This window comes from Rhizobium metallidurans, from assembly GCF_014196505.1.
Classification (GTDB): Bacteria; Pseudomonadota; Alphaproteobacteria; order Rhizobiales; family Rhizobiaceae; genus Rhizobium; species Rhizobium metallidurans.
Map to the genome: position 1 here is coordinate 171,110 of NZ_JACIDW010000004.1, position 57,671 is coordinate 228,780.

A 57,671-nucleotide genomic window follows, 5' to 3' on the forward strand; every position below is an offset into this window, starting at 1 on the left:
TCTTCGTCGATTAGTGGCGGAAATGGCGCATGCCGGTGAAGACCATCGCCACATTATGCTCGTTGGCAGCGTCGATGACTTCCTGGTCGCGCATCGAGCCGCCCGGCTGCACCACGGCCGTGGCACCGGCGGCGATCGCCGACAACAGGCCGTCCGCGAACGGGAAGAACGCTTCGGACGCAACGGCGGAGCCCTTGGTCATCGGCTCGGCCCAGCCCATGGCTTTCGCTGCATCCTCGGCCTTGAGCGCCGCGATCCGGGCGGAGTCGATGCGGCTCATCTGTCCGGCGCCGATACCGGCCGTCTGGCCGTCCTTGGCGTAGACGATGGCGTTCGACTTTACGTGCTTGGCAACCGTGTAGGCGAACTTCAGATCCAGCAGTTCCTGCGCCGTCGGCTGACGGTTGGTGACGACCTTGAGCTCGATATCGTCGATCATGCCGTTGTCACGGCTCTGCACCAGAAGGCCGCCGGCAACCGTCTTCGCCGTGATGCCGCGCGAGCGCGGGTCGGGTAGGCCGCCGGTGACGAGCAGCCGCAGGTTCTTCTTGGCGGCGATGACCGCCTTGGCCTCTTCCGTCACCTCGGGCGCGATGATGACTTCGGTAAACAGCTTGACGATCTCTTCCGCGGTCTCCGCATCGAGCAGCTGGTTGAGCGCGATGATGCCGCCGAAAGCGGACGTGCTGTCGCAGGCAAGCGCCCGGAGATAGGCGTCCTTCAGCGTCGGGCCTGTGGCGACACCGCACGGATTGGCATGCTTGATGATGGCGCAGGCCGGGCCGGTTTTCTCGGGCGCAAACTCGCCGATCAGCTCGAAGGCGCCGTCCGTATCGTTGATGTTGTTATAAGAGAGCTGCTTGCCCTGCAGAAGCGTTGCCGTCGCCACACCAGGACGGTTTTCGCCGGTCACGTAGAACCCGGCCGTCTGGTGCGGATTTTCGCCATAGCGCATTTCTTCCCTCAATACGCCACCGATCACCCGGTGACGCGGCGTGTCGATCGACAACGCTTCGGCGAACCAGTTTGAGATCATCGCGTCGTAGGCGGCCGTACGCGCATAGGCCTTGGCGGCGAGGCGCTGACGGAAGGCATAGCTGGTCTGGCCGGCGTCCGACGACAGCTGCTCGAGAAGCTCCGGGTAGTCGGCCGGGTCGGTGAGGATCGCCACATAGGCGTGGTTCTTTGCCGAAGCGCGGATCATCGCCGGACCGCCGATATCGATGTTCTCGACGGTGGTCGGATAATCGCCGCCCGCCGCGCGCACGTCCTCGAACGGATAGAGGTTGATGACGGCGAGATCGATGCCATCGATGCCGTGCGCCTTCATCGCTTCCTGATGTTCGGCGTCGTCGCGGATCGCCAGCAGGCCGCCGTGGACCTTGGGGTGCAGCGTCTTCACGCGGCCGTCCATGATCTCTGGAAAGCCCGTGACGTCGGAAACGTCGGTGACGTCGAGGCCGGCCGCCGCGATTGCCTTGTGGGTACCGCCGGTCGACAGCAGCCGGACGCCTTTTTCGGCAAGCGCACGCGCAAGGTCTACGATCCCGGTCTTGTCGGACACGGAGAGCAAGGCGGTCTTGACGGCAACCTTGTCGGGGGCGGGGATTTTCTTGGAAACAACGGCCATGTGGCTTCTCCGTTCGATCTTCGGGAGACATCCGGCGAGGTGCGCGGAATATGGCGCCGCGTTAGCACAGCTTTGAGCCGGCGAAAACAGCCGCTAGCTTCTGCGGGACAAAAACCACCTTATTTCCGGCTTTTCCGGATAGGCGAAGCTGATTTCCATCTGATCGGAGGCGCAGATACCGGAGGCGTCTGCGAAAAACACGTCCTCGGCGATCTCGACCGTATTGCCCGGCGAGGAAAACAGCCAGCTTTCGCCATCGGGCGCCGTCATCAGGATGGACTCCCGATCCATCTGCTTCAGATTGATCGACGGATGGGTGTGAAACCGCGCGACGGCGCGCAACTCACCCTCGCCCTTGCGCTCTTCGGCAACGGCGAGGCGATCGAGGCCGGTCATGATCGAACCCGTGGCGTTCAGGGTCAGCTCGCGTTCGTGCAGCACACCGAACTCTTTCAAATAGCCGTCATGGCTGGCCTTGACGACATCCCGGCCGTCATCCGCCACCACGCGATCGACCTGCACGGTCTTGATAGGCTCGGTAATCAGGTGCGCCAGGAAATCAGAAGAGGCGAAACGGCTCGACGACGTATCGTTGAGCGTCACGGTCGTATGCGCCGCCGTGGTGCGCGCGACCTGTACATAGCGATTGCCGGCGAATTTCGGCGATCCCGAATTCACGATGAAGCGGTGCCGGCCTGATGACATCTCGAAGGACAGGCATCCGGCATGGACCGTGCGCGAGAGATTGCCGGTCGGCGGAAGGCCGGTATCGGCAATCACGACGGTGCGCCCGGCCGCGAGCCGCTGGTAGCGCGAATGCGGCATCGCCTTGAACGGCTCGCCGGCCGTCTCGTCGTAGCGCAGCAACGAAACGATCTCGTTCGCCGAGGTCGAGGTCGCGCCGTTGAACAAAGCGAGATCGCCATCCTGATGGCGGAAAAAGCGCAGCGCCGGATACATGCGATCGATGCCCGATATCAGCTTCTGCGGCATTTCGTGGCCGAGATTGATGTAGGTCTGCCGCAACGGCAGAAGATCGAGCAGAAGCTCCAGCGCAACGCGCGGATTGCGCGACACGTGCCCGCCGTCCGGCAGAATCTGGCTATCGAACTCGACGTCGAGCGCGTCGGAGGCTTTGCGGATCACACTGGCCCGCACCGGCATCGAGATCGACGCCATGGCAAGCGCGAGACGAACCCGAAAACGCACCTCGCCGGGCGGGGCATAGCGCGCCATCCGCCTGAGAAAGCGCACCTGAAACGCCAGCGAGCGAACGAAACGGCGATAAAAGCCGCGATCCGCGCTCTGCAGCACCACGGGCGAGTGCGACAGCCAGGCAATGACACGCATCGCCGTGACATCGATCTCCCAGGCAATGCCTTCCATCCGCCCGCCGTGAATGGACAGCCAGCTATTGACGATCGCGCGGGCGACGTTGGAATGCAGATCGTTCTTCTTGGAGCGCATGTGCCGCAGCCAGCCGAAGCCGTGAAGCCTGATGGCGAAGGCACGCGAAGGAAGGCTCAGCGTGAATGGCGACTTTCCACCCGTCTCCAGCATGCGACCGGCGAGCGGAAAACGACCATTGATGATTTCCTCGGCCACATGCGAATCGACGGGTCTCAGATCCGTCGGCGCCACGATAAGCCGCTCGGGCGCATAGACCGTGTGGCGAAACAACTTGAGGCGCACGAGTGCAGCACGGCAAAGTGCCCGCCGCCAAGCCTCCCGCAGGTAAAGACCTGAAAACCGTCCGGACCGCATTTCGATTGTCTATTGACCCATATCGTTAGGACTGGATGGACAAGTCCGGAAACGGCACTGACCGTCGATGATTCGGTAATGATGCTTGACTATGCCAGCTGCTCTTCGATCAGGCAACACGGCGCAACACGGCCGCATAAAAACCGTCGAGACCCGGCGCGAAACCGGCCGGCAGCTTCAGCATGTCTGGGGTCGTGCGAAACGCGCCAAGCGGACTGATTGCTTCCTCAAGCCCCGGCCAGCGGCTCGGCTCGATCGCCACACGCTCGAATCCTGTCGTATCCGAAAGTACCCGCGCCACGACTTCCTCACCCTCGATCGGATCGAGCGAGCAGTTGGAGAACACGATCGTGCCTTCAGGCTTCAGCAGCCGCAGCGCGTGGCGCAACAGACGTTCCTGCAACGCGGCCAGCTTCGCGATGTCTTCCGGCCCCTTGGTCCAGAGCACGTCGGGATGCCGGCGCGTGGTCCCGGTAGAGGAGCAGGGCGCGTCGAGCAGAATGGCGTCGAAGAGCTCGTCAGGGGTGAACTTGGTGAGGTCCTGAGCCATCGTTTCCGCCGACAGGCGGAGCCGATCGAGGTTCGAACGCAGGCGCTTGATCCGGTTCTCGGACTGCTCCACGGCGGTTACCTTGCCGCCGGCAAGGATGAGCTGCGCGGTCTTGCCGCCAGGCGCCGCGCAGAGATCGGCGACACGTTTGCCGGACAGATCGCCGAAGAGCTGCGCGGGAATGCTCGCGGCCGCGTCCTGCACCCACCACGATCCATCGTCGAAACCTTCGAGAGACGGGATGGAGCCGTCGAATGCGGCCAGCCGGACCCCGCCGGTCGGCAGCACGACGCCATTGAGCTTTTCCGCCCAAGCCTGTGCATCCGACTTCACCGTCAGGTCGATGGCGGCAGGCTGTAGCTGGGAATCCGAGATCGCCCGCGCCGCCTCGCGTCCATAGGCCTTCTCCAACCGCTCCAGGAACCAGCCGGGCATGGACGGGATGTCGTCGATCTCCCGGAGTATTTCTTCCTTTTCGCGACCCAGACGACGCAACACCGCGTTGACCAGCTTGGCGAAGCGGCAATTTCTCGGATCGAGATTGGCCTGTTCGACGGCGATGTCGACCGCGGCATGATCGGGAACATCGAGATAGAGGATCTGCGCCGCGGCGATCGAAAGCACGTGTTGCAGCGAGCGGGCGCCCTCTGGCAAGGGCGATTCCAGCAGGGATGCCACGGCGGCCTCGATGCGGGGCAGGTGACGAAGCGTGGTGTTCAGGATCGCGCGCACGAGACCCCGGTCATCGTCGGCCAACGCCTTATAAGCCGGATTGCCATGTTCATGGTCGAGCGCGCCGTCAAGCGAGAGCTTGCGGTCGATAACGGCGGCCAGGATCTTCGAGGCCGCGGCACGCGCCTGCAGACCCGGCTTCGCGGAAGCGGACGATGCCGACGGCGCCGGTGGCTTTTGTTTGCGAAATGGCTTTTTCTTACCGTCTGAACTCAAGACCAGGGACCCTTTGGCGGTTGCGAGCCACCGCGGCCAAGGCCGGCATCCGGAACTGAGCGCGATTTGCGCACGGGATTAGCAGCACGAACCGACGGCGTCGAGTTATTCATGCCGCCCCGTGCCATTTCCTGCAACGCGGCGATGCGGTTTTCCGTATTCGGGTGGGTGGAAAACAGGTTGTCCATGCCCGCACCCGTCAACGGATTGATGATGAACATGTGCGCGGTGGCCGGATTGCGCTCCGCGTCGTAGTTCGGAATGTTCGAGGCGCCACGGGCAATCTTGCCAAGTGCGGAGGCGAGCCAAAGCGGGTTGCCGCAGATCTCGGCGCCGCGCCGGTCGGCGGAGTATTCGCGGGTGCGGCTGATCGCCATCTGCACCAGCATGGCGGCCATCGGCGCGACGATCATCGCCAGCAGGACCCCGACGAAGCCGAGCGGATTGTTGTTGTTCTCGCGATTGCCGCCGAAGAAGAAGGCGAAATTGCCCAGCATAGAGATGGCGCCGGCAAGCGTCGCCGTAATCGTCATCGTCAGCGTGTCGCGGTTCTGGACGTGCGCGAGCTCATGCGCCATCACGCCGGCGACCTCTTCCGGCGATAGCGCGCTCAACAGGCCGGTCGATGCCGCCACCGCGGCATTCTCGGGATTGCGGCCTGTCGCGAACGCGTTCGGCTGCGGGCTGTCGTAGAGATAGACCTTCGGCATCGGCAGGCCGGCATTGCGCGCGAGATCGCGGATGATGTTGAAGAACTCCGGCGCGTTCCGCTCATCGATCTCCTGCGCGCGGTAGGCCGAAAGCACCATGCGGTCGGAATTCCAGTAGGAGAAGAAGTTCATCCCGGCCGCGACCAGGAATGCGATCATCATGCCACTGCGTCCGCCGATCATGAACCCGACGACCATGAACAGCGCCGTCATGAAGGCAAGCAACATGGCAGTCCGCACAAGGTTCATCATCGTCTCCATCTCGGGCGAGCGCAGTTTGCGCTCGAAGGGTTTCAATCGCCATGCCGGCGTTCTATAATTTGGTCGTTCATCAGCGATTTTCAATATTTTCAGACGAGTACGCGTCATGCAAGAAGCGGACAACGACAACACCGAGACGCCTGCGGCGGAAGGCACGGCGCCTGTGCGAAAGATGCTATCCCCCGCCGCCAGGCGAGCGCTCGCCGAGGCCGAGGAACGTCGCCGCAACGAACAGCCGACCGATATGCCGACGGAGATCGGCGGGCGAGGGGGTGCCGATCCGGCCCGGTTCGGTGACTGGGAAATCAACGGCCGCGCAATCGATTTCTGAGTAAATATTCCTATTGACTTCCCGTGAATATCGGAATTTATTCCTTTTATGTTCACGCGCGCCATCACGACGATAGCTTTCATCGCTGCATCTTCGATGCCGGGCTTTGCACGCGACGAGATAGCCGGCCCTGTCTCGGCGGAAATTCTGCAAGTGATCGATGGAGACACATTGCTGGTCGCGGCCCGTCCGTGGCCGCAGCAGACCGTAGAAGTCTATGTCCGCATTCGCGGTATCGATACACCCGAGATGCGCTCGAAATGTGCCGCGGTCAGACGCGCCGGTCTGGACGCGCGAAAGGTGTTGGAGAAACTGACCGGCAATTCGCCGCAAGTACAGCTGACGCGGATTTCCGGGGACAAATATTTCGGCCGCATCCTGGCGGACGTGACGTTGGCCGATGGGCGGAATCCGGCTCAGTATATGCTGGGCGAGGGGATTGCCGTTGCCTATGACGGCGGTCGGAAGCAGAAGGCACCCTGTCCCGACGAGGAGTGAGACCGCTCCGGTTTCCCGAAGCGGCCTCTCATTGGCAGGCAATCACTGTTAAGCAGCCGCCTTGTTCTGCCTGTTGGCGATCAAGTCATCAACGACAGCCGGATCGGCCAGCGTCGACGTATCGCCCAGCGAACCGAAGTCGTCCTCGGCGATCTTACGCAGGATACGGCGCATGATCTTTCCGGATCGGGTCTTCGGCAGCCCGGGTGAAAACTGGATCTTGTCGGGTGCCGCGATCGGGCCGATCTCGTTGCGAACATGCTTGATCAGCTGCTGGCGCAGCTCGTCCGAACCCTCGTTGCCGGCCATCAGCGTGACATAGCAATAGATGCCCTGACCCTTGATCGCATGCGGATAGCCGACGACCGCCGCCTCGGACACGAGACTGTGCGACACAAGCGCCGATTCGACCTCTGCCGTGCCGAGGCGATGGCCGGACACGTTCAGAACGTCATCTACGCGACCGGTAATCCAGTAATAGCCGTCCTCGTCCCGCCGGCAGCCGTCGCCGGTGAAGTATTTGCCCTTGTAGGTCGAGAAGTAGGTCTGGATGAAGCGCTCATGGTCGCCATAGACGGTGCGCATCTGCCCTGGCCAGCTGTCGGTGATGCAGAGATTGCCGTCGGCCGCGCCCTCCAGCACGTTGCCTTCATTGTCCACCAGCTGCGGCTTCACGCCGAAGAACGGCTTCGTCGCCGATCCGGGCTTCAGGTCGGTCGCGCCCGGCAGCGGCGTGATCATGTGGCCGCCGGTTTCCGTCTGCCACCAGGTGTCGATGACGGGGCAGCGCTTGTCGCCGACGACGTTGTAGTACCATTCCCAGGCTTCGGGATTGATGGGCTCTCCCACCGTACCGAGCAGACGCAGGCTGGATCGCGACGAGCGCGTCACGAATTGATCGCCGGCGCCCATCAGCGAACGGATGGCCGTGGGTGCGGTATAGAAGATATTCACTTTGTGCTTGTCGATAACCTCCCAGAAGCGCCCCTGATCCGGAAAGTTCGGAACGCCTTCGAACATCAGCGTCGTCGCGCAGTTCGCAAGTGGCCCATAGACGATATACGAGTGGCCGGTGACCCAACCGACATCGGCGGTGCACCAGTAGATATCGCCGGGGTGATAGTCGAACACATATTCGTGCGTCATCGCCGCGTAGACGAGATAGCCGCCGGTGGTATGAAGCACACCCTTCGGCTTGCCGGTCGAGCCTGACGTGTAGAGAATGAAGAGCGGATCTTCCGCCTTCATCTTGGCGGGTGGGCACTCCGGCTTCACCGTCGCCATTTCCTGATGATACCAGAGGTCGCGGCCCGGCGCCCAGCCCGTCTTGCCGCCGGTGCGGCGAACCACCAGCACCTTCTCGACGATCACATGCTGGCGTGCTGCGATATGGATGGCCGTGTCGGTATTTTCCTTCAGCGGCACCGGCTTGCCGCCGCGCACGCCCTCGTCGCAGGTGATCACGAAGGTTGATTCGCAATCGACGATCCGTCCCGCCAGCGCTTCCGGCGAAAAGCCGCCGAAAACGATCGAGTGCACCGCGCCAATGCGCGCGCAGGCGAGCATCGCATAGGCGGCCTCCGGGATCATCGGCATGTAGATGGTTACGCGATCACCCTTCTTGACGCCGTGCTTCTTCAACACGTTCGCCATGCGGCAAACATGCTCGTAGAGCTCGTTATAGGTGATCTTCTTATCGATGTAGGGGTTGTCCCCCTCGAAGATGATGGCGACCTGGTTGCCGTTGGTCTTCAGGTGCCTGTCGATACAGTTGTAGGAGACGTTGGTCTGGCCGTCCTCGAACCACTTGATCTTCACATTACCGGTGAAAGAGGTGTTCTTCACCTTCGTATAAGGCTTGAACCAGTCGATCCGCTTGCCGTGCTTGCCCCAGAACTTATCCGGATTTTCGACGCTCTCCTCGTACCATTTCTCGTACTTGGCCTTGTCGATAAGCGCATGGCTCTGAACCGGCTTTTGCACCGGGTAGATCTTCTCCGACATCGATTTCCTCCTCACTCGGGCGCCGGCGGCAGAAGCACGCCACAGGCGGTTTTGTGCATTCATAACAGGTCAGATCGACCCGGCAATTAGACAAAGGTCATTTCATTCGTGATCAATTGCAATTATGCGTCACTCCGGTTATATAGCGGCATAATTTCCCGGACATAGTGGTGACAACCCACGGACCGCGACACCGGCGCGGACGACAGAAGGACTATATCCATGGCTCAACAACTGCTTATGCCGAAGGCGACCGCCATTTGGCTCGTCGACAACACAGCTCTGTCTTTCGACCAGATCGCTCAGTTCTGCAAATTGCACCCTCTGGAAGTGAAGGCGATCGCCGACGGCGAAGCTGCGCAAGGCATCAAGGGCCTGGATCCGATCTCCACCGGTCAGCTGTCGCGCGACGAAATCGAACGCGCCGAGAAGAACCCGGCCCACAAGCTCAAGCTCTCCGAGCCGAAGGTACGCGTTCCCGAATCGAAGCGCCGCGGCCCACGCTACACGCCGGTCTCCAAGCGCCAGGATCGCCCGAACGCCATCCTGTGGCTGGTTCGCAATCATCCCGAACTGAAGGACGCGCAGATTTCGCGTCTCGTCGGAACGACCAAGTCGACCATCGAGCAGATCCGCGACCGCACTCACTGGAATGCCGCCAACCTGACGCCGATGGACCCGGTCACGCTCGGCCTCTGCAGCCAGATCGACCTCGACATGGAAGTCGAGAAGGCCGCCAAGGGCCGTCCGCTGCCGACCGCTGCGGAACTCGGCGAAACGCTGCAGTCCGCGCACGAAACCGAGCGCCTAGCTCCGAGCTACGAGCGTGAGGAAGAGAAGGAAATCGACGCCGATGCCGTCTTCGCGAAACTGAAGTCGCTGAAGTCCTCGACGCCGGATGAAGACGAAGACGATCGCTACTAAGCGATCAGATAGATTGATAAAACCCCGCTTCGGCGGGGTTTTTTGTTGCCGGTTGGCAATTGCGCCGTGACGCCGATCGCAAATGTTTCCCGTGAAACATTCACGCCGACCACCACAGCAAGAGACGTGATTAGCGGGCGCCAAAAATGGCGGACCCGACCCGGACGCTAGTGGCGCCAAAGGCGACAGCGGTCTCGTAATCGCCGGACATTCCCATCGAGAGCTTGTCGACGCCGCAGGCCTTCGCCAGTTTCGCTAGCAAGGCGAAATGCGGGCCCGGGTTTTCATCCGCCGGCGGAATGCACATCAACCCGTCGACCGAAAGACCGAGCTCGTCGCGGCAGAGCGCCACGAACGCCGCCGTATCGTCGGGCGCGATGCCCGTCTTCTGCGGCTCGAGGCCCGTGTTGACCTGCACATAGAGACGAGGGGCCTTGCCCTGGCGCTTCATTTCATCGGCAAGCGCGCGCGCGATCTTCTCGCGGTCGACCGTCTCGATGACATCGAAGAGCGCGACCGCTTCGCCGGCCTTGTTGGACTGCAGCGGTCCGATCAGGTGAAGCTCGATACCTGCTGTCTCGCTCTTCAGCTCCGGCCACTTGCCCTGGCTTTCCTGCACGCGGTTCTCTCCGAACACAAGCTGGCCGGCCTGAATGGCCGGGCGGATCTGATCCGCGTCGAATGTCTTGGACACCGCCACGAGCTGCACCGAGCCTTCCGCTCTGCCCGTCTCGCGGGCCGCCGCGGCGATCCGGCCGCGCACCTCTTCCAGTCGCTCTTGAAGTTCCATGTTGCGCCTCGGTCCATCATCGAAAACAATGAAAATGCACTAAACACCCGATCTTGGCTTGCCAAGGTCCGAAGCCTCGAAATTATCGCCGAGCGGCGCCGATTGGCGGCAAACAGCGTCTGCAAAACTTGACGCTACGGTGGTTTCATGGTGAAGGTCACCACCAACTTCCCTTGATTTTCCGGAAATACGAATACCATGGCCACCGAACGTTATAATCCGCGCGATGCCGAGCCTCGCTGGCAGAAAAAATGGAACGAAGCGAAGGTCTTCGAGACCGACAACGCTGATCCGCGCGAGAAATACTACGTGCTGGAGATGTTTCCGTATCCGTCCGGCCGCATCCATATGGGCCACGTCCGCAACTATGCGATGGGCGACGTCGTCGCGCGCTACAAGCGCGCCCGCGGCTACAACGTGCTGCATCCCATGGGTTGGGACGCCTTCGGCATGCCGGCTGAAAACGCCGCCATGGAGCGCAACGTTCATCCCGCGGCCTGGACCTACCAGAACATTGCATCGATGAAGGCGCAGCTGAAGGCCATGGGCCTGTCGCTCGACTGGAGCCGCGAGTTCGCGACCTGCGATGTCGAATACTACCAGCATCAGCAGCATATGTTCGTGGACTTCCTGGAAAAGGGTCTCGTCTACCGCAAGCAGTCCAAGGTCAACTGGGACCCTATCGATAACACCGTTCTCGCCAATGAACAGGTCATCGACGGTCGCGGCTGGCGCTCCGGCGCGCTTGTCGAGCAGCGCGAGCTGACCCAGTGGTTCTTCAAGATCACCGACTTCAGCCAGGATCTGCTGGACGCGCTTGATGGTCTCGATCAGTGGCCCGAGAAGGTCCGACTGATGCAGAAGAACTGGATCGGTCGTTCCGAGGGCATGACGATCCGGTGGGAAATCGTCGGAGAAACCGCGCCTGCGGGCGAGACCGAGGTAACGGTCTACACCACCCGCCCGGACACGCTGTTTGGCGCATCCTTCCTTGCCATCTCCGCCGATCACCCTCTGGCCAAGGATGCCGCGGCGAAGAACGCCGACATTGAAGCCTTCTGCGAGGACGTGCGCCGCGCCGGTACGTCTCTGGCAGCGCTCGAGACCGCCGAGAAAAAGGGTATCGACACCGGCATCCGTGTCCGCCACCCGCTGGACCCCTCCTGGGAACTGCCTGTTTACATCGCCAATTTCGTGCTGATGGACTACGGCACGGGCGCCATTTTCGGCTGCCCGGCAGGCGATCAGCGCGACCTCGATTTCGCCCGCAAATACGGCCTTCCTGTTATCCCCGTTGTCATGCCCCGTGACGGTGACGCGGCGACCTTCGCTGTCGGCGATACCGCCTATGACGGCGATGGCATCATGATCAACTCGCGCTTCCTGGATGGCAAGTCGACGGACGAGGCCTTTAACATCGTCGCCGACCGTCTGTCGTCGGCATCGTTGGGCAACGCGCCGCAGGGCGAGCGCAAGGTCAACTTCCGCCTGCGCGACTGGGGTATCTCCCGCCAGCGCTACTGGGGCTGCCCGATCCCGGTCATCCACTGCCAGGATTGCGGCGTTGTGCCGGTGCCGAAGAAGGATCTCCCGGTCAAGCTGCCAGAGGACGTCACCTTCGATCAGCCCGGAAACCCGCTCGACCGGCACCCCACCTGGCGCCACGTCGCCTGCCCGCATTGTGGCAAGGATGCCCGTCGCGAAACCGACACGATGGACACCTTCGTCGATTCCAGCTGGTACTTCACGCGCTTCACGGCGCCTTGGGAGAGCCAGCCGACGGATTTCGCGGCCGCCAACCGCTGGCTGCCTGTCGATCAGTATATCGGCGGCATCGAGCATGCGATCCTGCATCTGCTCTACTCGCGCTTTTTCACCCGCGCCATGCGCGAAACCGGTCATGTCGATGTGAAGGAGCCGTTCAAGGGCCTGTTCACGCAGGGCATGGTGGTGCACGAGACCTATAGCCGTGGCTCCGGCATGAGCCGCGAGTGGGTTGCGCCGGCCGACATCAAGATCGAGGAACTGGACGGGAAGCGCCGCGCGTTTCTTCTGTCCAACAACGAAGAGATTGCCATCGGCTCGATCGAGAAGATGTCGAAGTCGAAGAAGAACGTCGTCGATCCCGACGACATCATTGCCTCATACGGCGCCGATACCGCTCGCTTCTTCGTCCTGTCGGACTCTCCTCCCGAGCGCGATGTCATCTGGTCGGAAGCGGGCGTGGAGGGCGCCCACCGCTTCACGCAGCGCCTGTGGCGCCTGATCTCGGAAGCTGCTGAAGCGCTGAACGACGTTACTGCGACTCCGGCTAAGGATGGCGATGCATTCGCCATTTCCCAGCTGGCGCACAAGACGCTGAAGGCCGTCCAGAACGACTATGACAAGCTATGGTTCAACAAGGCCGTCGCGCGCATCTATGAGCTCGTGAACGCGATTGCCGGCCCTCTGACCACCGTTGCCGCGGGAAAAGCCGATGCCGCCTATCGCGCCGCCGTGCGCGATGCCACCGAGATCCTGGTGCAACTCGTAGCACCAATGACGCCGCACCTGGCGGAAGAGTGCTGGTCCGTTCTCGGCCGCGACACGCTTCTGTCGCAGACCGCCTGGCCGAAATACGACGACGCCCTTGTCGTCGAGAACGAGGTCGTCCTGCCGGTGCAGATCAACGGCAAGAAGCGCGCCGAATTGACAATCTCACGCGACGCAGATCAAAATGCCGTCAGCGACGCAGCACTTGCGTTGGAGGATGTCAAGCGCGTCCTCAACGGCCAGGCGCCGAAGAAAATCATCGTGGTTCCGCAAAGGATTGTGAACATTGTCGTTTAATATCGCTTCCAAGCTGGCGCGCCGCGTGGGGATTGCCGCGGTGCTGGCAACCACGGTTCTTCTCACCTCGTGCCAGGTCCGGCCGCTCTATTCCGAGACATCAGGCGTTGCCGGCAAGCTGTCATCCATCGCCTTCTCCGAGGCGACGTCGCGTGTCGAGCAGGAAGTGCGCAACCGTTTGATCTTCCTCTCCTCGCGCGGCGCCGGCGAGCCGGACAAGGCGGACTACAAGGTAGAAATGAATGCGCGCTCGAGCGTCATCGACACGTTGCTGGTCGCCTCCTCGGATGAATCACGCGCAGGTCGTGCGACCGTCAGCGTCGACTATACGCTGAAGTCGAACAAGGACGGCCATGTGATCCGCGCCGGCCATCAGTCGGCAACCGCCCTTGTCGACTTCCCGGCTCAGGAGTTTGCCAAGCAGCGCGCCATTCGCGACGCGGAAGACCGCGCAGCGCGCCAGGTGGCTGAATTCGTGGCCGCCGAGCTCGCCGCGGCGCTTGGCCGCTAAGGAGCGGTTGCGTGGCGGAGATAAAATCGCATGAGTTCGAGGGATTTCTGGAGAAATCCGCCCGCCACTATCAATTGTTCGTCATTTATGGCCCTGATCGCGGGCTGGTATCGGAACGCGCCGGCCTCATCGCCGCCAGAACCGGCGTCGATCTTTCAGATCCGTTCTCCCTTATCAAGCTTGATATCGGCGACCTGCAAAAGGACCAGGGACGACTGCTCGACGAAGCAGGCGCGATCGGGCTCTTTGGCGGCCAGAAGCTGATCTGGATTCGCGGCGCGGCGAACGAGAAGTACCTCGTCGACGGCCTGCAAGTGCTGGCCCAGAAGCCGCCCGAGGCAACGTTCATCATCATAGAGGCAGGCGACCTCAAGAAAGGCTCGCTTCTGCGCAAGGCAAGCGAGGCGGCCCGCAGTATTGCGACCATCCCATGCTATGCCGACGACGCCCGCGCGCTCAACAGCCTGATAGACGCCGAACTCGCGGGCGCCAACCTCCGGATCACGCCCGCCGCCCGACAGGCGCTGCTGGAGCTCATAGGGGGCGATCGCATCGCCTCCCGAAACGAGGTCAGGAAGCTCGCGCTATACTGCCTCAATATGGAGGTCATCGAGGAGCATCACGTCACTGACATCATCGGTGACGCAAGCGCCATCTCCGTTGACGACGCCGTCGATGCGATCCTGACAGGAAACTCGGGAACCTTCCTGCATGCCATGCAGAAGATCACGGCATCGAAGACGTCGGTCTTTCTCGTCATACAGGCATGCCTGAGGCAGTTTCAATTGATGGATGCGATGCGCGCCGAGATGGACGAAAAGCGGACACAGGCGTCTCAGGTCATGCAGACGCTCGGGCGCCACCTTCATTTCAAGCGCAAGCCGATCATTGAGCAGGCCTTGAGAACGTGGTCGGCCGACGCGCTAGCCCGTGAAACAAACCGTCTGCAGGCAGCCATTCTGCAGACCAGGCGTCGCGCCTCGCTGGAGGACACGATTGCCATGCAGACGCTTCTATCGACCACGCTTCAATCCGGCCGTAAATAAACAGAATCACCGACGCTCCAGAAGCCGGCAGATTTCTTCCAATTGATCCAATGACTTATAGGAAATTCGAATCTGTCCGCCATTGGCCTTGTGATTGATCACGACGTCCAATCCAAGCGTATCGGAGAGCGTGCGCTCAAGCGCGATCGTGTCGGAATCCTTCTGATCGCGCGGATTGACGGCAGGCTTCGGCTCCGACTGCGCCTTGATATCGTTCTGTGCGAGCCGCTCGGCATCGCGCACCGACATACCCTTGGAAACGATCGTTCGCGCCAGCACGGTAGGATCAGACGTGGACACCAGCGCGCGCGCGTGGCCCGCGGAAAGGCTACCGGCAGCAAGCAGATCTCGGACAGGTTCCGGCAACTTCAAAAGCCGTAGCGAATTGGCGACATGACTGCGGCTTTTGCCGATGATCTCGCCAAGATCGTTTTGCGTGTAGCCGTAATCCGCGATCAATTGCTCGTAGCCAAGCGCTTCTTCCAGCGCATTCAGATCGGACCGCTGAACGTTTTCGACGATCGCGATTTCGAGCGCCGTCTTGTCATCGACATCCCGCACGATTACCGGAATCTCGACCAGACCTGCCAGCTGTGCCGCGCGCCAACGTCTTTCGCCGGCTATGATTTCATATTGGCTGACCGAAAGCGTGCGCACGACGACTGGCTGGACAATACCATGCTGCCGGATCGAGCTCGCGAGATCATGGAGCTCACCATCATCGAAGAAACGGCGAGGGTTTCGGGGGTTCCGCGTAATGAACTCGATTGGAACCAGGCGGTCGGCGCTGACCGCGCGTTGGCTCGCGTCGACGGGCGCCGGCTGATCCATTTCGCCAATCAGCGCTGCGAGGCCGCGCCCCAGTCTTCTCTTCGAGACATCATCGTTCATCGTCGGTACTCACCACTATATTCGAGAGCTTGCTCAGGCAGCCAGACGCTGGCGTTCGCGCTGAATGACTTCGGAAGCCAACTGCAGATAGGCCTGACTTCCAGCACATTTGAGGTCGTAGAGAATGGCAGGCTTCCCATAAGAGGGCGCCTCGGACACCCGCACATTGCGCGGAATTAACGTATGATAAACCTTTTCACCGAGATGGGTGCGCACATCGTTCACAACCTGCTGCGCCAGATTGTTTCTCGAATCGAACATCGTCAGCACGATGCCCTGGATATCAAGCTGCGGATTCACGCTTCGGCGAACCTGGTCGACGGTTTCAAGCAACTGGCTCAACCCCTCAAGCGCGAAGAACTCGCACTGCAGGGGAACCAGTACCGAATGCGCGGCGGCCATAGCATTCATGGTCAGGAGATTGAAGGAAGGGGGGCAGTCGACAAGTATATAGGAAAATTGGAATGCGTCGCGCTCTGCAAGCGCTTTTTTGAGCTTGAAGACACGGTCACTCTGCTGAGCGATCTCCATCTCAATCCCCAGCAGATCCATCGTCGAGGGGACGATATAGAGGTTCGGTACGGCAGTCTCTTGCACCACCTCAAGAATTCCGTGATCACCAATCAGAAGATCGTAGGAGGACCGGCTACGGCTCTTGCGATCGATACCCAGGCCGGTACTTGCGTTGCCCTGAGGATCGAGATCCACGATAAGAACCCGCTCACCGATCGCCGCCAAAGCTGTTGCCAGATTGATAGCCGTCGTCGTTTTGCCAACGCCACCTTTCTGATTTGCGATCGTGATAATTCGATTCCGTCCAGCAACCATTGTCGCAACGCCCGATTTGTTAGACCAAATGCCTTAAATGGGAGATCTCAAGAACGACTGAGTCAACCTCGACGGCACTTCTGTGTTCTACCAGATCAAACGTCCAGCGACTATGCGCTTTCGCGACCTCTGATCGGTAATCCCGGCCTTTGTGGAAGTAGGCGCGGATTTTTTCGTTACGGATCGCAAATGGCTGAACGAATTCCAATAGCTTGTCGAGGTCTGCAAGGGCTCGGGCCGAGACGAAGTCGCAAGCCGGCAGATTGGCAACCGCATCTTCGATCCGCACCGGATGTACGGAACCTCGGGCTCCTGTTTCCCTGAGCGCGGTGCGCAAGAATGCGGCCTTCTTGTTGTTGCTCTCGACGAGATGCACCCATCCACCGTTGAGTTCAGCCAGAAATATCGCCGTCACGACGCCGGGAAAGCCGCCGCCGCTACCGAGATCGACCCAGTTCGCCGCCAGCGGCTGAAGCTGAAAGATTTGTGCGCTATCAGCGACGTGCCTATCCCACGCGTCCTTGAGTGTGGAGGGCGCCGAAAGATTGATGGCCTTGCTCCATTTCTGAAACAGATCAACAAAATGCTCAAGTCGTTCCTGTGTTTCACGTGAAACACGTCGGCCGTTCAATTCCATACGAGGACTCTCAAATAGTGTGGATTGCAATCTATGCCGCGACGTCGCCGCGGCGCAAGTGCACCAGCAGGAGCGAGATCGCCGCCGGCGTCATTCCGTCAATACGGGAAGCCTGCGCGACATCATAGGGACGGGTTTTCGCCAATTTCTGCTTGAGCTCGTTCGACAGGCCAGCCAAACGATCGAAGTCGAAGTCCTCAGGGATGACACGCTCCTCGTCGCGCTTGATGTGAGCAACATCAGCCTGCTGCCGATCCATGTAAACCGCGTAGTTTGCCTCGATCTGCAGGGCAGCACCGGTCTTGGCATCAATCGCATTCAATTCCGGCCATACCGGCCGAAGCGTCTCCAGATCGAAGTCTGGGAACGCCAGCAGTTCGTAAGCCGTGCGCCGCTGGCCATCGAGATTGAGCTTGAGCCCGGAGCGGCGCGCCTCGGTGGGTGTCACCGACAAGGAGGTCAACAACGTCCGCCCCGCTTCGATAGCCGATGCATACCGATCAAACCGTTCGGAACGAGAGTTGGACGCTATGCCCAAGGACATCGCGAGAGGGGTAAGGCGCACATCCGCATTGTCCGCCCGGAGCGACAGGCGGTATTCCGCTCTCGACGTAAACATCCGGTAAGGCTCCGCCACACCGCGCGACGTGAGATCATCGATCATCACACCAATATAGGAATCCGTGCGGCTGAACCGCACCGCGTCCTGCTGTCCCGCCAAGCGTGCCGCATTGAGGCCGGCGACCAGCCCCTGCGCGGCGGCCTCTTCATATCCCGTCGTGCCATTGATCTGCCCAGCCAGGAACAACCCCGGCTGCTTCTTCACTTCGAGCGAGGGCTTGAGTTCACGCGGATCGACATGGTCGTACTCGATTGCATAGCCCGGCTGAAGAATGGCAACCCGCTCAAGGCCAGGTATCGTTCGAATGAATGCGTCTTGAACGTCAGCGGGAAGCGAGGTCGATATACCGTTCGGATAGACCGTATCATCATCGAGACCTTCAGGCTCGAGAAACACCTGATGGCCATCGCGCTCGCCGAACTTGACCAGCTTATCCTCGATCGACGGACAATAGCGGGGACCCACACCCTCTATCTGGCCTGAATACATTGCCGATCGTTTGAGATTGTCGACGATGATCCGATGTGTCGCTTCCGTCGTGCGCGTAACGCCGCAGTCGATCTGTGGGTTCGAGATGTGATCGGTCATGAAGGAGAACGGCACAGCATCCTCATCGGCACCCTGGCGACCCACGCCCGCCCAGTCGATCGTCTTTCCGTCCAGGCGGGCAGGGGTGCCCGTCTTCAGGCGACCGAGTTGCAATCCCATACCCAGCAACGTCTTCGACAGACCCACCGACGGCTCTTCGCCAACGCGGCCGGCAGGGATTTTCTGATCGCCAATGTGAATGAGCCCACGCAGAAACGTGCCGGTGGTCAACACCACAGCGCCCGCGTCCAGAATCCGGCTATCTTTCATAATAACGCCAGACACCCGCCCATCCTTGATCGACAGATCGAAGGCATCACCCTCGATGACTGTCAGATTGGGGATCCCCGAGATCTCGGTCAGCATCGCCTGGCGATAGAGCTTTCGATCGGCCTGGGTACGCGGGCCGCGGACCGCTGGTCCCTTTTTGCGGTTGAGCATACGGAACTGAATGCCACCGGCGTCGGCAACGCGGCCCATCAGCCCGTCCAGAGCGTCGATCTCGCGAACCAGATGGCCTTTGCCAAGCCCTCCGATCGCAGGATTGCAAGACATCACGCCGATCGTCTCGCGCTTATGCGTAACAAGCGCCGTTCTTGCGCCAGCGCGCGCGGACGCGGAAGCGGCTTCGCATCCCGCGTGCCCGCCACCAATGACGATGACATCGAACCGTGAGGTATTCATAACAATGCTCCTGAGATCGGTCGGTGATGCGGCAAGCTGACCCGGGAGTCAAGACGTTTCACGTGAAACCCCGTTTTTCGGCGGAGTCGCACTGTTTCACGTGAATCATTTGCCGATACAGAATTCACCGAAGATCACATCGAGAAGATTCTCGACATCGACCCGGCCGGTGATGCGACCAAGCGCCGTTCCGGCCATTCGCAGATCTTCTGCTCTCAGATCGAGATCAACATGGTCATTCACGATCGCCCGCTCGATGGCCAAAATACATTCCGCTAACGAATCGTTGTGCCGGGCACGAGTGGGGATGGCCAGCGAATGAGCAGGGACCATTTCCCGGAGCCGATTTCCGATCGCCTGCCGAAGCTGGTCCAATCCCGCGCTGGTCTCGACCGAAATCCTGACATCGTACTCACGCGAAGAAATGGCCGGCAAATCCGATTTCGTACCAACACGGAGCGCGGAAGAGGGCGCGGAGCGCTCATCCGTCGGGGCGGACATGTCTTCAACATAGACCACGAGATCGGCGGCTTCCATCGCAGAGCGCGCCCGACGAATGCCCTCGCGCTCAACAACCTCTTCGGTCTCCCGCAGGCCCGCGGTGTCGTAGAGCTTCACGAGAAAGCCATCGATATCGAGATCGGTGGACAATACATCGCGCGTCGTTCCAGCAATATCGGTCACGATCGCGATATCTCGTCGAACGAGCGCGTTCATCAAGCTCGATTTTCCCGCATTCGGCAAGCCGGCGATGACAACCTTGAAGCCGTCCCTGATTATCTCCCCGGCCTTTGCCATGCCAAGATGCTGACGTATTTCGCTGACGAGCGCCGTCATATCCGACCAAACCTGATCGGACACCGAACCCGGAACATCATCCTCGTCAGGGAAATCCAGTTCCGCTTCAATGAGCGCTCGACCCCGCGTCAAACGCTGCGACCAGGATTCATAGAGCGTCGAGAGCCCGCCAGAGCTGTATTCGAGGGCAAGGCGGCGCTGCATCTCCGTCTCCGCGGAGATCAAATCCGCAAGACCTTCGATTTCAAGCAGGTCGAGCTTTCCATTTTCGAAAGCGCGCCGCGAGAATTCACCGGCCATTGCCTGGCGCAGGCCGTCCAACGAACTGAGCTCCTGGTATACCGCGCTTACGACCGCGCGGCCGCCATGCAGATGAAACTCGACGACGTCTTCGCCGGTGAAAGAGTGAGGGCCGGGGAAGAACAAGACCAGACCGTTGTCCAAGACCGCACCGTTACGGGTTCGAATCGTTCTCAATGAGGTCGAACGCGGCGGAACGGCGCTTGAAACCATGACTCTCATCACATCCGCGACCTTCGGTCCGCTGACACGGATGACCGCCAGGCCGGCAGGAACGGCGCCACTGGATAGCGCATAGATCGTCTCTGTGAATTCCCCCACGGACACACTCCAATTGATACGATACCGAATCGATCACGCGCCACTTTGGAAACAGCGTTGGCTATTCAGTCAGGCACATGCAAACAGAAAAGCCGGCCAATTTAGAGGCCGGCTTTAATTGATAGAATCCGGCTAAGGATAAATCAGGTATTCATCGATTCGAAGAAATCGGAATTGCTCTTCGTCTGCTTCAGCTTGTCGATGAGGAACTCGATTGCATCCGTCGTGCCCATCGGGGCGAGGATACGGCGGAGAACGAAGATCTTCTGCAGGTCCTGGCGTGGAACAAGCAGGTCTTCCTTACGCGTCCCAGACTTGAGGATATCCATCGACGGGAAGATGCGCTTGTCGGCGACCTTGCGGTCGAGCACGATTTCGGAGTTGCCGGTGCCCTTGAATTCTTCGAAGATGACTTCGTCCATACGGCTACCGGTATCGATCAGCGCGGTTGCGATGATCGTCAGCGAGCCGCCTTCTTCGATGTTACGTGCCGCACCGAAGAAGCGCTTCGGGCGCTGCAGCGCGTTTGCGTCGACACCGCCGGTGAGAACCTTGCCGGAAGAGGGTACGACCGTGTTGTAGGCGCGACCGAGGCGGGTGATCGAATCGAGAAGGATCACGACGTCGCGACCGTGCTCGACCAGGCGCTTCGCCTTCTCGATGACCATTTCGGCAACCTGCACGTGGCGGGTAGCGGGTTCGTCGAAGGTCGACGAAACGACTTCGCCCTTCACCGAGCGCTGCATGTCCGTCACTTCCTCGGGACGTTCGTCGATCAGGAGGACGATGAGGTAGCATTCCGGATGGTTGGCGGTGATCGAGTGCGCGATGTTCTGCAGGAGAACCGTCTTACCCGTGCGCGGCGGCGCGACGATGAGGCCGCGCTGGCCCTTGCCGAGCGGCGCGACGAGATCGATGACGCGCGAGGAGAGATCCTTGTTGGTCGGGATCTCGAGTTCCATCTTGAAGCGCTCGTTCGGATAGAGCGGGGTCAGGTTATCGAAGTGAACCTTGTGACGGATTTTTTCCGGATCGTCGAAGTTGATCGTATTGACCTTCAGCAGCGCGAAATAGCGCTCGCCTTCCTTCGGTCCGCGGATGGGCCCTTCAACCGTATCACCTGTTTTCAGCGAGAAACGGCGGATCTGCGAGGGGGAGATGTAGATATCATCGGGACCAGGGAGATAATTGGCGTTGGCCGAACGCAGAAAGCCGAAGCCGTCCTGCAGAACTTCGACGACGCCTTCGCCGATGATCTCGACGTCCTGGCTGGCAAGAACCTTGAGTATTGCGAACATCAGCTCCTGCTTGCGCATCGTGCTGGCATTCTCGACCTCGAGCGATTCGGCGAATGCCAGAAGATCGGTCGGGGATTTACTCTTAAGTTCCTGAAGCTTCATTTCAGACATGAAGTGTCCATTACTCTATAATTTTGAGGGGAAAGGCGATGTCGAGACAGTAACCGGCCCTGCGAGGAACCCGCAGACGATCGAACTTTACATACATGCCACAAGGATGAGGTGAGCGGAAAATAGCGAGTCAGGTCCGCCGCCGCAAGGGGGCTGCTTAAAATGAAGCAAATTTAACCTGTGAGCCGGCTGCATCAAAATGGCTTGACGACGACGAGGATGACGATCGCGATCATCAAAACGGTCGGCGCCTCGTTCATGAAGCGCCAGTAGCGGGCCGAACGCCGGTTCTCGTCACGCTCGAACGCCTTGGCGGCGCGACTGAAGAACACGTGCACGGCGGTCAAGAGAACGACAAGCCCGATCTTCGCGTGCAGCCATCCGCCCTGGAAGCCATAAGCCGACCACGAAAGGTACAGCCCGAAGATCCAGGTCAGCATCATCGCCGGATTCATGATCACCTTCAAAAGGCGGCGTTCCATGACCTTGAACGTCTCCGACTGCACCGAACCCGGCTCGGCATCGGTGTGGTAGATGAACAAACGCGGCATGTAGAACAGGCCGGCCATCCATGAGATCACCGCGATGATGTGAAGCGCCTTGATCCAGAGGGAGAGCGTATCGGGATTCCAGACGAAGAGGCCGACCGCCAGCGCCACGAAGAACGCGATGGCGATGAAGGCGCGCCGGCGCGCATAGGAACCGGGTCTCTCGTCGATCTGGCTTTCCATCGTCACACCCTTCCGCCGCGCACACGCTCGACAAGCAGCCGGACATTCTCCGGATCGGCCTGCGGGGTAATTCCATGTCCGAGGTTGAAGATCAGCGGCCCATTTCCCAGTCGCTGCAGAATATCGTCGATACCGTCCTCAAGCGCGGTGCCGCCGGCAACCATCCGCATCGGATCGAGGTTTCCCTGGACCGGTCCATCCTTCTGCAGTTCGGCCGCGAAGTCGAGCGGCACGGACCAATCGAGACCGATCGCATCGGCCTTGGTTTTCTGGCGGTAGGTTCTGAGCAGATAGCCCGCTCCCTTCGCGAAAGCGATGATCTTGGCGTTCGGGCGGCGTGTCTTGATGGAGGCGATCATTCGCGCCACCGGCTTCACGGCAAACGCCTCGAACTCACGCTCGCCGAGCACGCCCGCCCAGGAATCGAAGATCTGCACGGCGTCGGCGCCGGCATCGATCTGCGCGACGAGATAGTCAGCCGAAACATCCGCCAGCAACATCAGCAGCTTTTCGAATGCCTTCGGATGCCGATAGGCAAACAAACGAGCAGGGGCCTGATCGGGGGTACCATGGCCAGCGATCATATAGGTCGCAACGGTCCAGGGAGCGCCACAGAAGCCGAGGAGTGTGGTTTCCGCTGGCAGATCACTCCGGAGACGTCGAACGGTCTCCAGCACCGGTTCCAGATGCTGAAGCACGCGGCTGCCATCCAGACCAGCGATCCCGTCCACGTCGATCGGATCCATCTCCGGTCCATGTCCTTCGGTGAAGCGAACGTTGCGCTTCATCGCATCGGGAATGACGAGAATGTCGGAGAAGAGAATGGCAGCATCGAAGCCATAGCGCCGGATCGGCTGCAGCGTCACCTCGACGGCATGATCCGGCGTATAACAGAGATCGAGAAAGCTTCCGGCCTTGGCTCTGACCTCACGATACTCCGGCAGGTATCTGCCTGCCTGCCGCATCAGCCAGATCGGGGGAGGGCTCAAAGTTTCCCCGTCCAGAACCCGCATGATCTTCCGGCGCATGTCACTCAAGCGCTTCTTCCCTATAAAAAATCAAAGATATTTATAAGGTTTCTATTTCTTAGAGTCGGTGACTATCAAGGATTAAAATCCATCCACGCCCGATACCAATTGTCACTGCCCCGGGAATGATCCGGGAAAGAAATCGCGCAATTCGGCGTCAAAACCAGGACAGGTATAAAATCGAGCATGATTTCAAAGAGATATGACACCTTTGGAAATTCGCCAGGCTGTGGACAAGCTGTGACTATCCGAGGCATAGCCGCAAACTTTCCACAAAACCAACAGGCACTCTTTTCAAGCCCGCAAAGAATCCGAAATGTGGAAAACCAGGCATGTTTTCCCTTGCCTAACCCCCGGCGCGTCTCGTAGCTCTCCGTCATCCAGTGTTTTCAACAGGCAGCGGAAAATAGCGTGGAGAACCGTACCAACTTCTTCCATCTGCATCTCATTTCTGACTCGACGGGTGAAACCCTGATTTCAGCCGGACGCGCGGCATCGGCGCAATTCAAGTCGTCGCAGCCGATCGAGCATGTCTATCCGCTGATCCGCAATCGAAAGCAGTTGCTGACGGTGCTGCAGGCGATCGACGGCGAGCCCGGCATCGTGCTCTATACGATTGTCGATCGCGAGCTCGCCACGTTGATAGACGAGCGTTGCCGCGAAATGGGCGTGGCCTCCGTCAATGTTCTGGAACCCGTGCTCAACGCGTTTCAGATCTATCTCGGCGCGCCGTCGCGCCGTCGGGTCGGCGCGCAGCATGTCATGAACGCCGGATACTTCGCGCGCATCGAAGCGCTGAACTTCACGATGGACCACGACGACGGCCAGATGCCGGATGATTATAATGACGCCGACGTTGTCATCATCGGCATCAGCCGCACATCGAAGACACCGACCAGCATCTATCTCGCCAATCGCGGCATCAAGACCGCCAACATCCCGATTGTCTATGGCGTGCCCCTGCCGGAAAGTCTGTTCGAAGCGAGCAAGCCGCTCATTGTCTGCCTGATCGCCACCACCGATCGCATCTCGCAGGTTCGCGAAAATCGCGACCTCGGCGCGACCCCGGGCTTCGATCGCGGCGACTACACCGATCGCGCCGCCATATCGGAAGAGCTGAAATATGCTCGCTCGCTTTGCGCCCGCCACAACTGGCCGCTGATCGACGTCACCCGCCGTTCCATCGAAGAGACGGCGGCCGCAATCGTTGCCCTGCGTCCCAAGCTGCGCTAAGCGCTGCCAAGCCAACCGCGCCGAGAGCACAGATGATACCGAAACTCATACTCGCTTCCTCCAGCCCCTTCCGTCGCATGCTGATGGAAAATGCCGGCTTGTCCTTCGAGGCTCATCCGGCGAAGGTCGATGAGCGGGCAATCGAAGCACCGCTCGAACGGGATGGCGCAACGCCCGATGCGATCGCGCTGGTCCTGGCCAAGGAGAAAGCCAAAGAGGTAAGCGATCGCTCGCCGGGCGCGATCGTGATCGGTTCCGATCAGACGATGTCTCTGGGGCAGCGCACATTTCATAAGCCGAAGAGCATGGAAGACGCAGCCGGTCATCTCGCCGCGCTGTCCGCGCAGACCCACAGGCTGAACAGCGCGGTCGCGCTTGCCTATAACGGCGACATCATCTGGGAGCATGTCTCGCGTGCCGAATTGACGATGCGTCCGCTCACGGACGATTTCATCGCACGGCATCTGAAGCGGGTCGGCGATCGCGCCCTGAGCAGCGTCGGCGCCTATCAGCTTGAAGGGGAGGGCCTGCAGCTGTTCTCGAAAATCGATGGCGACTACTTCACCATATTGGGGCTGCCGATGCTGCCGCTTCTGGAAAAACTGAGGGAATTGGGTGCGATCGATGGATGATTCACGTGAAACAATCGGCCGGCGTGCCTTCGTCACCGGCTTTCCCGTCAAGCATTCGCGCTCGCCGATCATACACGGCTATTGGCTGAAGTCGCTGTCTCTCGATGGAAGCTATCGCGCCCATGAAGTCGCCCCGGATGATTTTCCGGCTTTCATCCAATCCTTGAAATCAGGCGCATCGGACTTCGTCGGCGGCAACGTCACGATCCCGCACAAGGAGATGGCGTTCAAATTGGCCGATGAGCCGGACGACCTTTCACAGGAACTCGGCGCGTCCAACACGCTCTGGCTCGAGGATGGCAAGCTGAAGGCCACGAACACCGATGGCCGCGGCTTCACCGCAAATCTGGATGAGCGCCATCCCGGCTGGGACAAGGTGCGCTCGGCGGTTATCCTCGGTGCGGGCGGCGCCAGCCGTGCCGTCATCCAGGCCGTTCGCGATCGCGGCATCAGGGAGATCCATCTCGTCAATCGCACGGTCGCCCGCGCCGTCGAACTCGCGGATCGTTTTGGAGAAGCGGTGCATCCGCATCCGATGGCGGCTCTTTCCGAAGTGATGAAAGGCGCTGGCCTCTTTATCAACACGACGTCGCTCGGCATGGAGGGAGAGATCGCGCCCGATATCGACTTCTCGCCGTTGCAGCCGGACGCCGTTGTCACGGATATCGTCTATGTACCGCTGAAGACGCCCATTCTTGCGCAGGCTGAGATGCAGGGTTTCGCGACCGTCGATGGTTTGGGTATGCTGCTGCACCAGGCGGTACCCGGCTTCGAGAAATGGTTCGGAAAGCGGCCGGTCGTCGACGGGACACTTCGTGCCATGATCATCGCGGATATGGAAAAGCATTGATGCTGAAAATCGGACTGACAGGCTCGATTGGGATGGGCAAGTCGACCACGGCGAAGCTCTTCGCCGATGCCGGTCTGCCGGTCAACGATGCCGACGCCGTCGTCCATGACCTGTATTCGGGCGCCGCCGCGCCGCTCATCGATGTCGCTTTTCCCGGATCGGTGAAGAATGGCACGGTCGATCGTCAGGAACTGGGCCGGCAGCTTGCGTCGCGTCCCGAAGGTTTCAAGCAACTGGAGCGGATCGTCCATCCTCTTGTCCGCGAACGCGAAGCGATGTTTCTCGACGCGCAGCGCGGGCAGGGCACGCAGATGGTCCTTCTCGACATACCGCTGCTTTTCGAGAGCGGCGCCGCGGATCGGGTCGATGTCGTCGTCGTCGTCAGCTGTGATCCACAGATTCAGCGGCAGCGGGTACTTGCGCGTCCGAACATGACGGAAGAGAAATTCAATATGATTCTCTCGCGCCAGACACCCGATGCGGAAAAGCGCCGGCGCGCGCATTATGTGATCGATACCGGTCATGGCATCGACCAGGCCAGGGAGCGGGTCGGCGCCATTATCGCGGACCTGAGACAGCGGATAGCGAACGGAGATTTCCCGAATGCGTGAAATCATTTTCGATACGGAAACCACCGGGCTCGACAACCGCACCGATCGCATCATCGAAATCGGTGGCATCGAACTCTTCAATCACTTTCCGACGGGAAAGACGCTGCACATCTATATCAGTCCGGGAGACCAGAAGGTCCATCCGGACGCGCTCGCCGTTCACGGGATCACCGACGAGTTCCTGAAGGACAAGCAGCCCTTCGCGGCGGTGGCGCAGGAGATTCTCGATTTCTTTGGCGAAGGCAAGTGGATCGCCCACAACGCCACCTTCGACATGGGCTTCATCAATGCCGAGCTGGCGCGGCTTTCCCTGCCGCCGATCTCTCCCGAGAATGTGATCGATACGCTGTCGATGGCCCGGCGCAAGCATCCGATGGGGCCGAACTCGCTCGATGCGCTCTGCCGCCGCTATGGGATAGACAACTCGCATCGCGCCAAGCACGGCGCCTTGCTCGACTCCGAACTGCTCGCCGAAGTTTATATCGAGATGATCGGTGGCCGCCAGACGGCGCTTGGTCTTGGTGTATCGCAAAACAACGGCGCGTCGGAACGCAACGACAGCGATGACGATATTGTTCTCGTTGCGCTCGAGCGGCCGCGTCCGCTTGCACCGCGCCTCAGCGAAACCGAAGCCGAACAGCATGACGCGCTGATTGCCAAGCTCGGCCAGAAGGGCATCTGGGCGAAGTACGATCGCCCAAACTAAAATGCCCGGGCGCTGGCCCGGGCAATTAAATCTTCATTTGGTCAGGGATTAGTTCGCCTGAACCTTGGCGCGGGCCTGCTCTTCGGCAACGCGCTGGGCAAACATCTGCGAGAAATCGATCGGGTCGATCATCAGCGGCGGGAAGCCGCCGTTGCGGGTTACGTCGGCGATGATCTGGCGCGCGAACGGGAAGAGCATGCGCGGGCACTCGATGAAGAGAACCGGCAGCATGTGTTCCTGCGGGAAGCCGGCGATCCGGAAGACGCCGCCATAGACGAGCTCCGTGTGGAATACCGTCTTGTCGCCTTCCTTGGCTTCGGCGTTCAAGGAGAGAACGACGTCGAAGTCCGTGTCGGAAAGCGGGTTGGCGTTGACGTTGACATTGATGTTGATGGCCGGTGCCTTGTCGCGGGCCTGCAGCGAACGCGGCGCACCAGGATTCTCGAAGGAAAGGTCCTTGGTGTACTGTGCTAGGATGGTGAGGCTCGGGCTCGTTGCACCGTTATTGCTGTTTTCGCTGTCCATTGGCTTTTCCTCGAGGGCATTGGATTTCGCCGCATCTATCATTTCGACGATGTCGTTACAACCCTAGCCCAGCCGGCGGTAATCAGGAAAGGCTCCGGCAAGAGCCTCATTCGCCAAGGCTTTTGCCGGACCACGGCGACTTGCCGTTCGGGTCGCGCTGATAATCCTCCGCATCGAGATCGACGACATTGGCGTTGTTGTCGCGATAGGGGGATTTCGGCGATGTCCGGGACGGGCCGCCGGACGCGCCGACTACCACGAAACGGCGGCTCACGTAGTTCCAGGCAAGATCCCGCACCGCTGGGACGAAGATGAGCAGCGCGACGATATCGCTGATGAAGCCCGGGATGATCAGGAGCAGCGCGGCGATGACGAACATCGCAGGCCGCAGCAGCTCGCGCCCGGGCATCGCGCCGGTGCGTCCCTCCATGGACATGCGTTTCAGGATGCCGATACCCTGCCGCCGCAACAGCATCATGCCGCCCACGAAACTCAGCATGACAAGTCCGAGCGTTGCCCAAAGACCGATCGCCTTGCCGACAATCACGAAGCCCGCGATCTCGGCCAACGGCATCAGCAAAAGAAAACCAGGCAGCATTGTGAGGCGCATTATGTCTATCCGGTTCTCACCGGCTCCATTGAAATCGGTCCAACGTACCGGACCCATTTGAATCATCTGTATATGCAGACTATATGGGTATAGAAATTCCAGATGTTAACAGATTGCGGCGGGATATGGGTTCAAACGACTTCATCACTTTGTTTTTTCTCGTGGCGGCGGTGCTGATATTTTTGCAGCTTCGCAACGTCCTTGGTCGGCGCACGGGCAATGAGAAGCCGCCGCGCGATCTCTATACGCCGCGCGATGCCGCCGGTCCCGAGGCGCAGGATGCCGGAAAGGTCGTAACGCTGCCGCGCCGCGATGCAGCCGGCGAGGAAGAAGACCGTTTCGCGGCGATCGATGCCTTCGCGCCAGCCGGCACGCCGCTCAATGAATCGTTGCGGGAAATGAACAAGGCCGATCCTTCCTTCAGCCCGAAGGAGTTCGTCAACGGCGCCCGCATGGCCTATGAAATGATCGTGATGGCCTTTGCCGATGGCGATCGCAAGACGCTGAAGAATTTGTTGTCGAAGGAAGTGTACGAGGGCTTCGACGCGGCGATCGCGGATCGCGAAAGCAAGGGCGAGAAGGTCAAGTCGACCTTCGTCGGTATCGACAAGGCCGAAATCAAGAATGTCGAGGTCAATGGCAGCGAAGCGCAGATCACCTTGCGCATCATCAGCCAGATGATTTCCGCGACCTATGACAAGGCCGACGTCCTTGTCGATGGTGACGCGGAGACGGTTGCCGAAATCAGCGACCTCTGGACATTCGCCCGCGACACCCGCTCGCGCGATCCGAACTGGAAACTCGTGGCCACCGAATCGGAACATGAGTGATGATGAACGAGGCTTTGCCCTCGAGGCGATAGGCTTTGACGACCTGGAAGGCTGGAGGGATGACGACCCCTCCAGCCTTTTCGAGGCTATGGAAACCTGCCGCCACCATATCGAAGAGACTAAACCCTACCGCACCGGATCGCTGGGCCTGACCAGCGCCGATCTTCTCGACCTGTTGCAGGCCGCGCGCGATACACGACCGATGTCGGCAAGCGAGGCACGCTCTTTCTTCGAAACGCACTGTCGTCCCTTCGCCATCAGGCGAACCGACGGCGAGCCCGGTTTCGTCACTGCCTTTTACGAGCCCGAGATAGCTGTTTCAGCGAGGCCGGACGACGAATACCGGTTCCCGTTCTACCGCCGCCCTGACGACCTGATCGACCTCGACGATCAGAACCGCCCCGCCACGATGGATACGAGCTACATGTTCGGCCGATTGCGTGAGGGAACGATCGGGCCTTATCTAGACCGTGCCGCCATCGACAAGGGAGCACTGGAAGGGCAGGGGCTGGAGATCGCCTGGGCAAAATCGAAGGTCGATGTCTTCTTCGTGCATGTCCAGGGCGCCGCGCGCCTGCGCTATCCCGATGGCCGCACGGGACGCATCACCTATGCGGCAAAGGCCGGCCATCCGTTTTCAGCGATCGGCAAACTGCTGATCGATCTCGGCGAGATCGACCGGGTGAACATTTCCATGCAATCGATCCGGCATTGGCTGGCGATCAATCCGGACCGTGTCGATGATATCCTCGCGCACAACCGCTCCTACATTTTCTTCCGCGAGGTCGAGGTCGACAACGAGGCTGCCGGCCCGGTCGCGGCCGCCAAGGTACCGTTGATCGCAGGACGGTCGCTGGCCGTCGATCGCATGATCCACACCTTCGGCTTTCCGTTCTACATCCAGTCGCAAAGCCTCCTGCATTTGCAGGGCGGAAAGCCCTTCCAGCGCCTGATGCTGGCGCTCGATACCGGCTCGGCCATCATTGGCCCGGCGCGCGGCGATATTTTCACCGGCTCCGGTGACGCGGCCGGCGAGCTTGCGGGCACCGTGCGCCACTATGCCGATTTCGCGATCCTCATCCCGAACAAAGCCGCCGTGAGGTTTGCGTGATGGCGAAGGATCGCAAACTCAGCGCCGACGAACGCATCTTGTGGGGCAAGGTCGCGCGCAGCACGCGGCCGATGCCTGGCAAAACAGGTGCTTTGAATGAACTTGATGCCTTCCTCGAGGAGGCCGAGAAAGAGGCGGATGCCGCCACCCTGAAAACCGCCGCGCCAAAGTCGGCCGCGGGCGCCGGCGGGCAACCGGAACCGTCAGCGGCGCCGAAGCCCGCGGGCGGTATCCATCATCCGCTGGAGCGCCCGGTCAAGCGCAAGATCGCCAAGGGCCGCCTCGCGCTCGAGGCCCGCATCGATCTTCATGGCCTGGTTCAGAGCGAAGCGCACATCATGCTGCTCGAGTTCCTGATGCGGGCCCATGACCGTGGCATGCGCCATGTCCTCGTCATCACGGGCAAGGGCAGCTCGCTCGGCAGCGATGGCGCGTTGAAACGTGCCGTGCCGATGTGGTTCTCCAAGCCGGAATTTCGCTACCTCATCTCGTCTTACGAGGCGGCGGCGCAGCATCATGGCGGCGAGGGCGCGCTCTACATCCGCTTGTCTCGTCGCGCGGGCGACCGGTTATGACGCCGTTCGGGGAAGCGATCCGCAAGCTGAGAGAGCGCAAGGGGGTCTCGCAGAAGCAGATGGCGGAAGCGTTGAACGTCTCTCCCGCCTATCTCTCAGCACTCGAGCACGGAAAGCGTGGCGTTCCGACCTTCGACCTTCTGCAGCGCATCGCCGGCTACTTCAACATCATCTGGGATGAGGCCGACGATCTGTTCCTGATCGCGCGCTTTTCCGATCCGCGAATTGTCATCGATACCTCGGGTTTAGCGGCCGAGTACACGACCTTCGCCAACCGCTTGGCGGGGTCTATTCGCCATCTGGATGAGGCGACATTGGCAAAACTGTCGGAGGTTCTCGAAAATGCGGAAAACGCCGACGGAAAACGGTCATAATCCCCTGTTTTATGCGCTCTTGGCGACCGCCGGCATTGGGAACTTCATGCAAAAACCCTATATTCAACGTGATTAAGGCCGGTGATTCGCCCGCGTGTCACCACGGCATCGACAACAGGGAATTCTCGACAATATGACCGATACACCCGCGACGGAAAACGGCGTTAGCACCGAGTATGGCGCAGACTCGATCAAGGTCCTGAAAGGTCTTGACGCCGTGCGCAAGCGCCCCGGCATGTATATCGGTGATACCGATGACGGCTCCGGTCTGCATCACATGGTCTACGAAGTCGTCGACAACGCCATCGACGAAGCGCTGGCCGGTCATGCCGACATCGTCACCGTCACGCTCAATGCCGATGGTTCCGTCACCGTGACCGACAACGGCCGCGGCATCCCGACGGACATTCACAGCGGCGAAGGCATTTCCGCTGCCGAAGTGATCATGACCCAGCTGCACGCCGGCGGTAAGTTCGACCAGAACTCCTACAAGGTCTCCGGAGGTCTGCACGGCGTCGGCGTTTCCGTCGTCAACGCGCTGTCCGTCTGGCTGAAGCTGAAGATCCGTCGCCAGGGCAAGATCCACGAAATGAGCTTCACGCATGGCGTTTCGGATGCCCCGCTCAAGGAAACCGGTGATTCCGGTGGCCTGACCGGCACCGAAGTGAGCTTCATGCCGAGCTCCGAAACCTTCACGATGATCGAGTTCGATTTCAACACGCTCGAACACCGCCTGCGCGAACTGGCCTTCCTCAATTCCGGCGTCCGCATTCTCCTGACCGACAAGCGCCATTCCGACGTGCGCCAGGAAGAACTGCTTTACGATGGCGGCCTCGAAGCCTTCGTGTCCTACCTCGATCGCGCCAAGAAGCCGCTGGTCGAGCGCCCGGTCGCCATTCGCGGTGAAAAGGATGGGATCACCGTCGAAGTGGCGATGTGGTGGAACGACAGCTATCACGAGAATGTGCTCTGCTTCACCAACAACATCCCGCAGCGTGATGGCGGCACCCACATGGCCGGCTTCCGCGCCGCGCTGACCCGTCAGATCACTTCCTACGCCGATACCTCGGGCATAACCAAGAAGGAGAAGGTTTCTCTGACGGGTGACGACTGCCGCGAAGGCCTGACCGCCGTTCTGTCGGTCAAGGTGCCGGATCCCAAGTTCTCGTCGCAGACCAAGGACAAGCTTGTTTCATCAGAAGTTCGTCCGGTCGTCGAAAATCTCGTCAGCGAAGCGCTGAGCACCTGGCTGGAAGAACATCCGGCCGACGCCAAGATCCTCGTCGGCAAGGTGGTTGAAGCCGCCGCCGCGCGCGAAGCCGCCCGCAAGGCGCGCGAACTGACGCGCCGCAAGGGCGCGCTCGATATCGCCTCGCTTCCCGGCAAGCTCGCCGATTGTTCGGAACGCGACCCGGCCAAGTCCGAAGTCTTCCTCGTCGAGGGTGATTCTGCGGGCGGTTCGGCCAAGCAGGGTCGCTCGCGCGAAAACCAGGCTATCCTGCCACTGCGCGGCAAGATCCTGAACGTCGAGCGCGCGCGTTTCGACAAGATGCTGTCGAGCCAGGAAATCGGCACGCTGATCACCGCGCTCGGCGCCGGTATCGGCAAGGACGAGTTCAACGCCGACAAGCTGCGCTACCACAAGATCATCATCATGACGGACGCCGACGTCGACGGCGCCCATATCAGAACGCTGCTGTTGACCTTCTTCTTCCGCCAGATGCCGGAACTGATCGAGCGTGGTCACATCTATATCGCCCAGCCGCCGCTCTATAAGGTGTCGCGCGGCAAATCGATCCAGTATCTGAAGGACGAAAAGGCACTCGAGGAATACCTCATCGCCCAGGGTCTCGATGACGCGGCGTTGACGCTCGGCAGCGGCGAAGTGCGCGTCGGGCAGGATCTGCGCGAGGTGATCGTCGATGCGCTGCGTCTGCGCGCGCTGCTCGACAATCTGCATTCGCGCTACAATCGCGCCGTCGTCGAACAGGCGGCCATTGCCGGCGCGCTCAACGCCGAAGCGATCAGCGATGGCGCCCGCGCCCAGGAACTGGTCGCCGAAGTCGCCCGTCGCCTCGACGTTATCGCCGAGGAAACCGAGCGTGGCTGGGAAGGCGGCCTGACGAGCGAAGGCGGCCTGCGTCTTGAGCGCATGGTTCGCGGCGTCAAGGAGGTCGTGGTTCTCGACATGGCGCTCATCGGGTCGCAGGATGCCCGCCTGATCGACCAGATGTCGGCTCGCCTCAAGGAAATCTACCAGACGCCGCCGAAGCTGACGCGACGCGACGGTAACATGGAACTGTCGGGTGCGCGCGAACTACTGGAAGCCGTTTTCGCAAGCGGCCGCAAGGGCTTGACCATGCAGCGCTACAAGGGCCTCGGCGAAATGAACGCCGAGCAGCTTTGGGAAACCACGCTCGATCCGAACGTTCGTTCGCTGCTGCAGGTGCGCGTCAGCGACGCCACGGATGCGGATGGTCTCTTCGCCCGCCTCATGGGCGATGAGGTCGAGCCGCGGCGCGAGTTCATCCAGGAAAACGCGCTCAACGTCGCCAATCTCGACATCTGATCGCTGGCATTTATCGACAAACGGCCCTGTGGCTCACCAGCCGCGGGGCCGTTTTCTATTGCGCTCTTATCCGGCTACGAATTTTCCCTTGAAGACGACCTCGGCGAGCGCCTTTCGCTGGCTGGGAAACTCGCGCTCCTGGTTGCGCTCCGATAGCACGCTCCTGTCGGCAAGGCGTCCGAAGGCAATTCCCGCTTCGACGCGGTAGCCTTCCGGAATGGCGAAGGTGTCGCGGATCTCGTCGTGCTTGATGCCGCCCATGCCGTGCGCGTAGAAGCCGGAAAACTTGGCCTGCAGCGCCAGATAGCCCCATGCGGTGCCGGCATCGAAAGAGTGGGTGTAGCTCTTGCGCCCCTCGGATAATTCGCCATTGAAGCCCTTCGACACCACGAAGATGAGCGCCGAAGCATTCTTCGCCCACTCCTGGTTGGAGTCCACCAGCAGCGATACAAATCCGTCGAAGTCGTCCGAACCCTTCAACGAATAGATGAAGCGCCACGGCTGCTGGTTGGCGGACGATGGTGCCCAGTGCGCGGCGTCCAGGACGGTCAGCAGGTCGGCTTCGTCGATGATCTCGCCGGTAAAGGCGCGGGGCGACCAGCGGTCGAGAAAGATCGGTTCGATCGGGTATTGGGATTCGCGGCTGTTGCTCTTTGTCATGGTCTTTCCGACAGTTGGTGGCGGGGCGCCGAGGTGATCTCCTCGGCAAACGCACTCTTGCCACCCTCGGAGATCAGTCAAGATATGTGTGCACCTGGCGCCGGAAAGACAGTGTCCGCGCCGTTCAATTTTTGCCGGCTTTTGTAATCGGACCGTACCGCTGACATGAAAAGCCGTAATGACACCGGTGAATAATTCGTTCATAGGTGATGAACACATGGCTCACGCTGAGGAGGAAATTCGATGAAGCTCATGCGCGTTGGAGAGATTGGCCGGGAAAAGCCGGCGATGCTGGATGCGGACGGCAAGATCAGGGATCTGTCCGGCCATGTATCCGATATCGCGGGCGAGGCGATTTCGCCCGAAGGTCTGGCCAGGCTCTCGGCGGTCGACCCGAAAACCCTTCCCGAACTTCAGCCAGCCCGCATTGGCGCCTGCGTTGCCGGCACCGGCAAGTTCATCTGTATTGGTCTCAACTTCTCCGACCACGCCGCCGAGACCGGCGCCACCGTACCGCCGGAACCCGTCATCTTCATGAAGGCCACCTCGGCCATCGTCGGCCCGAACGACAATGTTCTTATTCCGCGCGGCTCCGAAAAGACCGATTGGGAAGTCGAGCTCGGTGTCGTCATCGGCAAGACCGCCAAATATGTCAGCGAGGCCGATGCGCTCGACTACGTGGCGGGCTATTGCGTTTCGCACGACGTTTCCGAACGCGCCTTCCAGACCGAGCGCGCCGGCCAGTGGACCAAGGGCAAGTCCTGCGACACCTTCGGCCCGATCGGCCCATGGCTGGTGACCAAGGACGAGATCGCCGATCCGCAGAACCTCGGCATGTGGCTGAAGGTCAATGGCGAAACCATGCAGAACGGATCGTCGAAGACCATGGTCTATGGCGTTGCGTTCGTGGTTTCCTATCTCAGCCAGTTCATGTCGCTGCATCCGGGCGACGTGATCTCGACGGGTACGCCTCCAGGCGTCGGCATGGGCATGAAGCCGCCGCGTTTCCTGCGCGCCGGCGACGTTGTCGAGCTCGGCATCGAAGGTCTCGGTACGCAGAAGCAGACATTTCAGGCCGATCTTTAGGCGTTTGACGAGTGTTAAGCATTTGAGCGCAGCATCATGCCGGGGAGAGAATCCCCGGCATTTCTTTATTGCGGTGCGGATCGCTCATGTTGCTGTGCAACAAAAACCTGTTACTGTGCGTTGAGATGCCAGCACATCGTTGGAAAGAGGTCGATGCCTTTCAGCAGGCGTCATCTTCCAGATGAAAGAAAGGTGATGCATCTCATGTTTTACCAGCTTTACGAATTGAATCATGCCGCGATGGCGCCTTACCGCGCCGTGGCCGATATCATGCGGCTTGCCTATGCCAACCCGCTCAATCCGCTTTCCCAGACCCCATGGGGCCGGACGATGGCTGCGGCACTCGAGATGTTCGAGCGCACGACGCGCCGCTACGGCAAGCCGTCCTTTGATCTCCCGCAGACCGTCGTCGGCGACAAGAAGGTCGCCGTTCGCGAGGAGATCGTCTGGGCGCGCCCTTTCTGCAATCTGCTGCATTTCTCGCGTAATCTTCCGGCCGCCCACGGTCCCGATCCGCGCATCCTGATCGTCGCGCCGATGTCCGGGCATTACGCGACACTGCTGCGCGGCACCGTCGAGGCGCTCCTCCCGCACGCAGATATCTACATCACCGATTGGATCGACGCCCGCATGGTGCCGATGACCGACGGAACCTTCGATTTCAACGACTATGTCGATTACGTCATCGAGATGCTGCATTTCCTCGGGCCGGACACGCATGTGATCGCGGTCTGTCAGCCCTCCGTGCCGGTGCTTGCGGCGGCCGCGGTCATGGAAGAGGCCAACGATCCGTTGTCGCCCGCGTCGATGACGCTGATGGGCGGCCCGATCGACACCCGCATCAACCCCACCGCCGTCAACCAGCTGGCCAAGGACAAGCCGCTGGAGTGGTTCGCCGAGAACGTGATCATGAACGTCCCCTGGCCGCAGCCGGGCTTCATGCGGCCGGTCTATCCCGGCTTCCTGCAGCTCTCCGGTTTCATGTCGATGAACCTTGACCGGCATCTGGTTGCCCACAAGGAGTTCTTCATGCATCTGGTGAAGAACGATGGCGAGCCGGCCGAGAAACATCGCGACTTCTACGACGAATATCTTGCCGTTATGGATCTGACGGCCGAGTTCTATCTGCAGACGGTCGATCAGGTCTTCATCAAGCACGCGCTTCCGAAGGGCGAACTCGAACATCGCGGCAAGCTGGTCGACCCCACGGCGATCCGCAACGTGGCGCTTCTCACCGTCGAGGGCGAGAACGACGACATCTCCGGCGTCGGCCAGACCAAGGCCGCGCAGACCATCTGCGTCAACATTCCCGAGCATATGCGCATGCATTACCTGCAGCCGGATGTCGGACACTACGGCGTCTTCAACGGCTCCCGCTTCCGCCGCGAGATCGCGCCGCGCATCATCAACTTTGTTCGTGAACATGGCCGCGCGGGCAAGCCGGCGGTCAAACGCGTGATCAAGGGCGGCAAATCCAGCTGATTCGCAATCATCTGATTTAATGTTTTGCTTTCAAGACCTTGTCCGATTTGGACGGAGATCGTCTTGAAGCCGCGTCGAACGGTAACCACATCGATTTCCAGCGTTCGGCATTCCGCCGGGCGCGAAAATGCGAGGATACCGCACGATGAACCAGTCAGCATTGCTTCGCCCGGATTGGACTCCGGCTACCATTGCCCTGATGATCCTCGGCTTCGTGGTTTTCTGGCCTCTGGGTCTCGCCATGCTCGCCTACATCATCTTCGGGGATCGTCTGCGCGGCTTCAAGCGCGACGCCAACAACGCCGCCGATGGATTCTTCGCCGGCTGCCGACGCTCGCATGGCCGCTATCGCCCGCACTTCACCACGGGCAATGTCGCCTTCGACGATTGGCGCAAGGCCGAGCTCGACAGGCTCGAGGAAGAACGCCGCAAGCTCGATGAAATGCGCGAGGACTTCGAAACCTATGTGCGCGAGCTTCGCCGCGCCAAGGATCAGGACGAGTTCGACCGTTATATGCGCGATCGCAAGAACACCCGCCGCGATGATGACGGCCCGGTCGCCGAATACCAGGCGCCGTAATCGCGATCGGCATCAAAACATCGGCCGGCACCCGCAGGTGCCGGTTTTTCTTTGACCGGACTGGTGACGAATCATATAGAAAATGCCGATGTTCCCGCTCTTGTCCAAGCCACGCAGCAGTGTCCGCAAACCGGTCCCGCCGGAGACCCGTACGCTCGACGTTGCCGGACGGCTGATGCCGCTGACGATCAAGCAGCACGAGCGCGCGACCCGCATCACGCTGCGCATCGAGCCCGGCGGCCGCGCCCTGAAGATGACGATCCCGAGCGGCCTGGCGCGACGCGATGTCGATGCCTTTCTCGACCGTCACCAGGGCTGGCTCATGACCAAGCTCGCGAAGTTCTCGACCGATGCAGGCCTTCGAGAAGGCGGCACGATCCTGTTTCGCGGCGTGTCACATCGCATTCAGCATACGGGCAGCCTGCGCGGATTGACCGAAGCGACCACGATCGATGGCAGGCCGGTGCTGCGGGTGAGCGGCATGCCGGAGCATCTCGGCCGCCGCATCGCGACCTTTCTCAAGAAGGAAGCGCGGGCAGATCTCGAGCGCCTGGCGAAATTCCATGCGCAATCGATCCGGGCGCCGATCAAGTCGATCTCGATGAAGGATACGCGCAGCCGCTGGGGTTCCTGCTCGGCCGAGGGAAACCTCAGCTTCTCCTGGCGCATCATCATGGCGCCGCCCTCCGTCGTCGACTATCTCGCCGCCCACGAGGTCGCCCATCTCAAGGAGATGAACCACGGTCCCCGCTTCTGGGCACTGTGCGAGAAGCTGTGCCCCGGTATGGAAGATGCCAAATCCTGGCTAAAGCGGCACGGCAGCCTGCTGCACGCGATCGATTTCGACTGACAGGCCACGGTTCAAAATATCGCGGCACTCGGAATTGGCTCGACTCACGGCCTTTTTCGTGTCACTTCGCTGCCATGAAACCGGATATCAAAATCTGCGGCCTGAAAACGGCCGAAGCGATCGATCGCGCGGGGACGCGCGGCGCGACCCATATCGGCTTCATCTTCTTCGAAAAGAGCCCGCGCTATATCGAGCCCGACGACGCCGCCAGATTGGCCGACCGGATACGCGGCCGCGCCAAGATCGTTGCCGTCGTGGTCAATCCGACCAATGACGATCTCGACGAGATCGTTGCAACATTGAGGCCGGATATCCTTCAGCTTCACGGCGACGAGAGCCCCGAGCGCGTTTTGACCATAAAGGCCGTGTACGGTCTGCCTGTCATGAAGGCGTTTTCGATCCGCACCGCCGATGACCTGAAGCGGGTCGAAGCCTATATCGGCATTGCCGATCGTTTCCTCTTCGATGCCAAGCCTCCGAAGGGATCGGAATTGCCCGGCGGCAATGGCGTGTCCTTCGATTGGACGTTGCTCAGCTGGCTTGACGGCACCGTGGATTACATGCTTTCCGGTGGCCTGAACAAGGACAACATCGCCGAAGCCCTTGCCATCACCAAGGCACCGGGGCTCGATGCGTCCTCCGGCCTGGAAAGCGCGCCAGGGGTAAAAAGCGTTGCGCTGATTGACGAGTTTTTCGATGCGGTCGAGCAGGCTTGCCGGCCTGAAATGGCCTCAGGGAGTTGATAGTGAACGAGACCCCAAAACCCAATTCATTCCGCTCCGGTCCCGATGAGGACGGTCGCTTCGGCATTTACGGTGGCCGCTTTGTCGCTGAAACGCTGATGCCGCTGATCCTGGACCTCCAGGCGGAATGGGACAAGGCAAAGACCGATCCGGAATTCCAGGCGGAGCTGAAGCATCTCGGCGCGCATTATATCGGCCGCCCGAGCCCGCTCTATTTCGCCGAACGGCTGACGGCTGAACTTGGCGGCGCCAAGATCTACTTCAAGCGCGAAGAGCTCAATCACACCGGCTCGCACAAGATCAACAACTGCATCGGCCAGATCCTGCTTGCCAAGCGCATGGGCAAGACCCGCATCATCGCGGAAACCGGTGCCGGCCAGCACGGCGTTGCCTCGGCAACCGTCGCCGCCCGCTTCGGTCTCCCCTGCGTCGTCTACATGGGCGCGACCGATGTCGAGCGCCAGGCGCCGAACGTGTTCCGCATGAAGCTGCTGGGTGCCGAAGTGAAGCCGGTCACCGCCGGCCACGGCACGCTCAAGGACGCGATGAACGAGGCGCTACGCGATTGGGTCACCAATGTCGATGACACCTATTACCTGATCGGCACGGCCGCCGGCCCGCATCCCTATCCCGAGATGGTCCGCGATTTCCAGGCTGTCATCGGCGCGGAAGCCAAGGAGCAGATGCTGGAAGCCGAAGGCCGCCTGCCGGATCTCGTCGTCGCGGCCGTCGGTGGCGGCTCGAACGCGATCGGCATCTTCCATTCGTTCCTGGATGACGCCAGCGTCAAGATCGTCGGCGTCGAAGCCGGCGGCAAGGGCCTTCAGGGCGACGAGCATTGCGCCTCGATCACCGCGGGCTCGCCCGGCGTTCTCCACGGCAACCGCACCTATCTGCTGCAGGACGGCGATGGCCAGATCAAGGAAGGCCACTCGATTTCGGCCGGCCTCGATTATCCTGGCATCGGCCCAGAGCACTCCTATCTGAACGATATCGGCCGCGTCGAATACGTGCCGATCATGGACCACGAAGCGCTTGAAGCCTTCCAGACGCTGACCCGCCTCGAGGGCATCATCCCGGCGCTCGAGCCCTCGCACGCACTGGCCGAAGTCATCAAGCGTGCCCCGAAGATGGGCAAGGACGAGATCATCCTGATGAACCTGTCTGGCCGCGGCGACAAGGACATCTTCACCGTCGGCAAGATTCTGGGAATGGGTGCATAAGTCATGACCGCACGTATGGACAAACGCTTTGCCGCTCTGAAGGCAGAAGGCCGCCCGGCGCTGGTCACCTATTTCATGGGCGGCGATCCCGACTACGACACCTCGCTCGGCATCATGAAGGCGCTGCCGGAAGCAGGCTCCGATATCATCGAGCTCGGCATGCCTTTTTCCGATCCGATGGCCGATGGCCCGGCGATCCAGATGGCCGGCCAGCGTGCGCTGAAGGCCGGTCAGACGCTGAAGAAGACGCTGCAGCTCGCAGCCGACTTCCGCAAGACCGACAACGACACGCCGATCGTTCTGATGGGCTACTACAACCCGATCTATGTCCACGGCGTCGAACAGTTTCTCGACGACGCGCTGGAAGCGGGTATCGATGGTCTGATCGTCGTCGACCTGCCGCCGGAGATGGATGACGAACTCTGCATCCCGGCACTGCGCAAGGGCATCAATTTCATTCGGCTCGCCACCCCGACCACCGATGAAAAGCGGCTGCCGGTCGTTCTGAAAAACACCTCTGGCTTCGTCTATTATGTCTCGATGAACGGCATCACTGGCTCGGCGCTGCCCGATCCGACGCTGGTCGCCGGCGCCGTCAAGCGCATCAAGAACCACACCGATCTGCCTGTCTGCGTCGGCTTCGGCGTCAAGACGGCCGACCATGCGAAGGTCATCGGCGCGTCTGCCGATGGCGTCGTCGTCGGCACGGCAATCGTCAATCAGGTAGCCCTCAGCCTGACCAAGGACGGGAAGGCGACTGCCGATACCGTACAGGCTGTCGCAACGCTCGTTCGCGGGCTGTCATCGGGAACACGTTCGGCGCGCCTTGTTGCTGCCGAATAGTTTTCCCACATTGGCAAGAGTTAATCAGGAGTTTTCGACTTGAACTGGATCACCAACTACGTTCGCCCCCGCATCAATTCCATGCTGGGCCGCCGCGAAGTGCCGGAGAACCTCTGGATCAAGTGCCCGGAAACGGGCGAAATGGTCTTCCATAAGGATCTCGAGGACAACAAGTGGGTCATCCCTGCTTCCGGCTATCACATGAAGATGCCGGCCAAGGCACGCCTGACCGACCTCTTCGACGACGGCGCCTATGAAGCGCTGATCCAGCCGAAGGTTGCCCAGGATCCGTTGAAGTTCCGCGATTCCAAGAAATATACGGATCGCCTGCGCGACAGCCGAATCAAGACCGACCAGGAAGACACGATCGTTGCCGGCGTCGGCAAGGTTAGGGGCCTGAAGCTCGTCGCAGTCGTGCACGAGTTCAACTTCATGGGCGGCTCGCTCGGCATCGCCGCCGGTGAAGCGATCGTCAAGGCATTCGAGCGCGCCATCGCTGAGAAGTGCCCGCTGGTCATGTTCCCGGCATCGGGCGGCGCCCGCATGCAGGAAGGCATCCTGTCGCTGATGCAGCTGCCGCGCACCACCGTTGCCGTCGACATGCTGAAGGAAGCCGGCCAGCCCTACATCGTCGTGCTGACAAACCCGACGACGGGCGGCGTCACCGCCTCCTACGCCATGCTCGGCGATATCCACATGGCTGAGCCCGGCGCCGAAATCTGCTTCGCCGGCAAGCGCGTCATCGAGCAGACCATCCGCGAAAAGCTGCCGGAAGGCTTCCAGACGTCGGAATACCTGCTTGAGCACGGCATGGTCGACATGGTCGTCAAGCGTCATGACATTCCCGATACGCTCGCGCGTGTCCTGAAGATCCTGACGAAGAAGCCGGCTGCCGTTGCCAACGAAAACACCGGCACGCTTGCGATCGCCGCAAGCGCCTGACCGCAAACATCACAGGCGGGTTGAGCGATGATACCCAGAGGTCAGACCGCGGTGAGCGAAGCAGCACAGGAAATCGACAAGCTCATGGGGTTGCATCCCAAGGGCTTCGATCTGTCGCTGGATCGCATTACCCGCCTGCTTGCCGTTCTCGGCGATCCGCAAATGAAGCTGCCGCCGGTCATCCACGTGGCGGGCACCAACGGCAAGGGCTCCGTCACCGCCTTCTGCCGCGCGCTTCTCGAAGCGGGCGGCTATAGCGCCCACGTCCACACCTCGCCGCATCTCGTCAACTGGCACGAGCGCTATCGCATCGGCGCCGAGGGCGGTCGCGGAAAGCTCGTCGATGACGCGGTCTTTGCAGACGCGCTGCGCCGCGTTGCCGCCGCCAATGCGGGCCAGAAGATCACCGTCTTCGAAATCCTGACGGCGGTCACCTTCATCCTGTTCTCCGAGCATCCGGCCGACGCGGCCATCATTGAGGTCGGCCTTGGCGGCCGTTTCGATGCCACCAACGTCATTTCCGATCCGGCCGTATCGGTGATCATGCCGATCTCGCTTGATCATCAGCCCTATCTCGGCGATAGCGTCGAACTGATCGCCGCCGAAAAGGCTGGCATCATGAAGCGCAAGCGGCCCGTCGTCATCGGCAAGCAGGAATATGACGCGGCGCTCGACGTGCTGATCTCCACCGCCGAGCGTCTCGGTTGCCCGACCGCGGCTTTCAGCCAGGATTTCATGGCGCATGAGGAATACGGCCGGCTCGTCTACCAGGACGAATTTGGCCTCGCCGACCTGCCGCTGCCGAGGCTCCCCGGCCGCCACCAATATGCCAACGCTGCCGCAGCCATCCGCGCCGTCAAGGCCGCGGGCTTCACCGTCACCGAAGCAATGATGGAAAAGGCGATGGCCTCGGTCGAATGGCCGGGCCGCCTGCAGAAGCTGAGCGATGGCAATCTGATGGTAAGCGCCCCCTCGGGTGCCGAGATCTGGGTCGATGGCGGCCACAATCCCGGTGCCGGCGAGGTCATCGCCGAAGCCATGGCCAATTTCGAGGAAAAGCAGCCGCGCCCGCTGTTCCTGATCATCGGCATGATCAACACCAAGGACCCGATCGGCTATTTCAACGCCTTCAAGGGCCTGGCGGAGAAGGTCTATTGCGTCCCCATTCGCGGCAGCGACGCGATGATCGACCCCGTCATTCTCGCGAATGCCGCCTATGACGCGGGTCTCGTCGCCGAACCGATGTCCACGGTCGGCGAAGCGCTGGAAGCGATCCGGGACACCGCCTTCGAGCGGGAACAGCCGCCGCGCATCCTGATCGGCGGATCGCTTTATCTGGTTGGCGACGTCCTTGCCGACAACGGCACACCCCCCAAATGAAAAAAGCCCGGCATCGACCGGGCTTTTTTCATTCTAATGTCCTGACAGGTCAGGCCGCGCTGGAGATCCAGCTCGAAAGAGCGGTCTTCGGAGCAGCGCCAACCTTGATATCGGCAACTTCGCCGGCCTTGAACATGGCAAGCGTCGGGATCGAGCGCACGCCGAACTGGGCGGCCAGCTCGGGATTTTCGTCGATGTTGAGCTTGGCGACCTTCACCTTGCCCTGGAACTCGACGGCGAGTTCTTCGAGGCTCGGAGCGATCATCTTGCACGGGCCGCACCATTCAGCCCAGAAATCGACAACGACGGGTTCTGCGGATTCCAGAACTTCAGCCTGGAAATTATTGATATCGACTTTCACGGTAGCCATAAGGCCGCTCCTTTAAAGGATTCCTGTTGAAGCACATGTGATGGTGCGCCGGCGGGATTTCAATGACCGGTATTTCACTTTGTTTTGAGCTGTGCAAGCGCCAATGCCATGGCCTCAGGCGTCAGCGTGTGCACGGAGCCGTTCTCGGTATAGACGAGCATGCAATCGATCCGTTTGCCGGGATAGAGCGGCGCCATGATCGTCTGGTAGATGGCAAGCTGTGCCCGGTGGGCGAAGGGAATGGCCTCAGCCGTCTCCGGCGGCACGCGATTGGTCTTGTAATCGAGGATGACCACACGGTCGTCGAGCACCGCCAGCCGGTCGACGCGGCCAGAGACGGCATAGTCGCGCCCGTCGAGCGCAAGCGTTCCCATGATCGACACTTCGGCCTGCGCATGCGCCTCGAACACAGGCTGCAGATCTGGCACATCCAATAGTTTCAGAACCGAATCGATCAACCTGTCGCGCTCGTCCTGCGGCCAGAAACGCGCGGCGCGCTCGGCATAGCGCCTGGCTGCGTCCGGGCGTTCCGCCAGCGGTATCTCGGGTAATGTCTGCAGCATCCGGTGCAAAAGCCGGCCTTTCTGCAGCGCCCGGTCGGATTTCGGTTTGTCGGTGAAGAGCGGCGAGGCCACGAGAAGATTGTCGGCCTCCTCGTCGATGATCGTTCCGGCCCCGGAAGGGCTAAGGGGTCGAGGGAGCTTCTTTTGCGGTGGCAGCGGGCGATTGAGGTCGAACGGCAGGGCGTCGCGGGCGGCGGTCTGCTCCACATGGTCGGCGCGCTCGAACATCCGCTCCATCGTCGGCACGCGCCATTCGACACCCTGCCAGTCGCCATCCGGCCCGGAGAAGGTGGCGGCTTCGACATGCGGATGGCTGTCGTCCATCGCAGCCGTTATCATCGCATGCCAGGTGTCGGTATTAAGCCGCACGCCCCTGTAGCCGCAGACGATCAGCTGATCGGCCGCGCGCGTCATCGCCACGTAGAGAAGCCGGCGATACTCCTCTTCCGCCAGCACCTGGATACGCGCGGCGTCGGCCTGCGTCAGCGAATTGCTGAGATCGCCAAGCGGCACCCAGACCGGCAGCGGCGGTCGGTCACCGCTTTGCTCGAGTAGCCGCAATTTCGGCATATGCGAATGCGTGAATGCCTTGGAGCCGCCGTCCACCAGAAACACGATTGGCGCTTCAAGCCCCTTCGAAGCGTGCACGGTCATGATCCGGACTTCGTTGCGACCCTTATCCTGCTCGCGCTTGACGACGGGCGCCTCAAGCTCGAGCGTCGAGATGAAGGACTGCAGGCCGGGAAGGGCGGCGGTTTCATGATCGAGCGTGAAGGTGAGAAACTCGTCCAGAATGTCGCTCGCCTCGGTCCCGAGCCGCGCGAGAAATTGGCGTCTCCCGCCATGAACCCCAAGCACCCGGGCATAGAAGTCGTGAACCGGGAGGCTCTTCGATTCCTCGAGAAACAGCCGCAGCCGAGTAACGACAGCGCCGAGACGCTCATTGCCATCCGCCGCATAGGCCTGCAGATGCGCCCACACGCTTTGGCCGTCGTCACGCAGCGCCGCCACCGCGAAGATGTCGTCTTCGCTGAGATCAAAGAGCGGGCTCTTCATGACGGCGGCCAGCGAAAGGTCGTCTTCCGGCAGAAGCAGGAAGCGGCCGAGTGCGACCAGATCCTGGATCGCGATATGGCTGGTGAGCCGCAATCGGTCGGCGCCGGCAACCGGAATATTGCCGCGTCGCTTCAACGCGCGCGTGAGCGCATTGACGAAGGCATCGCGCTTGCGCACCAGGACCAGAATGTCGCCGGCCTCGATCAGCCGCTCCTTGCCCTTCTCGATGATCGTCTTCTTGCCGACCATCATGTCGATCGTATGCGCCATGCGTCGCGCCAGAATGGCGGCGGGTGCGCTTTCCGGCGTCGCGTCGAACGGCGCCGTCCAGTCCTCGTCCTTGATCGCGACCTCAGGCGCGATCATCTCCCACAGGTCAACGGCGCCGGGGTGGCCGATACGGTTGGAGCGATGCACCACCGGCTCGCCGACGGCGCTCAGTCCGCGCGCATTGTCTGGCGGCGTGAAGATGTGGTCGACGGCAGCAAGCACGTCGGAGGTCGATCGGAAAGAGAGCGGCAATCGAACCGAGGAAAAATCCCGGCCGCTCTGCGACACACGCTGCCGCGTGCGCCGGCTTTCTTCCGAGAAACGTTCGGGCCGCGCGCCCTGGAACGAATAGATCGACTGCTTCTCGTCACCCACGGCAAACAGGGTGCGCACTACGTCACGCGCGCTTTCGCCGGAGAAGAAATCCTCCGCCAGCGATTGGATCACGCTCCACTGGATCGGGCTGGTATCCTGCGCCTCATCCACGAGAATGTGGTCGATACCCTGATCGAGCTTGTAGTGGATCCACGGCCCGACGTCGCTCTTGTTCAGGAGATCTGCGGTGCGGGTGATCAAATCCTCGAAGTCGAGCTGGCTTCGTTGCTTCTTCAGGTCGTCATAGTCTCGATTGAGCCTGTCGGCGAGCACAAGGGCGGCGCGCGTCGCGTCGAACATGCGCACGATCTTCAGCCGGTCACGGCAGGAGACCACATGCGCACGCGCCGCGGCAATCGCGTCGGCAAGCTCCGGCGCCTGGGCGAGCATCGCCTTCACGGTGAACTGCCCGTCCGACTTCGGTTCGCCATCCGTTTTCAGGAAGATCTTCTCGAGCGTCGGAATCCGGCGAAGGATATCCGTTTCGCGCACCACGCTCTTCAGCGCGGAAGCCACGTCCTGCGCCTTGGCGCCGCCCTTGCTGTCGGCGAGCTCCAGATAAAGGCTGAGCGTACCGCCGGCCAAACCGGGCAGCGGCCAGTATTGCCCGGCGATTGCAAGCTCGGTGTCACCTTCGGAGAGGCCAAGCTCCGCCCGCAAGACATTGTCGAGGCCGTCATTCTGGTCGGCGGCCTGGGTGAATGCCTTGATCGCATTGCGGTTGGCGACGATTTCACCAAGCAGCGTTTCCAGCCCGGATTCGTCGCCGAGGTTGAGAACATAGGAGAAGGCGTCCGCGAGCGCCCTGTCTTCCTCGGGCGTCGTCGCCGTCAGCAGCGAGCGGCGCGCGTCGGCAAGCAGCGTTGCGGCTGCCCGGTCGTCGAGCACCGAAAAGTGCCCGGCAACGTTCGCCTCCAGCGGAAACTGGTGCAGCAGCGCTTCGCAGAAGGCGTGGATGGTCTGGATCTTCAGCCCGCCCGGCGTCTCCAGCGCCTTGGCGAAAAGCCGGCGTGCCTCCGCGAGCTTGAGGACGTCAGGCGGCGTCCCCTCGATCTGGGCAATGCGCTTGCGGAGCTCCTCGTCCGAGAGCACAGCCCACTCGGCCAGCCGATCGAACACGCGGTTCGACATTTCGGAGGCCGCGGCCTTCGTATAGGTCAGGCACAGGATCGCCGAGGGCCGGGCGCCTGAAAGCAGCAACCGGATCACCCGTTGCGTCAGGACGTGCGTCTTTCCCGATCCGGCATTGGCCGAAACCCAGGCCGATCGACGCGGATCGGATGCGATCGATTGCTGCACCGTGGTCCAGCTGGTCCAGTCCTGCGGGTCGTCGCCCTCAGGCAGTGCCGTTTCGTCACTCATCATTGCTGGCCTCATCGCTTTCGGCCGTCGACCATTCCGAGACTCGGGCGAGGTGATCATAATCGCCGCCGAACTCGAATTGCTGGGCGGGAATGAGCCGCGATGTAAAACCCTTCTCGCCGGATTGCAGCAGCGCCACGAATTTCACCAGCTGATCGATCGAATCGCCGGCAAGTTCGATCGCCGATTTCGCCTTGTCGCTGCGTGCCGAGAATTCGTTGTTGACGGTATCGACCTGGAACCGGCTTCCCGGCCGCAGCCTGACATAGAGCAGGTCCTGCGGCACCAGCTTGCCGGCATCCATGAAGCCGCCGGCCTTCAGCACCTCGGCCTCCAGCGCCAGCTGCGGATCAAGCAGCGATCGCGCTTGCGCGGGCGAGGGGTTGTAGCCCGTCTTGTAGTCGATCAGATCGGCGGAGTGCGGCCCGGTGATGTCGATCCGGTCGGCGACGCCGCTAAGCCGGATATCGACCTGCTCGAGCTGCATGGCGCCGCGCACTTCCGTCAGCGTCCGCTGAAGCCCCGGCCGCCGCTCCGCTTCCCAGGCGAGGAAGGAACGCGCCACCTCGCGGAAGCGCGGCCGCCAGACGGCATCGATATGCGCCGGCAGCTGCTCCATGTCGAACAGCTCGGTCAATATCCGCTCCATCGCCGCCGTCCCGTCAGGCGTGCCGGCGATGTTGCCCTCGCGCACGAACCTGTCGATGATCTTGTGATAGAGCGTTCCGCGTTCGGCAGCCCCGGGGTCTCGGTTGAAGGCATCGACGGCGTCGAGCTTCAAAACGCGGCGCGCATAGATCGCATAGGGGTCGCGCCGAAGCCGGCCGACCTCGCTGAACGAGTAAGATTTCGGCTGCACCTCGCGTGGCGGTGTTGGGCTCGGTCGTTGCGCCGGCGCTTGCCGCTGACCTTCGTCGAGCAGGCCCGCCCAGTGCACGAACTGCTCTCCCCGATCCTTCAGCGTGGCTTCGAAATTCTTCCCGCAAAAGGCCATCAGCCGCTGCAGCCAGCGCGAGGCGACTGTGGGCGTCGAGCCTTTGCGCAGCGCCCTGGTATAAACGAGATGCCGCGTTCCGTTGGCCATCTCGAAGTCGTGCGCCAGCTGGCCGATACGGCGCTCCGGCGGCTCAAGGCCGATCTCGGTCTTCATCGATCGCGAGATGAAGGGATTGTTGGCCGTCTGCCCCGGCCATGAGCCCTCGTTCAAGCCACCGAGGATCAGCGTGTCGACGCTCTGCAGACGGGCTTCCAGCGTGCCGAAGATGAACAGTCTCGGATGGCTGAGCGCTTGCGGCTTCACCGCCTGTCCAGCCGAAAGTGCCGCCATGATATCGATCCACTGAGTGCCGTCCGCCTCGATCTGGCCGTCGGTCCCGATCACCTCGCCAAGCAATGTCGCCAGCGTATCGCCCGCCTCGCCGGACCACAGCCCGGAGAGATCGCCCTTCTCGTCGCGCGCGACGGCCTCGATGGCGCGGCCGGTGCGATCGGCCCAGTCCGAGAGCGTGAAGCGCGTGGTGAGGCCGAGGCTGCCGGTGTCGTGGCGCACGAGAGCGGAAGCGAGCGGCTCGGTTGCCTCGCCGACCCTGCGGGCGAGATCGCGCGCCAGGTCGACCGCGTGGACGGGAAGCGCCTTGCGCCAATGCGGCGCGTGCCGGTCGAGCGCCTGTTCGGAGAGCTGATGTTCGAGCAGGGGCCCAAGCGCGCTGATATCGACCTCCGCCACGCCGCCACGCAAGGCCAGCAATTCGAGCGCCGCCACCGCCTCGGAAAGCGCGCCGCGCTCCAGCCCGAAGCGCGCCAGGGGGTGTTTCAGCAGGCTGACGATCGCCACCGGATCGCCCGGTCTCAGGGCTGCTTCGAGCAGCAGCTGCAAGAGGGTTCCCTGCCGCATCGCTGCAAGCGGCGTGCCGGCGGAATCGTCGGCGACGATGCCGAAGCGCGAAAGCTCGGCCATCACGCGGCGGGCAAGATTGCGGTCCGGCGTAATCAGCGCCGCACGGCTTTCGCCATCCTTGCCCGGCTGCTCCAATGCCAGCCGAAGCGCGATGGCGATCGCCGTCGCCTCTTCACGTTCATTGCCCGCCTCGATCAGCGATACATCGGCGAAAGCCGCCGCGATATCGTTCTCCGAAAGCGTTTCTTTCCACCGGCTCCAGTCGCTGGTCGCCTCGGATGGAGACAGCGCATGCGAGAGGATTTGCGCGCGGACCGCGAGCGCGTCGCGCGCGCTCGCAAGCGTCGAAACATCCTCGCGCGTCAGGCGCAGGTGCTTCAAAAGCTGCGCCAGGCCATATTGCGAATGGCTGCGGCTCGCGGCATCGGCCATGTCGGGGGCGACCATCCGCCAGTGCTCATCCGGCATGCCGACATCGAGACCCGGCAGCACGATCACGCCCTCGCGCCGCGCCGCCACCGCCGCGATCAGATCGGCCGTCGCCGGCACCGAGCCGGTCGAGCCGGCGATGATGATTGGGCCGCTTTCCGGCATCGTCGCGATCCGGTTGGCTTCCGCTCTCAGGATCGCGTTGCGGTGCCGCGCAGGCGAGGACTTGCCGAGTTCGTTCAGGCGTTCCGGCCAGAAGGCGCTGGCGATCTGCAGGAACTCCGCCGTAAGCTGCCACCACAGCGCATGATCCCTCGCGCTCAGCGTCGCAAGTTCGCTCCAGTCGCGATCCTCGGTCTCGATGGAATCGATCAGCTCGGCCAGGTTCCTGGCAAGCCAGATCGCGTCCGCGGGGCTGGCGGGTGCGACGAGCGGCGAATCGGAATGGATGCTGCGCACGATGTCAGGCAGCTTGTTGCGCCAGGCGAGGATCAGCCGCGCCAGTTCCAGCAGTCGCGCGGTGTTGGATAGCGGCTGCGCGAGATCGAGCGTTGCCGGCAGCGCTTCGTCGAAATAGCCGCTGTCGTCATCCGTCTCGCCAAGCGGCCGGATGATGGGCAGGATCGCGGAGCGACCGCCGAGCAGGTCGACGAACTCCGAGCGCAGCACGCGCACCGCGCGCCGCGTCGGCAGATAGATCGTCACCTTGGAGAGCGACAGCGGATCGGCGGGGTCATGCCGGAACAGCGGCGTCAGCCGCCCGTCGCAAAGCGTCTCGGCCAGGGTCGCGAGAAAGGGCAGCCCCGCCGGTATTGTCAGAACCCTGGGCTGATGCCGCTCGCTCATCGTCTAAGCCATTGCCCGGTAACGCCGGATCGTCTCTTCCGCGTCGCCGATCGCCTCGGGCGTGCCGACGGTCAGCCAATGTCCCTCGAGCATCATGCCGTAAAGCCGGCCGCGCGCGATCGCCTTGTCGAAATAGATGTTGAGGTTGAAGGCGTCATCAGGCGCGTCGTCGAGAAACGCTGTCTGCATGGCAATCGCCCCGGCATAGACCACAGGGTCCGGACCGTCGGCGCGAACACGGCTCAGCCGGCCTTTCTCATCGCGGTTGAAGTCGTTCTTGCCGTTATGCCCGGTCGTGTCTTCGAGATTGACACACAGCATCGCCATGTCCATCCGGTCCGCGTCGAAGAATCCGGCTAAGCGCCTCAGATTGCTCGGCCGGTCCGGCCGCTCGCCGATCCAGAAGAGATCGGCATTGGTGACGAAAACAGGACCGCGATCGAGCAGTTTCAAGCCCTTCGCCAGGCCGCCGCCGTTGTTCATCAGGCCGGCACGCTCGTCGGAAATGATGATCTCGAGCGCCTTGTAGCGGCTGAGATGGTCGAGCATCTGGTCGGCATGATGGTGCACGTTGACCACCGCCTTCTCGACGCCCGCTTCGGCCAGCGAATCCAGCGCATAGTCGATCATCGCCTTGCCGTCGATTTTCACCAGCGGCTTGGGGATCGTATCGGTAATCGGGCGCATCCGGGTGCCGAGACCGGCAGCCAGCACCATGGCTTGTTTGATGGTCATATCGTCCGAAACTTATGATTCGCTGGTGACTATTCCAGTCCTTACGCACCACGCGCGCAAGGGGGCAAGCGTTTCATGCTGAAGCGCCACGCTCAGATAGGAGAGCGTGCGCGGCATGTGCTTCATATAGCCAGGTTTTCCGTCGCGCCGCATCAGCCGAACCCACAGACCGGCCAGCTTGCAATTGCGCTGCGCCGACATGATCGCCCAGCTTTTCAGGAAGCCCGCCTCGTCGAATCCGCCCTGCGCGCGGCGCAGCGACAGGTAGTGCTCCATCAGCCGGGCGAAGAGATCGGGCTCGATGGTCACGCGCGCATCCTGGGCAATCGAGGCGAGATCATACGCCGTCGGCCCGATCATCGCATCCTGGAAGTCGATCAGGCCGACCCGCCTTACGCCGGTCTCGCCTTCCCGCCAGATGATATTGGGCGAGTGAAAATCGCGCAGCAGCAGGTTCTTCTCGGCCGCATCAAGCTGGTCGATCAGCGCGTCCCAGATCGCCAGGTATTCGTTACGCTCCGCATCGGTCACCGGCGCTCCATCGCGTTTCCACGGCAGATGCCAGTCGAGCACCAGACGCACTTCCATCTTCATCGCGGTACGGTCGAAATCCGGAATGTGATGCACATGCGCGTCGGTGACGCGGATATCCTGCGGGATCGCCTGCGCATGCAGCGCCGCGAGGCATGCGACGCTTTCGAGATAGCGCTCGGCGATCGGCCGGCCGCTCTCGTCGAGAACCCCATCGCTGCCGAGATCCTCGATCAGCAGGATTCCCTGCTCGTAATCGACCTCGTCGATCAGCGGGGTCGCGAAGCCGCGTTCGCGCAACACGTCGGCGATAGCGACGAACGGATAGGCGTTCTCGGCGATGTGCGCCACCTTCGGATAGGGCTTGCCGTCAAGCACCGGCGGGCCTTCCGGCAGTGGCGGCCAGTCCATCAGGATCCGGCGCACACCATCGTCTGGATAGATCGCCTCATAGGCCCGAAGCGATGCGTCGCCGGTCAGAAACCGGCGCTTGGCACGCGGGTAGCCGGCAGCAGAAAGAAAGGCGCGAATGGCAAGAACGCGGTTGATCCGTGCGGCCTGCTTCTCGGGTGCCGCGATTGTCGCCCGGCGTCCAGTGCCCTCATGCGTCAGCGTCAGCACGATCCGGTCATCCGGCAGCTCGCTCTCGGCCATCTCCGGCCATTCGACTAGACAGATGCCGCTCTGCAGCGCCTCGTCGAAACCGAGCTCGGTCAGTTCGGCGGCATCGCCCAGCCGGTAGAGATCGAAATGCGCGACGGGAATGCGCAACTCGTAGGATTGCACGAGCGTGAAGGTCGGGCTCGGGACTTCGAGCTCCGCGTCATCTGCGATCGCGCGGATCAGCGCCCGCGACAGCGAGGACTTGCCGGCGCCGAGATCGCCCGACAGCGCCAGGCAGTCGCCCGCCTTCAGCGCCAGCGCAAGGTCCTCGCCGAGACGGTCGGTCGCTGCCTCGTCTTCAAGGAAAAGCGAGATGACAGGCGCGCTTGTCGTCATTCGGCGGCGGCGTAGGAGGGGAGGTTGGCCGAAGGAATCCGGCAAATGACCGTCGTTCCCTTGCCCGGCTGGCTGTCGATGACGACCTGGCCGTTATGAAGGTTGACGAAGCTGTCGACGATCGACAGGCCGAGGCCCGCACCACCACGCTTGCCGCTCTTGGCGCCCGTCGCGAAGCGGTCGAAGACGGTCGAGATCATCTCCTGTGAGATGCCCGGGCCTTGATCGGTCACGCTGAAGACGAAGTCCGTTCCCTCGCGCTGGCAGGCCAGCGCTATCGAAGCGCCCTCCGGCGAGAAATTCGCGGCATTGGACAAAAGCTTGACCAGGATCTGCTTCAGGCGCTGCGGATCGGCGATGATCGATCCGAGCCGCGCCGGCGCGGTGATCTCCAGCGTCACGCCGCTTTCCTGCAGCCGATCGGCGATCTGGATCGAGACGTCGTCGAGCAGGTCGCCGAGGTCGATCTCCGAATAGTTCAGCCGCATGATGCCGGCATCGACGGTCGCAAGATCGAGAATGTCGTTCACCAGCGTCAGCAGAACCGACGAGGAGGTGGAGATATGATCGATATACTCCGCCTGCCGCTCGTTGAGATCGCCAAGCCCCGGCGTGCGCAACAGGTCGGTGAAACCGATGATGTTGGTCAGCGGCGAGCGCAGTTCGTAGGACACGTGCTGGACGAAATCGTTCTTCAGCTCGTCGGCCTTGCGCAGCGCGTCGTTCTTTTCCGTCAGCGCGCGTTCGGCGCGAACGCTGTCCGTCATGTTGACGAAGGTCAGCATCGTCTGCGCGTTCGGCAGCGGGATGACCGCGTAATCGAGCACGAGGCCGGAGAACAGCTCCAGCGTTCCCTGGCTCGAGCGACGCTCGTCGTCGAAGCTGGTGATCAGTTCGGCGAAGGTCTTCCAGCCGTCGGGCCGGTCGTAGGACGGCGCGCAGGCATCGCCCAGAGCCCGGATATGGGTGCCCGGCTTCGCTTCCGCCTCGGTGATGCCCCAGAGTGCCCGGAAAGCAGGGTTCGACAGACGAATGCGGCCATCGGGACCGAACACCGCCACGCCTTCGGACAGATGGTCGATCGTCTCGCCCTGAACCTTCACCAGCGTATTGTAACGCGTCTCGAGATCGACCTGTTCGGTCAGGTTCTCGAACACCCAGGTGGCGCCGCCCTGCGGATGCGCGGTCGCGAAGACGCGCAGCGTCTGGCCGTTCGGCAGGTGCCAGAGGTCGGATTGCGTGTCGAGCGCCCGGTACACCGAAAGCGCCGTCTCCTTCCAGGTCTTCCAGCTCAGCTGGTCTGGCAGCTTCTTGGCGGCGCGCAGACGCTCCAGAAGCTCGGCATTGTCGGGCTTGCTCTCGAGAAACGCGATATCGAGCTGCCAGAGCGAAACGAAAGCCTGGTTGTAGAACTGCAGCCGCTGATCGCCGTCGAAGATCGCGACCGGCGTCGCCAGATGGTCGAGCGTCTCGGCGTGGCTCTTCAGCGTCCGCTCCAGCTCGGCGCGTACGGTCTCGATGCCGGAGACATCGACCGCGATGCCGGCCGAACCGCTCGGAACCCTGACGTCGACGACGTCGAGGAAGGTGCGGTTACCGTGGATAACGGTCGAGATCTTGTCGTGGAACGGGGACTCGGGCGTGGCGACGGCGCGGATGCGCTCGCGCGCGATGGTCGTCAGGATTTCGCGGCCCTCGGCGATCGCCTCGTCGGGCGACGAGGCATCGACGGCGGCGCCGTAAGCATGGTTCACCCAGGTCAGCCGGCCCTCGGTGTCGCGCTGCCATGCCGGCAGGTCGATGGAATCAAGCAGGCCCTGGAACGCCGAGATCGACGACATCAGCCGGTCGCGCTCGATCTTCAGTTCGGCGAGCTCGGCGCGCAGATTGTTCAGCGCCACGAAGCGAACGAAGGCGCGGCCGCCGGAAACCCGGCCCTGCGCTTCCAGTACCTCTTCGCGGTGGGTTTCGACGACGATGTCGAAGCTCTTGGCGGACTGCCGCAAGCCGTCGATCGCGCGGTCGAGCTCCGATGCCGAGCGTGGTTTCAGCCAGAGGCCGAAGGCCAGAAATTCATTGTCCTGCGGTGCGCCGGTCTCGGCCGGCAGCTGTCCCAGCAGTTCGGGGCGCTCGTCGCCGTCCCAGATCACGATGCGCCGGTTCTTGTCGGCGATCAGTGCCTGGTATTGCGAAATGCGCTGCTGCGCATCCGACAGCGCGGAGCGGATCTCGCGGCCCTCGCTCTCGAGATTGCCGCGCTGGCGCACCACCCAGAGTGTGGAAAGCAGGGCGGCCGAGATGACGCCGATGACGACGGAGAAGCCGACGACCTGCGTGGATGTGAAAAGATGCGGCGACTGGGCGGCGTCCGCTGCCGCCTGCGCGAAAACCGGCTGGGCGATCGACGCCATTGCGGTCCCCGCGGCAAAGATCCTTGCCACCCGAGCCAACAAGCCTGATCGCTGCGCCGAAGCCTTGCGGGCATCGACGGGTTTTCCATTGCCTGGTTGGCCAGCGCAGCAAGACGGGTAAACGCCGTCTTCTGCCTGTTTGACCAGGCGGTGCATCATTTCCGACATGCGCGGTATGTCTCCGTCCTTTTGTGCCGCATTACGACAAGACATCCCATTTTCGTAGCAAACGGACGCGTCCGTCTCCACGAATCGAGTGTTAAAACAATACTTCGGATAGGAATCGTCGGGAAGATGTGTGCCAAAAAATAAGGGTGCGGCATTTGTCAATGCCGCACCCTCTAGATGTTGTGGATATCGAATCGGCTATTAGTATCTGTAGTGGTCGGACTTGAACGGGCCCTGCGGCGTCACGCCGATGTAGGATGCCTGTTCTTCCGAAAGCTGCGTCAGCTTGACGCCGAGCTTGGCGAGATGCAGGCGCGCCACCTTCTCGTCGAGGTGCTTCGGCAGGATGTAGACCTGGTTCTGGTACTGGCCGGGCTTGGTGAAGAGCTCGATCTGCGCCAGCGTCTGGTTGGTGAACGAAGCCGACATGACGAAGGACGGATGGCCCGTTGCGTTGCCGAGGTTCAGCAGGCGGCCTTCCGAGAGCAGGATGATGCGGTTGCCCTTCGGGAACTCGATCAGGTCGACCTGCGGCTTGATGTTGGTCCACTTCAGGTTACGCAGGGCTGCGACTTCGATTTCGTTGTCGAAGTGACCGATGTTGCCGACGATCGCCATGTCCTTCATCGCGCGCATGTGGTCGATGCGGATGACGTCCTTGTTGCCCGTCGTGGTGATGAAGATGTCGGCGGTCGAGACGACGTCTTCGAGCGTGACGACTTCGAAACCGTCCATGGCGGCCTGCAGTGCGCAGATCGGGTCGACTTCCGTGACCTTGACGCGTGCGCCGGCGCCGAGAAGCGAAGCGGCCGAACCCTTGCCGACGTCGCCGTAACCGCAGACGACGGCAACCTTGCCGGCCATCATCACGTCGGTACCGCGGCGGATGCCGTCAACCAGCGATTCCTTGCAGCCGTACTTGTTGTCGAACTTCGACTTGGTGACCGAGTCGTTGACGTTGATGGCGGGGAAGGGCAGCAGGCCCTTCTGGGAGAGCTGGTAAAGACGGTTGACGCCCGTGGTGGTCTCTTCGGTCACGCCCTTGATCGCGTCGCGCTGCTTGGTGAACCAGCCCGGCGAAGCGGCGAGGCGCTTCTTGATCTGCGCGAAGAGGATCTCTTCTTCTTCCGAATGCGGGTTCGACAGCACGTCTTCGCCGGCTTCGGCGCGGGCGCCGAGCAGGATGTACATGGTGGCGTCGCCGCCGTCATCGAGGATCATGTTGGAGAGGCCGCCATCGGCCCACTGGAAGATCTTGTCGGTGTAGACCCAGTAGTCGTGCAGCGACTCGCCCTTGATGGCGAAGACAGGAACGCCGGAAGCTGCGATCGCGGCGGCGGCATGATCCTGCGTCGAGAAGATGTTGCACGATGCCCAGCGCACTTCGGCGCCGAGAGCGACCAGCGTCTCGATGAGCACGGCCGTCTGGATCGTCATGTGCAGCGAGCCGGTGATGCGTGCGCCCTTGAGCGGCTTCGATGCGCCGAACTCTTCGCGGCAGGACATCAGACCCGGCATTTCGGTTTCAGCGATCGTGATTTCCTTACGGCCGAAGTCTGCGAGGCCGATATCGGCGACGACGTAATCTTTTTCAGTGCTCATTGGGTTCTC

The 57,671-nt window shown here is 61.5% G+C and carries 49 protein-coding genes; 25 read left to right on the forward strand and 24 right to left on the reverse strand.

The genetic code is table 11. From position 1 onward, the window contains the following. Positions 1–10: 10 nt before the first annotated feature. From purH to htpX, 4 genes are all read right to left on the reverse strand, one after another. Positions 11–1,630 carry a bifunctional phosphoribosylaminoimidazolecarboxamide formyltransferase/IMP cyclohydrolase gene (gene purH / locus GGQ67_RS10200; protein WP_183900043.1) on the reverse strand — a complete coding sequence of 540 codons (1,620 nt, stop codon included), beginning with the start codon at positions 1,628–1,630 and terminating at the stop codon, positions 11–13. Between the two features lie 93 nt (positions 1,631–1,723). Then, positions 1,724–3,394, reverse strand: coding sequence for a heparinase II/III family protein (locus GGQ67_RS10205; protein WP_183900044.1), 1,671 nt, complete (start codon positions 3,392–3,394; stop codon positions 1,724–1,726). Between the two features lie 109 nt (positions 3,395–3,503). Continuing rightward, positions 3,504–4,892, reverse strand: coding sequence for an RsmB/NOP family class I SAM-dependent RNA methyltransferase (locus tag GGQ67_RS10210; RefSeq protein ID WP_183900046.1), 1,389 nt, complete (start codon positions 4,890–4,892; stop codon positions 3,504–3,506). After that, positions 4,889–5,851: a zinc metalloprotease HtpX gene (gene htpX, locus GGQ67_RS10215; RefSeq protein ID WP_183900048.1), complete on the reverse strand. Its 963-nt coding sequence runs from the start codon at positions 5,849–5,851 to the stop codon at positions 4,889–4,891. The genes GGQ67_RS10210 and htpX overlap by 4 nt, the downstream gene beginning before the upstream one ends. A 118-nt stretch (positions 5,852–5,969) precedes the next feature. Here htpX and GGQ67_RS10220 point away from each other — a divergent pair, with 118 nt between their 5' ends. Together GGQ67_RS10220 and GGQ67_RS10225 are read left to right on the forward strand one after the other, a co-directional pair. Further along, positions 5,970–6,194: a DUF1674 domain-containing protein gene (locus GGQ67_RS10220; RefSeq protein ID WP_183900049.1), complete on the forward strand. Its 225-nt coding sequence runs from the start codon at positions 5,970–5,972 to the stop codon at positions 6,192–6,194. A gap of 48 nt (positions 6,195–6,242) precedes the next feature. Continuing rightward, positions 6,243–6,692 carry a thermonuclease family protein gene (locus GGQ67_RS10225; RefSeq protein WP_183900051.1) on the forward strand — a complete coding sequence of 150 codons (450 nt, stop codon included), beginning with the start codon at positions 6,243–6,245 and terminating at the stop codon, positions 6,690–6,692. Positions 6,693–6,740: 48 nt separating this feature from the next. Here GGQ67_RS10225 and acs read toward each other — a convergent pair whose 3' ends face one another. After that, positions 6,741–8,696 carry an acetate--CoA ligase gene (gene acs / locus GGQ67_RS10230; RefSeq protein ID WP_183900052.1) on the reverse strand — a complete coding sequence of 652 codons (1,956 nt, stop codon included), beginning with the start codon at positions 8,694–8,696 and terminating at the stop codon, positions 6,741–6,743. Between the two features lie 222 nt (positions 8,697–8,918). Here acs and GGQ67_RS10235 point away from each other — a divergent pair, with 222 nt between their 5' ends. Further along, complete coding sequence (locus GGQ67_RS10235) at positions 8,919–9,620, forward strand: DUF1013 domain-containing protein (RefSeq protein WP_183900053.1); 702 nt, start codon at positions 8,919–8,921, stop codon at positions 9,618–9,620. 130 nt (positions 9,621–9,750) lie between these two features. On the opposite strand, the gene GGQ67_RS10240 is transcribed toward GGQ67_RS10235, so the two are convergent. Further along, positions 9,751–10,410, reverse strand: coding sequence for a YggS family pyridoxal phosphate-dependent enzyme (locus GGQ67_RS10240; RefSeq protein WP_183900054.1), 660 nt, complete (start codon positions 10,408–10,410; stop codon positions 9,751–9,753). Between the two features lie 198 nt (positions 10,411–10,608). Between GGQ67_RS10240 and leuS the strand changes: the two genes are divergently transcribed. Genes leuS through holA form a run of 3 tightly spaced genes read left to right on the forward strand, consistent with a single transcriptional unit; the run spans position 10,609 to position 14,796 of the window. Continuing rightward, positions 10,609–13,239 carry a leucine--tRNA ligase gene (gene leuS, locus GGQ67_RS10245; protein WP_183900055.1) on the forward strand — a complete coding sequence of 877 codons (2,631 nt, stop codon included), beginning with the start codon at positions 10,609–10,611 and terminating at the stop codon, positions 13,237–13,239. After that, positions 13,229–13,750 carry an LPS assembly lipoprotein LptE gene (gene lptE, locus GGQ67_RS10250; RefSeq protein ID WP_183900056.1) on the forward strand — a complete coding sequence of 174 codons (522 nt, stop codon included), beginning with the start codon at positions 13,229–13,231 and terminating at the stop codon, positions 13,748–13,750. Before leuS ends, lptE begins: the two co-directional genes overlap by 11 nt. Before the next feature lie 11 nt (positions 13,751–13,761). Beyond that, positions 13,762–14,796: a DNA polymerase III subunit delta gene (gene holA / locus GGQ67_RS10255; protein ID WP_183900057.1), complete on the forward strand. Its 1,035-nt coding sequence runs from the start codon at positions 13,762–13,764 to the stop codon at positions 14,794–14,796. Positions 14,797–14,802: 6 nt separating this feature from the next. Here holA and GGQ67_RS10260 read toward each other — a convergent pair whose 3' ends face one another. The 8 genes from GGQ67_RS10260 to hemE all read right to left on the reverse strand — a co-directional run bounded on the left by GGQ67_RS10260 (position 14,803) and on the right by hemE (position 23,642). Continuing rightward, a complete protein-coding gene (locus tag GGQ67_RS10260) occupies positions 14,803–15,687 on the reverse strand; it encodes a ParB/RepB/Spo0J family partition protein (protein ID WP_183900058.1) in 885 nt (294 codons plus the stop codon). 33 nt (positions 15,688–15,720) lie between these two features. Further along, positions 15,721–16,515, reverse strand: a complete 795-nt coding sequence (locus tag GGQ67_RS10265; protein WP_183900059.1) for a ParA family protein — start codon at positions 16,513–16,515, stop codon at positions 15,721–15,723. A gap of 19 nt (positions 16,516–16,534) precedes the next feature. After that, a complete protein-coding gene (gene rsmG, locus GGQ67_RS10270; RefSeq protein WP_183900061.1) occupies positions 16,535–17,152 on the reverse strand; it encodes a 16S rRNA (guanine(527)-N(7))-methyltransferase RsmG in 618 nt (205 codons plus the stop codon). 31 nt (positions 17,153–17,183) lie between these two features. Then, positions 17,184–19,046: a tRNA uridine-5-carboxymethylaminomethyl(34) synthesis enzyme MnmG gene (gene mnmG / locus GGQ67_RS10275; protein WP_183900063.1), complete on the reverse strand. Its 1,863-nt coding sequence runs from the start codon at positions 19,044–19,046 to the stop codon at positions 17,184–17,186. Positions 19,047–19,151: 105 nt separating this feature from the next. Continuing rightward, entirely contained in the window at positions 19,152–20,465 is a 1,314-nt protein-coding gene (mnmE, locus tag GGQ67_RS10280; protein ID WP_183900065.1) for a tRNA uridine-5-carboxymethylaminomethyl(34) synthesis GTPase MnmE, read from the reverse strand. Between the two features lie 143 nt (positions 20,466–20,608). Continuing rightward, a complete protein-coding gene (rho, locus tag GGQ67_RS10285) occupies positions 20,609–21,874 on the reverse strand; it encodes a transcription termination factor Rho (RefSeq protein ID WP_018901115.1) in 1,266 nt (421 codons plus the stop codon). Positions 21,875–22,068: 194 nt separating this feature from the next. Continuing rightward, complete coding sequence (gene hemJ / locus GGQ67_RS10290; protein ID WP_183900067.1) at positions 22,069–22,605, reverse strand: protoporphyrinogen oxidase HemJ; 537 nt, start codon at positions 22,603–22,605, stop codon at positions 22,069–22,071. A gap of 2 nt (positions 22,606–22,607) precedes the next feature. Further along, positions 22,608–23,642, reverse strand: a complete 1,035-nt coding sequence (gene hemE, locus GGQ67_RS10295; protein WP_183900068.1) for a uroporphyrinogen decarboxylase — start codon at positions 23,640–23,642, stop codon at positions 22,608–22,610. 402 nt (positions 23,643–24,044) lie between these two features. Between hemE and GGQ67_RS10300 the strand changes: the two genes are divergently transcribed. The 5 genes from GGQ67_RS10300 to dnaQ are packed head-to-tail and all read left to right on the forward strand — an operon-like array spanning position 24,045 to position 27,665. Further along, entirely contained in the window at positions 24,045–24,866 is an 822-nt protein-coding gene (locus GGQ67_RS10300) for a pyruvate, water dikinase regulatory protein (protein ID WP_183900070.1), read from the forward strand. 32 nt (positions 24,867–24,898) lie between these two features. After that, the gene (locus GGQ67_RS10305) at positions 24,899–25,498 is read left to right on the forward strand and encodes a Maf-like protein (RefSeq protein WP_183900071.1); all 600 of its coding nucleotides are present in this window, start codon (positions 24,899–24,901) and stop codon (positions 25,496–25,498) included. Next, complete coding sequence (locus GGQ67_RS10310) at positions 25,491–26,348, forward strand: shikimate dehydrogenase (RefSeq protein ID WP_183900073.1); 858 nt, start codon at positions 25,491–25,493, stop codon at positions 26,346–26,348. Before GGQ67_RS10305 ends, GGQ67_RS10310 begins: the two co-directional genes overlap by 8 nt. Next, the gene (gene coaE / locus GGQ67_RS10315) at positions 26,348–26,959 is read left to right on the forward strand and encodes a dephospho-CoA kinase (RefSeq protein WP_183900075.1); all 612 of its coding nucleotides are present in this window, start codon (positions 26,348–26,350) and stop codon (positions 26,957–26,959) included. The genes GGQ67_RS10310 and coaE overlap by 1 nt, the downstream gene beginning before the upstream one ends. Then, the gene (gene dnaQ / locus GGQ67_RS10320) at positions 26,952–27,665 is read left to right on the forward strand and encodes a DNA polymerase III subunit epsilon (RefSeq protein WP_183900077.1); all 714 of its coding nucleotides are present in this window, start codon (positions 26,952–26,954) and stop codon (positions 27,663–27,665) included. Before coaE ends, dnaQ begins: the two co-directional genes overlap by 8 nt. Positions 27,666–27,713: 48 nt before the next feature. On the opposite strand, the gene secB is transcribed toward dnaQ, so the two are convergent. Both secB and GGQ67_RS10330 read right to left on the reverse strand, forming a co-directional pair. Beyond that, positions 27,714–28,190 (reverse strand): protein-export chaperone SecB, encoded by a 477-nt coding sequence (gene secB, locus GGQ67_RS10325; RefSeq protein ID WP_018901123.1) that lies wholly within the window; start codon positions 28,188–28,190, stop codon positions 27,714–27,716. Between the two features lie 106 nt (positions 28,191–28,296). Continuing rightward, positions 28,297–28,800 (reverse strand): FxsA family protein, encoded by a 504-nt coding sequence (locus tag GGQ67_RS10330; protein ID WP_183900078.1) that lies wholly within the window; start codon positions 28,798–28,800, stop codon positions 28,297–28,299. A gap of 125 nt (positions 28,801–28,925) precedes the next feature. Here GGQ67_RS10330 and GGQ67_RS10335 point away from each other — a divergent pair, with 125 nt between their 5' ends. The 5 genes from GGQ67_RS10335 to gyrB all read left to right on the forward strand — a co-directional run bounded on the left by GGQ67_RS10335 (position 28,926) and on the right by gyrB (position 34,259). Continuing rightward, positions 28,926–29,630: a Tim44/TimA family putative adaptor protein gene (locus GGQ67_RS10335; protein ID WP_183900079.1), complete on the forward strand. Its 705-nt coding sequence runs from the start codon at positions 28,926–28,928 to the stop codon at positions 29,628–29,630. Beyond that, positions 29,623–30,741 (forward strand): murein transglycosylase A, encoded by a 1,119-nt coding sequence (gene mltA / locus GGQ67_RS10340; RefSeq protein WP_183900080.1) that lies wholly within the window; start codon positions 29,623–29,625, stop codon positions 30,739–30,741. Before GGQ67_RS10335 ends, mltA begins: the two co-directional genes overlap by 8 nt. Next, positions 30,741–31,316: a Smr/MutS family protein gene (locus tag GGQ67_RS10345; protein ID WP_183900081.1), complete on the forward strand. Its 576-nt coding sequence runs from the start codon at positions 30,741–30,743 to the stop codon at positions 31,314–31,316. The genes mltA and GGQ67_RS10345 overlap by 1 nt, the downstream gene beginning before the upstream one ends. Beyond that, positions 31,313–31,690 (forward strand): helix-turn-helix domain-containing protein, encoded by a 378-nt coding sequence (locus GGQ67_RS10350; RefSeq protein WP_018901128.1) that lies wholly within the window; start codon positions 31,313–31,315, stop codon positions 31,688–31,690. The genes GGQ67_RS10345 and GGQ67_RS10350 overlap by 4 nt, the downstream gene beginning before the upstream one ends. Positions 31,691–31,823: 133 nt before the next feature. Next, positions 31,824–34,259: a DNA topoisomerase (ATP-hydrolyzing) subunit B gene (gene gyrB / locus GGQ67_RS10355; protein ID WP_183900082.1), complete on the forward strand. Its 2,436-nt coding sequence runs from the start codon at positions 31,824–31,826 to the stop codon at positions 34,257–34,259. 66 nt (positions 34,260–34,325) lie between these two features. On the opposite strand, the gene GGQ67_RS10360 is transcribed toward gyrB, so the two are convergent. After that, positions 34,326–34,919, reverse strand: coding sequence for a nitroreductase family protein (locus GGQ67_RS10360; protein WP_183900083.1), 594 nt, complete (start codon positions 34,917–34,919; stop codon positions 34,326–34,328). Positions 34,920–35,162: 243 nt separating this feature from the next. On the opposite strand from GGQ67_RS10360, the gene GGQ67_RS10365 reads away from it, so the two are divergent. From GGQ67_RS10365 to GGQ67_RS10405, 9 genes are all read left to right on the forward strand, one after another. Beyond that, complete coding sequence (locus tag GGQ67_RS10365; protein ID WP_183900084.1) at positions 35,163–36,005, forward strand: fumarylacetoacetate hydrolase family protein; 843 nt, start codon at positions 35,163–35,165, stop codon at positions 36,003–36,005. A gap of 204 nt (positions 36,006–36,209) precedes the next feature. Next, positions 36,210–37,487 (forward strand): polyhydroxyalkanoate depolymerase, encoded by a 1,278-nt coding sequence (locus tag GGQ67_RS10370; protein ID WP_183900085.1) that lies wholly within the window; start codon positions 36,210–36,212, stop codon positions 37,485–37,487. A 145-nt stretch (positions 37,488–37,632) separates the two neighbouring features. Then, entirely contained in the window at positions 37,633–38,067 is a 435-nt protein-coding gene (locus tag GGQ67_RS10375) for a DUF2852 domain-containing protein (RefSeq protein ID WP_183900090.1), read from the forward strand. A gap of 88 nt (positions 38,068–38,155) precedes the next feature. Further along, positions 38,156–38,917 carry a M48 family metallopeptidase gene (locus GGQ67_RS10380; protein WP_183900091.1) on the forward strand — a complete coding sequence of 254 codons (762 nt, stop codon included), beginning with the start codon at positions 38,156–38,158 and terminating at the stop codon, positions 38,915–38,917. Positions 38,918–38,991: 74 nt separating this feature from the next. After that, the gene (locus tag GGQ67_RS10385) at positions 38,992–39,660 is read left to right on the forward strand and encodes a phosphoribosylanthranilate isomerase (protein ID WP_183900093.1); all 669 of its coding nucleotides are present in this window, start codon (positions 38,992–38,994) and stop codon (positions 39,658–39,660) included. Between the two features lie 2 nt (positions 39,661–39,662). Then, on the forward strand, positions 39,663–40,883 hold the full coding sequence (gene trpB, locus GGQ67_RS10390; protein WP_183900094.1) for a tryptophan synthase subunit beta: 1,221 nt from the start codon (positions 39,663–39,665) through the stop codon (positions 40,881–40,883). A gap of 3 nt (positions 40,884–40,886) precedes the next feature. Then, positions 40,887–41,726: a tryptophan synthase subunit alpha gene (gene trpA, locus GGQ67_RS10395; protein WP_047509147.1), complete on the forward strand. Its 840-nt coding sequence runs from the start codon at positions 40,887–40,889 to the stop codon at positions 41,724–41,726. A gap of 39 nt (positions 41,727–41,765) precedes the next feature. Beyond that, positions 41,766–42,668 (forward strand): acetyl-CoA carboxylase, carboxyltransferase subunit beta, encoded by a 903-nt coding sequence (gene accD, locus GGQ67_RS10400; protein WP_047509149.1) that lies wholly within the window; start codon positions 41,766–41,768, stop codon positions 42,666–42,668. A gap of 27 nt (positions 42,669–42,695) precedes the next feature. Next, positions 42,696–44,048: a bifunctional folylpolyglutamate synthase/dihydrofolate synthase gene (locus GGQ67_RS10405; protein WP_183900096.1), complete on the forward strand. Its 1,353-nt coding sequence runs from the start codon at positions 42,696–42,698 to the stop codon at positions 44,046–44,048. Between the two features lie 49 nt (positions 44,049–44,097). Here the strand turns inward: GGQ67_RS10405 and trxA are convergent, their stop codons facing one another. The 7 genes from trxA to ahcY form a co-directional block, all read right to left on the reverse strand. After that, positions 44,098–44,418 (reverse strand): thioredoxin, encoded by a 321-nt coding sequence (gene trxA, locus GGQ67_RS10410; protein ID WP_018901140.1) that lies wholly within the window; start codon positions 44,416–44,418, stop codon positions 44,098–44,100. Between the two features lie 74 nt (positions 44,419–44,492). Further along, positions 44,493–48,044 carry a double-strand break repair helicase AddA gene (gene addA, locus GGQ67_RS10415; RefSeq protein ID WP_183900134.1) on the reverse strand — a complete coding sequence of 1,184 codons (3,552 nt, stop codon included), beginning with the start codon at positions 48,042–48,044 and terminating at the stop codon, positions 44,493–44,495. After that, positions 48,037–51,216, reverse strand: coding sequence for a double-strand break repair protein AddB (gene addB / locus GGQ67_RS10420; protein ID WP_183900098.1), 3,180 nt, complete (start codon positions 51,214–51,216; stop codon positions 48,037–48,039). Before addB ends, addA begins: the two co-directional genes overlap by 8 nt. A 3-nt stretch (positions 51,217–51,219) precedes the next feature. Continuing rightward, positions 51,220–51,951, reverse strand: a complete 732-nt coding sequence (locus GGQ67_RS10425) for a nucleotidyltransferase family protein (RefSeq protein ID WP_183900100.1) — start codon at positions 51,949–51,951, stop codon at positions 51,220–51,222. 12 nt (positions 51,952–51,963) lie between these two features. After that, positions 51,964–53,481, reverse strand: coding sequence for a tRNA (adenosine(37)-N6)-threonylcarbamoyltransferase complex ATPase subunit type 1 TsaE (gene tsaE, locus GGQ67_RS10430; protein ID WP_183900105.1), 1,518 nt, complete (start codon positions 53,479–53,481; stop codon positions 51,964–51,966). Continuing rightward, positions 53,478–55,892 (reverse strand): PAS domain-containing sensor histidine kinase, encoded by a 2,415-nt coding sequence (locus tag GGQ67_RS10435; RefSeq protein ID WP_425503771.1) that lies wholly within the window; start codon positions 55,890–55,892, stop codon positions 53,478–53,480. The genes tsaE and GGQ67_RS10435 overlap by 4 nt, the downstream gene beginning before the upstream one ends. A gap of 369 nt (positions 55,893–56,261) precedes the next feature. Further along, positions 56,262–57,662 carry an adenosylhomocysteinase gene (gene ahcY, locus GGQ67_RS10440; RefSeq protein ID WP_183900107.1) on the reverse strand — a complete coding sequence of 467 codons (1,401 nt, stop codon included), beginning with the start codon at positions 57,660–57,662 and terminating at the stop codon, positions 56,262–56,264. Positions 57,663–57,671: the final 9 nt, after the last annotated feature.

Bases quoted from the DNA above. Each gene is read 5' to 3' on its own strand.
- purH (WP_183900043.1), bottom strand. From the start codon at position 1,630: ATGGCCGTTGTTTCCAAGAAAATCCCCGCCCCCGACAAGGTTGCCGTC.
- GGQ67_RS10205 (WP_183900044.1), bottom strand. From the start codon at position 3,394: ATGCGGTCCGGACGGTTTTCAGGTCTTTACCTGCGGGAGGCTTGGCGG.
- htpX (WP_183900048.1), bottom strand. From the start codon at position 5,851: ATGAACCTTGTGCGGACTGCCATGTTGCTTGCCTTCATGACGGCGCTG.
- GGQ67_RS10220 (WP_183900049.1), top strand. From the start codon at position 5,970: ATGCAAGAAGCGGACAACGACAACACCGAGACGCCTGCGGCGGAAGGC.
- GGQ67_RS10225 (WP_183900051.1), top strand. From the start codon at position 6,243: ATGTTCACGCGCGCCATCACGACGATAGCTTTCATCGCTGCATCTTCG.
- acs (WP_183900052.1), bottom strand. From the start codon at position 8,696: ATGTCGGAGAAGATCTACCCGGTGCAAAAGCCGGTTCAGAGCCATGCG.
- GGQ67_RS10235 (WP_183900053.1), top strand. From the start codon at position 8,919: ATGGCTCAACAACTGCTTATGCCGAAGGCGACCGCCATTTGGCTCGTC.
- GGQ67_RS10240 (WP_183900054.1), bottom strand. From the start codon at position 10,410: ATGGAACTTCAAGAGCGACTGGAAGAGGTGCGCGGCCGGATCGCCGCG.
- leuS (WP_183900055.1), top strand. From the start codon at position 10,609: ATGGCCACCGAACGTTATAATCCGCGCGATGCCGAGCCTCGCTGGCAG.
- GGQ67_RS10260 (WP_183900058.1), bottom strand. From the start codon at position 15,687: ATGAACGATGATGTCTCGAAGAGAAGACTGGGGCGCGGCCTCGCAGCG.
- GGQ67_RS10265 (WP_183900059.1), bottom strand. From the start codon at position 16,515: ATGGTTGCTGGACGGAATCGAATTATCACGATCGCAAATCAGAAAGGT.
- rsmG (WP_183900061.1), bottom strand. From the start codon at position 17,152: ATGGAATTGAACGGCCGACGTGTTTCACGTGAAACACAGGAACGACTT.
- mnmG (WP_183900063.1), bottom strand. From the start codon at position 19,046: ATGAATACCTCACGGTTCGATGTCATCGTCATTGGTGGCGGGCACGCG.
- rho (WP_018901115.1), bottom strand. From the start codon at position 21,874: ATGTCTGAAATGAAGCTTCAGGAACTTAAGAGTAAATCCCCGACCGAT.
- hemJ (WP_183900067.1), bottom strand. From the start codon at position 22,605: ATGGAAAGCCAGATCGACGAGAGACCCGGTTCCTATGCGCGCCGGCGC.
- GGQ67_RS10305 (WP_183900071.1), top strand. From the start codon at position 24,899: ATGATACCGAAACTCATACTCGCTTCCTCCAGCCCCTTCCGTCGCATG.
- GGQ67_RS10310 (WP_183900073.1), top strand. From the start codon at position 25,491: ATGGATGATTCACGTGAAACAATCGGCCGGCGTGCCTTCGTCACCGGC.
- coaE (WP_183900075.1), top strand. From the start codon at position 26,348: ATGCTGAAAATCGGACTGACAGGCTCGATTGGGATGGGCAAGTCGACC.
- dnaQ (WP_183900077.1), top strand. From the start codon at position 26,952: ATGCGTGAAATCATTTTCGATACGGAAACCACCGGGCTCGACAACCGC.
- secB (WP_018901123.1), bottom strand. From the start codon at position 28,190: ATGGACAGCGAAAACAGCAATAACGGTGCAACGAGCCCGAGCCTCACC.
- GGQ67_RS10330 (WP_183900078.1), bottom strand. From the start codon at position 28,800: ATGCGCCTCACAATGCTGCCTGGTTTTCTTTTGCTGATGCCGTTGGCC.
- GGQ67_RS10335 (WP_183900079.1), top strand. From the start codon at position 28,926: ATGGGTTCAAACGACTTCATCACTTTGTTTTTTCTCGTGGCGGCGGTG.
- mltA (WP_183900080.1), top strand. From the start codon at position 29,623: ATGAGTGATGATGAACGAGGCTTTGCCCTCGAGGCGATAGGCTTTGAC.
- GGQ67_RS10345 (WP_183900081.1), top strand. From the start codon at position 30,741: ATGGCGAAGGATCGCAAACTCAGCGCCGACGAACGCATCTTGTGGGGC.
- GGQ67_RS10350 (WP_018901128.1), top strand. From the start codon at position 31,313: ATGACGCCGTTCGGGGAAGCGATCCGCAAGCTGAGAGAGCGCAAGGGG.
- gyrB (WP_183900082.1), top strand. From the start codon at position 31,824: ATGACCGATACACCCGCGACGGAAAACGGCGTTAGCACCGAGTATGGC.
- GGQ67_RS10360 (WP_183900083.1), bottom strand. From the start codon at position 34,919: ATGACAAAGAGCAACAGCCGCGAATCCCAATACCCGATCGAACCGATC.
- GGQ67_RS10365 (WP_183900084.1), top strand. From the start codon at position 35,163: ATGAAGCTCATGCGCGTTGGAGAGATTGGCCGGGAAAAGCCGGCGATG.
- GGQ67_RS10370 (WP_183900085.1), top strand. From the start codon at position 36,210: ATGTTTTACCAGCTTTACGAATTGAATCATGCCGCGATGGCGCCTTAC.
- GGQ67_RS10375 (WP_183900090.1), top strand. From the start codon at position 37,633: ATGAACCAGTCAGCATTGCTTCGCCCGGATTGGACTCCGGCTACCATT.
- GGQ67_RS10380 (WP_183900091.1), top strand. From the start codon at position 38,156: ATGTTCCCGCTCTTGTCCAAGCCACGCAGCAGTGTCCGCAAACCGGTC.
- GGQ67_RS10385 (WP_183900093.1), top strand. From the start codon at position 38,992: ATGAAACCGGATATCAAAATCTGCGGCCTGAAAACGGCCGAAGCGATC.
- trpA (WP_047509147.1), top strand. From the start codon at position 40,887: ATGACCGCACGTATGGACAAACGCTTTGCCGCTCTGAAGGCAGAAGGC.
- GGQ67_RS10405 (WP_183900096.1), top strand. From the start codon at position 42,696: ATGATACCCAGAGGTCAGACCGCGGTGAGCGAAGCAGCACAGGAAATC.
- trxA (WP_018901140.1), bottom strand. From the start codon at position 44,418: ATGGCTACCGTGAAAGTCGATATCAATAATTTCCAGGCTGAAGTTCTG.
- addA (WP_183900134.1), bottom strand. From the start codon at position 48,044: ATGAGTGACGAAACGGCACTGCCTGAGGGCGACGACCCGCAGGACTGG.
- addB (WP_183900098.1), bottom strand. From the start codon at position 51,216: ATGAGCGAGCGGCATCAGCCCAGGGTTCTGACAATACCGGCGGGGCTG.
- GGQ67_RS10425 (WP_183900100.1), bottom strand. From the start codon at position 51,951: ATGACCATCAAACAAGCCATGGTGCTGGCTGCCGGTCTCGGCACCCGG.
- tsaE (WP_183900105.1), bottom strand. From the start codon at position 53,481: ATGACGACAAGCGCGCCTGTCATCTCGCTTTTCCTTGAAGACGAGGCA.
- GGQ67_RS10435 (WP_425503771.1), bottom strand. From the start codon at position 55,892: ATGGCGTCGATCGCCCAGCCGGTTTTCGCGCAGGCGGCAGCGGACGCC.
- ahcY (WP_183900107.1), bottom strand. From the start codon at position 57,662: ATGAGCACTGAAAAAGATTACGTCGTCGCCGATATCGGCCTCGCAGAC.